This window comes from Natronolimnohabitans innermongolicus JCM 12255, assembly GCF_000337215.1.
Classification (GTDB): domain Archaea; phylum Halobacteriota; class Halobacteria; order Halobacteriales; family Natrialbaceae; genus Natronolimnohabitans; species Natronolimnohabitans innermongolicus.
The window spans coordinates 55,844-106,780 of the sequence record NZ_AOHZ01000044.1 but is presented as its reverse complement, the minus strand read 5'-3'; the positions used below and the strand labels follow the sequence as shown (position 1 = coordinate 106,780).

The window sequence follows — 50,937 nt, the reverse complement described above, 5'->3', positions numbered from 1 at the left end:
CGTACTGGTTGGATGCTCGGTGGAGCTGTAAACCTAAAATCTCCAACGCTCAGGATTCCTCCGTGTTCACGCGGAGGAGGATGTCAACGAGACAGGTATCGTATAGACTAGCATAAGTGGTGGCTCGGATCGACTACCCCGATCGTACGCAGGCGACCGTCGATCCTATAGTAGTCAGTGAAACGAGTTACACACCGATCGTAACGCCATCCTGCGGTCGGGTGTGCAGTGACGTTCACTGACTACTATAGAGTCACTTGACTCGACCGCTCGAGAACACGGTCTGGTGTCGTTGACGGCACTAACTGGCTTTGTGACTGGTTTACACCTCGTCTTGTTCCTCGTCTCCGGGGCGCGTTCGCTCGTCGTCACCGAGGCGACGTTTCAGCAGGTAGCCGATCCCGCCGAGGCTCCCGAGCGATCCGATGATACCGGGGCCCGGAATTCCGTCGTCGCTGCTCTCGTCTGATCCGTCGCTCGAGGCGCTCCTATCCGTTTCGTCGGATTCGGTTCCGTTTCCGGACTCGGACCCGACACTCTCGCCCCGCACAGCAGCTCCCTCGAGTGAATCGTGATGGCCGAGCGTTCCCAGTTGGACGCGAGAGCCCTCGCTCGAGCCGGAGCCGTCGGTCTCGATAGCGTAGACGGTGCCGGCCTCGTTGCCGACGTAGAGCGTGCCGTCGACGACCGTCGGTGCGGACCGAACCCGGTCGCCGGTGTCGATGGCCCACTGTTCGCGTCCGGTATCGTGGGCCAGTGCGAGGACGATTCCGCTGCTGTTGCCGACGTAGACGGTGTCGTCGGCGACGGTCGGGGAAGAGCGCGTATGGCCCCTGATGTCGACTGCCCACTCGCGGTCACCGGTGGCCGCGTCGAACGCGAAGAAGGACTCCAGACTCGACTGTCTGACCCCGAGATAGACGCGCTCGTCGTACACCGTCGGTGAGGACCAGACTTCGCCGCTCGCAGTGAGCGTCTGTCCGTCGACCGTCGCGTTCGTCGACCAGACGAGATCGCCGTCGTCGGCATCGATCGCATAGACGTTGTCGTCGCTAGTGGTTTGGACGCCGACGTAGACGATCCCGTCGGCGACGGTCGGTGAAGAGTAGACGGGATCGCCGACGTCGAACGCCCACTGTTCGTCACCGCTGTCACCGTCGATCGCATAGAGGTAGTCGTCCGTGCTACCGACGTAGACGGTGCCACCGTCTACCGTCGGTGAACTCGCGACCTGCCCATCGGTGGCGAACGACCACTCTTCGGCACCGGACCCGGTGTCGAGTGCGTAGACGTGTCCGTCGGTCATTCCGATGTAAACGAGACCGTCACCGACCGCCGGTGACGAGGTTATCCCACGAACGAAGGTCTCTCCCCAGAACGAGTACTCCCACCGTTCATCGCCCGTCGCGGCATCTACTGCGGCGATTTTGTTCCCGTTCGTTCCGACGTAAACGGTCCCGTCGTCGACTGCCGGTGCGGCTTCGACGTCTCGGTCGGGTTCGTACGTCCAGCGTGTCGTCCCCGTCTCCGCATCGACCGCATAGAGCGTGCCGTCGTTGCTCCCCACAAAGACGATGCCGTCGACGACCGTCGGCGACGAGCGAACGGCACTCTCGGTTTCGAACTGCCACCGTACCCTGTCCGACTCTTTCGAATCGACTGAGTCGACCGTGGTGGCCATCGCGGCCACGAAATCCGGCTCGTCGGATGCGTTGAGAATGTCTCTTCTATTCGTTCCATTCATATTGGATAGGTATACCTACCAATGAAAAATGTTTTCATCCGGGACCGGACGAACCGGAACGTCCCAACTGAATCGGCGGGTGTGACGATCGCTGTGAGCCGAACTATTCGTTCTCCGCAGGGACTCTCGAGCGGCTGAATCGTTTCCCACCGATGCCACCGAATGTTGTTTCTGACTGTCATCAAAATGTATAAATACGGTAATGGGGATTGAAAAGTATGGGTTCGAAACAGGAATATCTATTCGAACGACGCGCGTTCCTTCGGACGCTGGGTGTCGGTGGCGGTCTTTACGGCGCTGCCCAGTCGTCGGCAGCGGCTCGCGGAGTGAGGGGCGGCCCCGTCGGATCGGCGACCGGGATGCGGTCGGCCGATTTCGACGCAATCGAGATTCCAGACATATTGGACGAAGTCTTTTCCGAGATCACTGATCAGATAACGTCGAAGTTCTGGGATGAGATCGGCTCGTGGCGACAGAGCGGGGGATGGCGGACCGTAATCGACAACCTCCGAGAGATATACGATCTCGTCGCTTCGTCCGCCAGCGACGCGATTCGTGCTATCGATGACGCTCTCGAGCCGGTCGAGTTCATCCTCGACAATACCTCGGCTATCGTCGACGCGATCGGCGACGAGGCCGAGGAGATACGAGAAGAGCTAGAGGAGGAAGACGAAGACGCCGAGGCGTCGATCGGACGCGCCACGCCGTCCGCCGGCTCCGGAGCGACCGCCCGCCGTTCGGAGACTACGGGAGCCGGTGGGGCCACTCGCAGTTTCCACTCCTCCGTTACCGAGGAGATCGGTGATGCAGTCGACGAACTCACGGATGTCGCAGGCGACCTCGTAAGCTTCGTCGACCAACTCAGCGAAGATCTCCGAGAGGAGTTCAACTCGTACTGGAACGACGTCCAATCGTTCGTCAGCGATCTGGAATCGGGAATTCGAGACCTGATCGAACCTGCCGTCGAGGAATTCGTCGATCTGATCGCGAACCCCATCGATCGGTTCTCGGACGTGTGGGAATCCGCGGTCTCGAGTGCCGATGGCATTCCGTCCGTGGATCTGAGTTACGACGTTCTCGATATCGATCTGGGAGTCAGCGTCGACCCACTCGCCGACGGTACGAACACGGATTCGACGTTCGATGCTACCGCAGCGGCCGGCGCCGGATCGGCATCTGGACGGGCCCGTACCCGTTCGACGGGTGCCGGTACCGGTACCGGAACCGGATCCGCGGGTTCACCGTCGGGACCGTTTCCGATCGAACCGGAGATGCTCACTCTCGATAACTGCCCGCGTGCGCCGAGCGACACCCCGGTATACGCGATGGGGCTCGAATTTTCGATGTTCGACGTTCCCGTCGTCGGACTCGACGATCTCTCGTTTACGCCGTATCTCGGCTTCTCGTGGGCCCCCTGTTTCTTTTATGGAGCCGAGGCCGACACGGAAGTGGGAGTCGATATTACCAGTCTATACGAGGCACTGGTCCTGTTTCAGGATTCGTGGGCGACGGTGGCCAGCGAGATCGAATCGGGCGCCGAAGCGCGAATCGAGGAGTTCGAAGAGGCGACGACGCTCGGCGATTTCCGGGAAGCTGCGATGCATACCGAAGCGTTCGTCGACTCAATGGAGGAGCGACTGGAACCACACGGCATTCCGCTCAGCCTCCTGATGGACGAACTGAGTCCCGAAGTCGATCTGCTGGAACTCGTCCAAATCGCGGGGACACTCGAAGAGAGCGTCGTCGATACCATCGATCAGTTCGTCGACTCCGACGTCGCCGAAGCCATCGTCGAACTTGACGATACCATCAACGCGATTCACCTGGCGGAGGACGTTCCAGGCATCGATGACATCGGCGATGTCGGTGGAGATCTCGCTGAAGCGAGTACGCGTGAGGAAGTCAGGGAGATCGAAGTCGGCGACTTGTTACGATTACATCGGGGGTACCGACGCTTTTCGTCGTGGCTCGAAGATCTCGATGCGGAGCAACGGAAACGGCTCGAGGCCGAAACCGGTGTCGATATCGAAACGATAGAACGACACCTCGATCTCGTAACAAGTGTGACGATCGACGTCGGCGGCTGGATCAACACGGTGGCCGACGATCTGGTCACGGACATCCTCGAGAAGCTGAAAGAGAAGGCAGCGGAACTGACGGAGCGAACCTACGATCTCGCCGAGGAGTGGGACGGGTTCAAATGCCGAAGTCAGTGTATCGATCCGAGCAGGCTCAAACGTGCAGTCGCGACGATGGCTGTACTGAATATCGTCGTCGGCATGGCAGTGGCCGATTTCATCTGGGATCACGTACTGACGAACTGGCTTCCCAGTGCTATCAGTTGGATCGGTCGCTGGATCACGAGGATTCTGTTCGTTCTCGTGATGATTGCGGTCGCGCTGGCGGTCTATATCGCTGTCTTCGTCGTCGGAGGCGTCGGTTCGATCGGTACCGCAGCACCCGAAGCAGCATCTTCCGTGGTCGGGGTAGGGTTACTCGTTATCGCTGCTGCGCTCGTTGCTGGCCACTATCACCTACTGAATCAGTCTGCGGACGCGTTTGACGTCGATCGGCGCTACGTCGACCAGTATACGGACGGTTCGTATTACGTGTGACTTGCGCTACGCGCGGCTTTCGCCGCGCGCTATTCGACTCTTTCCATACCGACCGTGATTCGGTCGACGCGACCGTGTCCTTCTCTGCTCGCATCGTCCCACCACCGGTAGCGCTCATATGTACCGGACGAGAGCTAACGGACACAACGCGACTATCATCGAAATATTTTCAATTGTGGTACCGGAATATACGGCGCATGCTGGATGCTCTCATCGACGTCCTAGTGACGGGACGCTATCCTGTGTTCTTCGTTCTCGTTACTGCACTTCTCTCGACGCTACTGGTCAGGGCGGTTCGGTCTGCCGGAGTATCGGGTCCGAGAACGCTACAGGTCGTGATCGTGGGCCGGCTTGCGCTATTGGCTGGCGCTGTTATCGGCGGCTATTTAGTATACCTGTCACACCCTGTCTTCGCAGCGGTGATCGGCCCACTACTCGATGGTCGGGCCGCAGACGTCGGCCGTGTTCTGGAGATCACGATCGGGTGTAGCGTGACCAGTCTGGTGGCGGTATACTGCGTTCAACGACCCACCAAACCACTGATCGACGAGTTACTCGAACGTGAACACACGGTCGAGACCCGCCAGCGTCGGCGGAAGTGGCTGGCGATCAGTTGTGCGGTCGTCGCAAATCCGCTCGGTATTTCGCTGTTGATCGTGGGTCCACCGGACGGTGTCCTTCCGCCAACCGCTGTTACGGCCATCACGTGGGTGGCCGTCTGGCTCGCTCTCGTCTACTATCTGCTGTTGCCGTTCGCGATGGTCAACCCGACCGGGAGTCGTGATCCGTCCGAGGACGAACGGACGCGGATCGAACGGTGTTACGCTCGATTCGACCGAGAACCCGGTACCGTCGTCGTCTACGGGAACGCTCCGTTCTCGTTCGACGTGCTCGAGGCGGGTCACGGCTCGTCGCGATTCCTCTGGCTCCGCGAGTCGTTCGTCGATGATGCCACCGACGACGAACTCACAGTCGCGTTGGGACACGCTGCCGAAAGGAACCGCCAGCGATTCTGGCGATATACCGCTTCCGGAGTCATGCTCGGACTCGTCGGCGGCGGACTGCTGTTCCATTTCGCGATCTTCGAGACCGAACGGGTTTGGATCGAGGGGGATCCGAGCGTGCTCTGGATTCTCGCGTTCCCGTTACTCGCCGGCGTTCTGTTTGCCGGGGCTCGGCGATGTGTCTATCGCAGTGATACCTTCGTCCGTCGCCACCTCGAGCCTGAAACGGTCCGCCGGACGTATCTCACCCGTCCGTGGGCGATCAAGTATTACGCGCTGGAGTCGCTCCCTCCGTCCCTCGATTATCTAAGCCCTGAACCGTCGCTCGAACGCCGTCTCGACCGATTCGAGGGGTCACGGGAGTCGTCCGAACCCAACCGACCCGTCGATGACACGTCTAGTGCGTCGGCTCCCACTAGCAGTCCGTCGGGGCCATCGGGGCGGCCTACTGAGCAGCCGGCCGACCACAGACTGTTCTTCGAGTCGATGGACGCACGGACGTTCACGAACTTCGTCGCAGATCTCCGGTCGGCGTGGGACTGGGAGTGCGAGGTCGTCGCCGACGACGCCGACTCCCCGGCCGACATCGTCGCGATCGATCCGTCGACGGCCGAGCGAGTCCTGATTCGAACGCTCCATCGTTCGGACGGAGGCCCTGTCTCGAGAACCGAACTCGAGGATATCGAGCCACTCCTCGAGCGGACCCGAACCGGTTCGGCCGACTCGGTCCTGGTCGTCACGAACGGTCAGTTTGCTGACGACGTCCGTGACCGCGCCGAGACGCTCACGCTCGTCGATGGGGCGGCCGTCCTCGAGTTGCTCGAGCGGGCGGACGACGAGATCGCACTCGCGGACTACGCATCGACGGCGTAACTACCGGCCGATCGGGGCTGTGACGCGGAGTGAGAGCGTACTCGCCTTCGACTACGACTCCGCACAGGCGGCGAACTCCGCATCGTCGGGAATCTCGCCCACAGTATCGTACGTTTCGGAACACTCGAGTCGGTCTCCCGCTCGGTCGCCGACGCCGAAGCTGTCGGCGGGGACGGCGACCGGAACCGACACTTGACTCTCGAAACTGATCGGTTCGACATCTCCGACGTCCATCTCGGTTTCTCCGATCTCGAGGGCGGCGGTGGTCTCATCGCGGACGTACTCCATCGGTTGCTCCGGCGTCGTCGTTCCGGTGGTGGCTTTCGTCGTAACGCGTGCGTACTCGCCGGCGATGTCGACGTGCCAGAGATTCGCCGTCAGCACGTTCCACATCGGCACGTCGATGACGTCGGTTCCGGCCGGAACGCGGTTCGGCGCGAGCTCGTCGCCCTCGAGGTCGCTGTCGAGCCACGCCGCCTCGAGCGCTCCCCGGTCGAGAGACAGCGATTCGTTGGCCGCCGTCCGCTCGAGGCGCTCGGCTCGCACGTCGTCGTCGACCGCGTCGAGTTCCGTCCGTATCGCGTCTCCGAGTGGTGCCGTACTCGCGGTGACCTCGGCGCTCGACACGACTCCGTCGTCCCCGAGCGAGGCGTCGAGACCGTGGCGCAGCGCGTGCTCGAGGTGGACTCTGAACGGTGGCAGGTGGTAGTCGTACGCCGATTCCTCCGGAACGTCGAACTCCTCGCTGACGTTCTGTGCGATCTCGTCTAGGGTGTCCTCGCCTTCCCCGAGACGAATCGCTTGCCGGTCGACGGTGCCGAGGTCGTCGATCTCGTCGTCGAGCGCCGCGGCGAGTTCCGCCTGCTCGAGTCCGTCAAACGGCTTTGCTCCGTACGCAGCGGCTTCGACCGTGTACCGGTCGATCCAGTCTCTGAGGGCCGCTTCGAGGTCGTCGACGGTCCCGTCGTCCCAGTTCGGATCGTCGACGAGATCGTCGGTCAGGTACCCCGCCTCGAGCACTCCGCCGGCGACGTACAGTTCGACGCCGTCGGCGGTGGCGTCCTCGAACGGGATACCGTAGCTGTCGTCGTTACTGACCGCCAGCGGTACGAATCCGTCCTCGAGGTCGCCGGCGGCAGGGACTCGTTCCTGTTCGATTCGGTCGACCGTGAGCGCGGCGGGTGTCCCTTGGGGAACGAACTCGATGCCGTCCAGTAGCGGATAGTCGGGTCGTTGTGCGGTGTCGGGTTCGGGAGCCGACTCGTCGAACTGGTCCGCGGCGAACTCGATCGCGTCGTCGATTCCGCTGTTCATGTGGTCGTCGAGTTCGTCGTCGAACTCGGCGAGAATCGCCTCGTGTCGGTCGCTCGCCGCGTCGACGGTGGTGCGCAACCCCTCTACGTACTCGAGGTACACCTCGGTACGGACGACGTCGGGGACGTTCGTGTATCGGCCGTCGACGTGCTGGTACACCCACTCTTCGTCCGACTCGAGTTGCGCTGCGAGGTCGTCCAGGACGGAGTTCGGCTGCAGTAGCTCCCGGTGATCCGGTTCGATCTCGAGGGCGGACGTCTGCGCTTCGAGCGTCGCGAGTTCACGGACCAACCACCCCCTGAGCTGTTCCCGGTCGTTCGGTTCGGGGTGGATCGTCCAGTTGTCCTCGTGACCCGTCAGGACGTCGACGAAGTCCTCGCCGTCCAGAATCTCGTCGGCTGCGACGATCTCGTCGTGTCGATCCTCGAAGTACCCCTCGAGTTGGCGTTCGACGGCGGCAGCGTCGTCGACGCCGGCCAGCACCGCTTCGGTAGCCAGCGACGGAGTGTCGTGATAGTTCGTATCGAAGATCGTCGCGGAACTGCCGGCAACGCCGCTCTCGTAATCGTAATCGACGCCGCGCTGGTCGACTCGTTGGTTTGGGCTGTGTTCGCCGCTGACCGTCAGCGTGACGTCGTAGACTACCACCGCGTCGTCGATGTCCTCCCCGGATCCGCGCTCGAAAATCCCTTCGAACCGGACGTCGTATTCGGTCAGTTCCCGTTCTGGCCCGGTTTCGTCCGCATCGACCAGCCGGGTCCGATCGAGCACCTCGACGTCGAATGCTTTGAGCTCGCTATTGGATTCGGCATCCAGATCCGAGGGGAACACCGTCCGCTCGATCTCGGCGTCGGCCTCGAGATCGACCGTATAGATCCGATCGATCGCTCGTTCGATCCCGTCACCGTCCTCGAGTTCGCCGAAGACCGTCGAGGAGACGTCGTCGAGGCCGATCGTCTCAGTTTGCTCGAGGTACTCGTTCTGGGAGGCGAGTGCGGCCCAGTCCGGCGGATCGTCGAACGGCTCGTCGAACGCGTCGTTGCCCTCGCCCACGTCGTCACAGAACCCGTCGTCGTCGAGGTGGTCGAGAACGTGATGGACGTCGCTGCCGTTGCCATCTGGTGTCTCGTAGACGTGCGTTGCGTCCTGGGCGAGCATGCACGCGTACGCGATTGTCAGTAGCCGCTCGCTGTGTGGATCGTCTGCGCCGAAGACGGCGCGCTGGGTTTGATAGAGCGCGTCGTTGGCAAGCGTTTCGACGTGTCGGTTCGTGACCACGTCGGCGATCGGTTCGCCCTCGGACTGGGCGTAGCCACGTTCCCACGCCAGCGGATACAACATCGCGGCGAAATACTGGTCGAAGCCGACGAACTCGTCGGCCGCCTGCGCGTCGGCGAAGTCGTACTCGAGTTGGGCCTCGTACTCGCTGGTGCGGTGATGGAGGTCGAAGATTGGCGTCCCAACCGTGGCGCTGACCGGTTGCGTTCGCTCGGCGACGACCTCGCCGTCGCGTTCGACGACCGTTTCGACGCCGTCGATTTCGACCTCGATCGTTCCGTGGCCGAGGTCTGTATCGCGTTCGTCGCCGTAGTCGAACTCGGTGAGCGTCTCGTCGGCGTCTTCACCGCCGACGGTCAGCGAGACCGCGTCGATCGCCGCCTCCACGTCGTCGACGTCCTCGACTGGATCGATCGCGACCGACGTTTCCATCTCGCGGAACTCCTGGCCGCTGCTCGCGAAGTTCTCCTTGGCCTCGAGGTAGATACGGAGTTTGAGGTAGCGTTCGAAGAAGTCGTCGCCGGTGTAGGTGCCGCCGGCCGAAATCGCGTCTCCCAGCGGCGTGTCGGCGGGTTCGGTTACTGGCTCGAGGGCGGCGTCGTGGGTCGCCGTGACGGTCGCATCGAACAGCGCGGTGTTGGCTGCCGACGTGGAGCGTTCCATCGCCAGCGAGTCGTCGACGTCGACCGTCGCGTCTCGCTGTAACTCGAGGGAGACGACGAGCGCGACGCTGCTGACCAGGATGAGCGCGCCGATCATCGCGAACGGAATCCGCGCTCGGTCGTCGTCTGCGATCGGTATCGTTCGGTCTCGTGAGCGCATCGTCTCTGTCACTCCCAGGTCTGGACGGTGAGCGTTACGTCGCCGATCTGCAACTCCTCGGCGAGGAACGCGTCGAGTTCGTCTTGGGCCGCAGCGTCGTCGTCAGCGGCGGCGATGATCCCCTCGACGTCGCTCTGGTAGGCGTCCTCGAGGTCGGCTTCGATAACGGTCGAGAGGTTCGAAGCGAGCCGCTCGTTTGCCGTCTTGACGTCAGCCACGGATCGATTCAGCGGGGCGCCCTCCTCGAGGTCGGCCGCGGTCAGCGCGTCGTCGGCGGCGGCGCCGAACTGGAGGTAGCGGTAGACGGCCAGATCGCGCTCGAGGTCGTCGCTCTGGAGGGCGACGGTCGTCGCTCGCTCGGGGAAGTACGAATCGACGATCCGTTCGGCGAGCAGGTCAGCCGTCGGCTCGAAGCTCCGGTCGTCGACGTCGTACAGCCCCGAAACCTCGTCGTCGCGCAGTTCCGTCTGTTGGCTCGGCACGCGTTTCGTGACGGAACTGACGTCGGCGTCCGACGGCGGCGCGTTGCCGACGGTGAGTTCGGATTCGATCGTCGCGCCGTCGTACGGCTCCCACCGCGCCCAGATCTGCGTGTTTTCGCTCGCCCCGGTCAGTTCGCCCTGGACGTTGCGGTCGACTCCCGCTGCGAAGTGAGTCCCCGCTTCGGAGACGCGTTCGCCGTCGACGCGGACGGTGGCGGCGACGGCGCTGGTGAGTAGTTCCGCGAGCGTCCCGTGGGTGACGCGTTCGTACGCCGCGTCGTCGTAGTGGGCGTTCTCGAAGGCAACGTCGCTGTCGTCGGCGACGTCCGCGATCGAGTATTCGACGGTCGTCGTCGACGAGCCGATCGTCTGGGCGGTCTGATCGGCGAGTTCGGGTTCGATGCCGTCGTCGTCGAGCGAGAGGTATGCTGCGACCAGGAGCACCGAAGCGCTGACGAGCAACATACAGAGGGCGACGTCGAGCACCGTACTAACCGCTCGATCGCGATCTCGCGGTCCCGCTCGTTGCCCCGGTCTGGCCTCCGGCGTGGACCCCATCGCTACCAGACCTCCACGCGGAGCGTTCCGCTGTCGACGTCACCGGGCGGCGTCCCCGCGTGGTCGACGCTGATCGGTCTGTCGGCCGTCGTCACCTCGTCGGGTCGCTCGTCCTCGTCGACGTCGGTCTCGATCGTGCCGTCGTCGTGGACGAGTACGTCGTCGACGAGACGCTCGCCGCCGGGCGCGTCGCCATCGGTGACGACCACCTCGAGGTAGACCGTCTTCCCGGCCGGTGGTCGAAGGTTCGCCTCGAGTCGGTCGTCCGTCTCGTCGTAGACACCGTCCGACCCGGCGTTGTCCCACACCTGTTCGACGACGGTTTCGGCCGGGTCCTGCGTCCCGCCGGCGCTCAATGCGCCGGTAACGTAACCGCCGTAGAGGCCGACTGCGAGAACGACGACGGCGATCGCCGCCAGCGCGGCGATCGGTTCGGTCTGTCCTCGCCACCTACGGATCGACGATCGTGATGGTGTACTGTTCTCGGTCATCGATGGTCTGAACGTGTCTCGAGTCCGCGGCAACGGACCAGTCGTCGCCGTCGCCGTAGCGGTCCGGATCGATCGTCAGCGTACGGACGGTGAGTTCGCTGCTGGCGTCGTGCCACTCCCCGTCGGTCTCGGCGGCCGTCTCGTCGACTCGCTCGAGGATCGTCGCGATCGCGTCGTCGCGATCGTTCGCGGCGAACTCGTCGGCGAACTCGTCTTCGAGATCGGTCCCCTGGGTCACGTTCTGGAGCCGTTCGTGATCGTCGCCGACGAGAACGATTGGATCGTAGGCGAGCGTCTCGCTTGCCGTTCCGTGTTCGTTCTCGAGTTCGACGAGGGTACCAGCCTCGACGCGAAGCCGGTCGGCGTCGTAGCCGTGTTCGGCGCTCGCTTCGTAGGGGTTGCCGCTGACGCGGTCGATACCGTGTGCGACGCCGTCTGCGTCGGGTGGGGCGCCGGAGGGAAGGCCGATCACGACGCCGGCGATCGCCACGCTGGCGATCGAGACGCCGATCCAGATGTACCACGCATCGGCCGGCGCTTCCCAATCCATGCCCTGATTGGACGCCCTCTAGTACTTAAACTTTGGACGGTCGAGGACGGAGATAGCAGGTAAGGCAGCGACGCTCGAGCGACGCCGCGCTGACTCGAGCGGCTACAATAGTCCGACCAGAAACACCGTCGCGACGTAGAGGAGGATCGCGCTGACGAGGTTGGAGCCGACGTGGTAGCCGATCAGCGCCCGATCCATGCCGTTTCGGAGCCCGATCGTCAGTGGCGTGAGGATGAAACAGAGCAAGACGACGTAGACTCCGATGACGATCGAGACCGCCTCCGTCGGAAACGCGGCCGCCTCCTCCGTGAGGTCGATCACGTCGCCGGACAGGAGACTCGCCATCCCGACGGTCGTCCCGGCGACCAGCGGCCCGAAGTAGGCGGTCGTACTCTCTAAGGTGTCGGTAACCGTCGTTAGCTGACGTTTCGCCTCGCTTTCGACGTCCTCGAGTTCCTCCAGGTGGTCGGCCATCGCGACGATCGCTCGGCCGGCGGGTTGTCCTTCGTCGGCGGCGATCGACAGCAACACGGCCGTCCCGCGTGCTCGCGAACTGGGGACGTTCCGGAGCGCTCCGTAGGTGCCGAGAAACGCTTCCTCGACGCCCAGGTGAAGGCGTCGCTGGAGGGTTGCAACGCGTTCGAACACGTCGCCGGTCTCGGCAGGCACGCGCTCGGCCGCCAGTTCGATCGCGGACTCGACGGATTCGCCTTCGGCGACCTGTCGGCCGACCAGATAGAGCGCGTCGGTCAGGTGTGCTTCGACCTCGCGGATGTGATTGCGAACCTCGAGGACGGGTTTGAAGATCGCGACGAGCGCGACGCCGATCCCCAGTCCGAACGCGGCGACCCAGGCCAGACTCCCGAGTCCGAGGGCGGCCGTTCCGACGAACGCGAACACGGCGGCACCGAGTCCCCACGCGCTGCGAAGCCAGAGCCGGTCGGGAACGTCGGGGTGATCGCGCGTGACCGTCGGCGGCGGGAACGCGACGGGGCGGCGCGAGAGCAGCCAGAGCCCGGCCGCGGTGAGCACGATCGGCAAGAGGACGTTGTAGACGACGACGAACGCCCAGATGTTGACGCCGACGCCGGCGATAGGGACGACGGGAACGAGCGCGACCAGCGCGAGCGGAATCATCACGCCGAAGGCGAACAGCCCCGTCGTCGGGCTTCGAATAGACGACGTAAACTCCGCCATCTGGTTTCGCGTTCCGTTCAACATTGCGTTCAGTGCCCGATCGAGTGTCCGACCGCGTTCGCCCGTCGGCGCGTCCTGTGCCATCGCCAGCAGGTGAGCCGAGCGGCGCAGCGCCGGAAACTGGTCTGCCCACTCGTCGGCAAACGAGAGCAGCCCCGTTCGTGGCGTCCCGATCGAGCGATCGATATGCCTGGCGAGACTCCGCGACAGCGGGCTGTACCTCGTGTCGGCGGCGAACCGGACTGCACTCTCGAGCGAGGGCTGGACCTGCATCCGGAGGACGGCCCGGCCGATCAGGTTCGGCGCGTCCCCGAGCGCTTCCGTTCGTTCGAACGCGGCGTGAAGATGCGGGAGTGTGTGTACCGCGTGTACGGCAAGGAGCGTCAGTGCGACCATCGCCGGAAGGACGGCGAGAATCGGCAGCGGGGTCGCCACCAGCAGCGACGAACAGAGCAGTGCTAACAGACCGGCGCCGTAGCCGCCCCGAACGACCGTTTCAGGCTCAAGCGGCGAGTCCGTAAACGAGAGCGCGTCGGCGAGTTCGTCGCCGTAGGTAACCTCCCAGGGGTAGAGTCTCGCGAGGTGGCCGACGACGAGTGGGATCGCGCTCATCGGTTACTCACTGTCCTGGGATCGGTCGGCGTAGGCTCGCGCGACCTCGTCCGGCGCGGTTCGACCGTCGCTCGAGAGCGCGGCGAGTCGGCGGCGTCGGTGCTCGATCTCGCGGCGAATGTCGGCGTACTCCTCGTCGGGACCGGTGATTGCGTCGACGAAGCGACTCTCGCCGCGGTCGATCCGGCCGGTCGGTTCCGCCCGTTCGGCCCCCATCTCGTACAGCGGTTCGAACCGGATCTCGTCGCCCGAGCCGATCACCTCCTCGATGCGTGCCACTCGCCGCTCGCGTCCGTTGGTCGTCTCGAAGGCCTGGACCGTAACGACCAGATCCGTCGCCCCGAACGACGAGGGCGGGACCTCGAGGTCGGAGACGACGCGTTCGAAGACGTCGTGGGCACCGTCGCCGTGAATCGTCCCGAGTACGGCGTTGGCGTTGGCGCCGACGCGCATCGCCTCGTAGAGGACCGACGCCTCCTCGCCGCGGATTTCGCCGACGACCAGCGCACCGTCCCCGAGCCGAAGTGCTGTTCTGAGCGCCGCTGCCGGCGTGATCTCGGGCCCCTCGCCGGTGCCAGTTCGCAGCGACTGTACGTCACGGCCAACCGACTGGAGCGACTCGACGGGGAGTTCGGGCGTGTCTTCGATAACAACCGTTCGCGTCCCCGGAGACAGTTCGTACAGCAACGTTCCCAACAGCGTCGTCTTCCCCGCGCCGCGGGTTCCCGCAACGAGGGCCGCCGCGTTTCGTTCGACGGCGACGGAGAGAAACGCGCCGACCTCGTCGGTCATCGTTCCGTTGGCGACGAGCCCCGGTAGGGTAAACCGGTCGTCGGCTTGCTCTCGGAACGCGAACGCCGTCCCCTTCGAAACGGGATCCGTAACGCCGGCGATCCGGAGATCCGTTCCGATGTGAAGGTCGGCCGTCGCATCGACGGTCGGGTTCGCCCGCGAGAACGCCCGGCCGCTCGTTCGTCGGACGCGAGAGGCCAGCGCTTTAGCCCCTTTCGGCGTCAACTCGATGTTCGTCGCCATCGATTCGCCGTCGACGACGACCCGAATCGGGTTGTTCTCGACCGGCGACGTGGCGTAGACGTCGGACACCCGAGGATCGGCGAAGAGATCCTCGAGGACCCCGTAGCCGTTCGTGTGTTTTGCGAGGATCGACGTCAGCATCGGATCGACCGGTTCCGACGTGACGCGTTCGATCGCTCGTGACGGTGCCCGCTCACCGTCGACGTGTCCCTCGGCGATCGCCTCGTAGCCGTCGATGAGAATCTCGCGCTCGAGATCGTCTACCGTGAGATCGAGCAAGTCGAGCGCGTAGAGCGGGACGTCGTCGGGTCGATCGTAGATTCGGACTTCGCTTCCGGTCTCGACGTCGGTTACGTCCCGGAGTCGCGCGCCGTCGGCGATCGTCTGATCGACGTAGTAGTAGGCGATCGTCAGGCCGACCGTCGGCGTCAGCACGTCTCCGTAATCGTCGATCTCCGAGCCGAGTTCCGTCAGTCCGGACTCGACGCCCACGTCGGCGATCGGTCCAACGCGCGTCCGCACCTCCTCGGCCACCGCCAGTGGATCGGTCGCAGCCGCCTCGGCGAGTCGCTCGTCGCGGTCGCCGAGCAGTTCGATGAATCGTCCGGCCGCCGCGAGCAGCGCCGTCCCTCGCTCGCCGTACTGATACTCGAGGCCGTTCGAGCGAACGGTGATCGCCGTCGCGTCCCGTTGTTTCAGTCGCTCGATGACGGTCCGACGACAGGCTGGTGCGCTCTCGAGGCTTCCGTCACAGTCGGTCGCATCGACCGCGAGGACGTCCTCGTCGAACGCCGTCTCACACGCACACCCCGCGTCGGGTTCCGACGGGAGAATTCCGTCGAGGACCTCCTCGAGCCCCAACTCCTCGACGATTCCCCGAAGCGAACGTGGGACGCCACCCGTAGACATGTGGCTATTGGGTTCCCGATCGGGTTTAAATCTATACGCGGGCGAGCGAACCGATCAAGGCGACGGCTCGGCCTGCTCTCGTGGCGGATGCGGGGTCAGGGCGCCACCGCCGCGCCCGCACCTGCGCTCTCACTCCCGTCGATCGTCTCGTTGCTCGAGACCGTCACGTCGGTTTCGTCGATCGTCTCGTTGCTCGAGACCGTCACCTCGTGTGTGGCGTCGGCTACCGACTCCGATTCCCAGTCGCCCAGACAGAGCTCACCGATAATTGGCAACTGGATTCGGGTCCCGGAACAGGATGGGTCACCCACCTCCGTGTCGGCGCTGAGCGTCACCGTGGATTCCGAGCCCGGTTCGACCGCGATCGATTCCGCGTCCGAGCGGATGCCATCGATCGCGAGGTCGATCGACTGCGTATCGACCTCGTCGCCGGTGTTTGCGACGGCGACAGTGACCTCGATCGGATCGCCCGCCTCGACCGGATCGTTCGTCCCGACGATCTCGACGTCGAACGACGCCGGTTCCGGCGGCTCGGTTTCTACCTTTCCGTCGTGGGTGGCGACGACGACACGTTCGCCGTGAGGGTCTTCGGCGAGTGCGAGTTCGAGTTCGGTGTCGCCGCCACCGCCGAGTTCGATCGACCGGTTCTCAGAGGGGGTCTGGTAGACGATCGGTGCGTCGATTGTCAACTGTTGCTGACTTCGGCCGGAGACGGTGTAGGTGACGCGGCTCGTCCCCTCAGTTATGCGTTCGATCTCGACGCTGTCGACCGATTGCGTCGTCAGGCTATCGCCGGGCAGCGAGACCGTCACCGTTCGAACCGGTCGCTGTTGGCCGTCCGGGGGAAGCTCTTCGTTCTCGAGCAGCGAGACGGCTGCAGATTCGATCGAATCGAGTTCGCTTACCGTCTGTCGGTCGCTGTTCTCCGTCGCCGCGTAGTTGATCGCTGGCACCGAGAGCGCGAGGAGCGCGACCGCCAGAACGGCGACGAGGACGTATCGAATCACGACAGTTTCGCCCGAACCGTCGCGAGCAGGCCGTCGTCGCTTTCAGTTGCGGCCTCCGTTGTGTTCGCTTCGCCGTCGGTTGACTCCGTCGCGGACGCCGTTTTCGTCCCCTCGCTTTCGCGACGCTCGCCGAGCGCCCGCTCGACTGAGCCCTGTTCGGCCGCGGCCAGGGCGCCCGCACCGGGTTCGGTCGCCGAATCTGGGGTCGCCGCTCCGCTGGCTGTCGACTCGTCTGCACACCACTCGAAGCTCCCGTCGTCACCGGAACCACTTCCGTCGTCGCTACCGACGACCGACGCAACTGCGGCCTCGGGCGATTCGGCTGCGTTCGTTGCGCCGGTCGCTTCGGCCGAGCCGGCCGTTCCAGGTTCGTCTCTTCTGGCCGATCGGTCCCCCTCCGCGGACGCGACATCCGGCGACCGACGGCGGTCCCGCGCGGGCTCGGCCGCTCCCTCAGCGCCCGCCCGCAGTCGCTTCGGTCTCGGCGCGACTCGCTCGTCGCGTTCGGCGGTCTCCCGGCGGACCGCTTCCAGCGCGCCCTCGAGATCGTCGATCCGCTCCTCGAGGCGATCGACCGTCGCGACGGCCGAGGCGGCCTGTCGCTCGACGGTCTCGTTGACCGACTCGACGTTCGTGACGACGCCGGCCACCGACTCCGTCTGCGCCTCGAGCGTTGCCAGTCGCCGCTCTTGCTCGTCGATCCGCTCCTCGAGTCGCTCGACGGTTTCCGTAAGCGTCGCTAGCTCCGCTAGCTCATCGACCTCGTAGTCACCGTCGATGACGGCTCGTTCGACGGCGGCGAGACGGTGCTCGATCCGGTCGATATCAGACATAGTGTATGTTCGCCCCCGTTATCATTTAAAATTCCACACCGCCTCGATCGATCGATTGCGGTCCCCATGCGGGCGACCACACGCGGTTCCGTCCGTGAGTCCGTCCCCGGTCCCGCGTCCCCCAGGCCCTTCCGCCAGCTGCAGTCTGGATCCGCCCGTCAGCTGCGGTCTGAATCTCGGGGTCCGGTCACGGTCTCGATTTCGGTCTCGAGGGCGCCGTCGTCGACGAAATCGCTCGCCCGTGGGCTGTCGCCGCCGTGGGGCGTCTGGCGCCGTCTGATCCGTGCAGCGTGGATCGTCTCCGTCGCATCGTCGACGATCACTACCTCGCCCGCTTCGGTCGGCAGCCGCGTCTCCAGCGACTCGTTCATGTAGGTCGGTCGTGCGCGCTCGAGGGCCTCGAGGTCGGCTTCGGCGGTGAGCCGGTGGGACACGAGCACGTCGGACTGGGAAATGCCGACCGGCGGCACCGCGCTGGGTCGTTGCGTCGCGGAGACGAGACTGACTCCCGGCGCGCGCCCACGCGTAAGTATTCGCTCGAGCGCCGGTTCGGCGACACCGTCGAAGAACGTGTGGGCCTCGTCGAGCAGCAACCACGGAAGCCGGTCGATCGTCTCGCGGACGCGGGCCCGGTAGAGCGCCTCGCCGACGCCGCGGCAGACGGCGTTCATCGGTCTGGCCTCGAGCCCGGAGACGTCGACGACCGTGACGGCCGAACTCGCGAGTTCGCTCGCCGAGAGGCCGTTGGGATCGAAGACGCCCCAGGAGGCGGCGAGCTCGAGGTGGTTGATGGCGGCGCGCGTATCGACCGCGGGGGCGTCGGTCGCGTCGACGTGATCGCACATCTCGTCGATCGTTGTCGCGTTTGCCGCGGCCTGCCAGACCAGACCGCCGGCGCCGCTCTCCGGCGAGAGATCGAGGAGCTCACACCACGACTGCGGATCGAGCGAGGTCGGGGTGACCGTCGGCGCCGAACGGATCTCGGTCGGAACCGGGTCGCCGTCGGCGTCCGCCGCGAGCGTCTCGAAGACGCCCATCGGATCGACGACCACCGGCGCGACACCCGGGGAACGTGCGAGTTCCTCGGCGATGACGCCGAGCGTGTACGACTTCCCGTAGCCGCGTTTGCCGACGACGAGCATGGCGTGTGGGCCGTCCAGATCGAGGTAGAGGTCCGCCCCTGCGCTCCCGTCGAGCGCCCGGTACCGGCCGAGATGACCCGCCAGTCCCGTTTCCGACTCCTCGCCACGGCCGATTACGAAGCTCACAGCCCTAATCCTGGCCTCCTCGAGATTATAATTTTCGCTCCAAGGTTTAAGTCAAAAGGCGCGACTAATAGCGACATGCGTAGCAAGCGACGGAACGCTGAGACGTCGTCAGGGGACGGGTCCGTCCGCCACTTCGGTGACGACGACCGGGCAATCGAGGGGCTTCCGATTCGGCTGGTGATCGCGATCGTCATCGGCGTCGCCGCGATGGCGCTCATGATGTCCATGCTCGACGGTCTCGATCAGTTCAACGACGAGGAAATTACGATCGACTTTCAAGACGACGCCGTAGTCGAAGAGGGAGAGACGTTCGAGGTGAAAGTCGTCGACGAGAGCGGCAACGGCGTCGATGGGGCACAAGTGAATGCGAACGGAGATACCGCCAACCTTGGCGAATCAGGTTCAGACACCGTTGAGGAAACGGGTGCAGAGGGAGTAACAGAGTTTGACGTCGATCCTGAGCTCCCACAGGGACAGGACTCGGGCTACATCGAGTTCGAAATCCAGCCGCCGTCTGACAGCTCCTACACCGAAGCCAGCGAGCACGAGCGGATCCTCGTCGTCTCCGCCGACTGATCGCATTCGGATTTCACTCATGGACCACACCGACATCCTCTGCCACTCGAGCGACACACTGCTGGAGACGAGCGGAATCGCCCGGCGGCTTTCGGAGCTACCCGCCCAGCCAGGGATAACTCACGGACGAGGCCATGCCTGAGCAGTCGAACCGCGTCGTGACGAGAGGCGTCTCGCGGGTGCTCCTGCTCGCCGTCCTCGTTACGGTCGGCTCGCTCTGGCTGGTCGGGGCCGCCGCGGCGGATCCGCGGGACGGATTCGCCGGCAGCGGAACCGAAGCGGATCCGTTCGTCGTCACCACCGTCGAGGAGCTAGAACGGATCGACGACCTCGAGACCTACCGCGAAGACGAACTCGACGTCGAGGCGTTTCATTACGTCCTCGGGAACGATATCGACGCGAGCGAGACCAGCGCGTGGGAGGGTGGTGCCGGTTTCGAACCGATCGGCGACCGACGCGACGCCGCGCTTACGGGAACGTTCGACGGCCGGAATCATACGATCTCGAACCTCCATATTACGCGGCCCTCCGAGGAGTACGTCGGACTGTTCGGCTATTCCGAAGGCGAAATCAAGAACGTCAGTCTGGAGACCGTCAGCATCGTCGGTGACGGCGAGGTCGGGGCCATCGTCGGGCGAAACGGCGAGGAGGGCGTCGTCGAAGACGTCTCGATTTCGGGTGAGATCAAGGGAATCGACCGACGGATCGGCGGCGCCGTCGGGCGAAACGAGGGCGAGGTCAGCGCCGTGGGCGTCGTCGGTGACGTCGAGTCGACCGATCGAGAGATCGGCGGGCTAATCGGCCAAAATCACGGGGCGGTCGACCGGTCGTACTTCGTCGGCACGGTCGGCGGCGAACGCGATATCGGCGGCGTTATCGGTACCAACCAGGGTTCTCTCCGATCGGCATTCGCTGCCGGGACGGTCGAGGGCGACCGGCGTATCGCGGGCGTCGTCGGGACGAACGACGGTGCGGTGAGTCAGGTCTACTCTCTGGCGACCGTCGAGGGTGAGCGGGACGTCGCCGGAATCGGCGGCTCGAACGCCGGAACCGTGTCGAATGCCTACTCAGCCGGCACGATCGACGGTGATCGACGAGTAGCCGCGGCGGTCGCGACCACCGACGGCATCGTCGAAGACGTCTACTGGGATCTCGAGGCGACCGGCCAACACGACGCGTTCGACGACGACGATGGGAACCAGGACGACGTGAGCGGTCTCGAGCCCTGGGAACTGACCGGCGAGAACGCGACGAGACATGCGACCCTCGATTTCGACTCGACGTGGACGGTAACCGAAACGTACCCTCGCCTCGGGTGGGAGGACGATCGTAACGTTCCCGCGGCGGTCTACGACCTCGAGGTCCAGACCGAACCGCCGGAACCGGAGTCGGAGTCGGAGACGAGTGCCGACGACTCCGCAGACGACGGCGGACTCCTGTCGATGTCGACGCTCTGGGCTGGCCTGGGTCTCCTCTTGCTCGGGATCGTCGCCGGTAGCGGATTCTACGCGTATCGACGGCTGGGAGGCGACGAACCGGACGAATCGAACGGACAGCGTCGACGGAGGTACTGAGGGTGGTACTCGATCAGCACCCTCGGATCGACGCGACGGGGTCGAACCGATCGAGTCTCGACCGACCTTCGAGCGTGCGGTCGCTGTGCGAATCGCGGAGACAGAACTCACCGATCGATCGAGACAACGCTGATACACCATGGATATCGATACCGTAGCAACGGAATCGTTACTCGGAGCCTCGTACGGGCTACTGCTCGCTGTTCCGGCGGGAGTCGTCATCGCCGTCGCGGCGATCGGCGTCCGATACGGGACGCGACGACGGATACCGCACACGGCGTCCGTTCCGATCGCACTGGCACTCGCGGTGGTCACCGGATACAGCATCGGCGTCTTCGACGTCGACCCGCTGTCGGCCGAGACGGTTCGGCTCGTGACGGCGCTTCTCGTCGTCGCTCCAATCGGTGCATTCGCCGGCCGACTCGGCTGGCGACTCGCGACCGAACTGCCCCTCGAACGGTCGCTGCCTCTCGAGCGCGGCCGAACGCTCTCGGCCGATGCGATCGATGCGGTCGACGCGATGGGGCAGGTGACGATCCGCGCCGACGGCGACGTCAGCGCGTTCGAGGGCTATCCGCCGCTCGATCCGTCACTTCGAACCGCACTCGAGACGGATGCGTGGCGGCTGCCGGCGGATCTCCCGCTCTCGGAACTCGAGGTTCGACTCGAGGACCGCCTACGGACGACGTACGACCTCGAGGCCGCGTCGGTCACCGTCGACCCTCGAGGCCGGGCGACGATTACGGTCGCGCCGCCGTCGAGCGGCGTTTCGAGGCGCGTTCCGGAGGGGTGGCGGGCGGTTTCCGTCTCGGCGCTCTTACCGACCGGACTGCGCCCGGGTGACGACGTGCTCGCGGTGACCGACTCGGAATCGGTCGCCGGGACCGTCGTGAGCACGACCGACGGCGAGACGGTGGTTGCAGACGGTGGCGCCGCTACGACAGCCGCAAGCGGCGTCACGCCATCGCTTCCGTCGGCACCGTCGGCCGGCGGTGAGGGACGACTCACGATCGCCGTCCCGACGACGGACGCCGAGGCGCTCCTCGAGGCCGATCACGTCGGCGTCGTCGCGACGCCGGGCGAAACGACTCCCGAACTGGAGGCGATATCGCTGCTCGAGCGCGACGGAACGGCGATTCGGACGGCCACCGTGACCGACGCCATCGTGGACGCCGTCGAGGACGACGACTCAGCGCTCAGGATCGTCGCCGTTCGCGGGGCAGGGACGTCCCGCGGGGGGACAAACCGTGGCGAAACGACCCGCGGGGAGACGATCTGCGACAATGAACCGAGCGACGGGACGGCGACGACCTCGTCGACGGACAGCATCGACTGGACGTTCGACCCCGATCCGGACGCGATCACGGTCGGAACCGAGGCGATTCTCCTCGGAGACGACGGGACGGTTCTCGAGTATCGGGCGGACGAGCCCGACCGACAGCGAACGGAGGCAGGCCGATGATCGATCAGCTGTCCGCTGCTCTGTTCGGTTCAGCGCTCACCCTCGAGTCGCTCGCCGTGCTCGCAGCCGAGCCGATCCAGAACGGTGACGCGTTCGGTGACGAGGCGACGGTCGAGTGGACTCGAGTCGCGTTGCTCGGTATCCTCGGGTACGGGCTGCTCGCGGGTGCGAGCGCGCTCGCGCTGTCCGGCGGCTACCGAGCGGTGACCGCTCGCGAACTCCCCGTCGGCGGCGCCGTTCTGTTCGGTCTCGCGCCGCCGGCGGGCTGGCTCAGTTATCGGGCCGTCGTCCACGGCGAGGTCGTCGCCGACTCGCCGCTGGTCCACTACACTTCCGGGCTCTTTCTGCTCGGCGTCGTCGCAGCGGGGACCGTCGCGGCGGTCGGCGGCCGACGGTTGGGCGATCACCTCGCCTGCGGTGCGCTCGGCGTCCGCCGCGTCGACGCCGCCGGCTCGGTCGCGGATCTCGTTCGCTCCGCGGGACTCTCGGTGACACTCTCCCTTCCGGACTCGATCGACGACGCCGAAGGGTATCCGTCCGTCGACGAGGGGGTCAAACGCGACCTCGCGGGGCGACGGCTCCGGTTCCCGAACGACTGTTCGCCGACGGAACTGCGCGCTCGACTCGAGCGACGCCTCGAGGTCGACTTCGGGATCGGCTACGTCAGCGCCGAGTTATCGGCAGCCGGTGACGTAGAAACGCTCACGGTCGGCGGCCGACGCGACGGCATCGGCCCGACGCTGGGACCGAACTGCGTCGCCGTTGCGGTCGCCGCTGATCCGCCGTCGAAAGCGAGCGCCGGCGATCCGGTCGAGGTCTGGACGACCGGATCGGAATCGACGCAGTACGTCGCGACGGGAACGCTCCGTGCGAGCACCGATTCGACCGTGACGCTCGTCGTCGACGCCGACGACGCCGACTCGCTCACAGCCGGCGGCCGGTACCGACTCACGACGCGTCCGGCGGAGCCGAGTACGGGTTACGCCCTCGTCGCTGCGATCCGCAGCGCCGACGAGACGGTCGCCGTTCGAACGGTCGAGTCCGACGGTCCCCTCGAGAGCGAGTTCGCCGGCTGGGTGCCGGGAACCGTGTTGGCGATCGGCCGGGGCGAGGACGTACTGTCGCTACCGGCGGACAACGAACCGCTCGAGGCGGGCGACACGCTCTACGTCTTCGGAACGCCCGACCAACTCGACGGACCGGTAGGAGAGCCAGCGTCGGATTCTCCCGGCGATACAGCGGTTGATGAGGGGCAGGCGGCGTGATCGAACGTGAGTCGAACTCGCGTTTCGTCTCACTCGTTCGTCCCGATCGACTCCTGTTCGCGGTCGATCGTCCGCCCGCTGAAGGGGAGTCGATCCTGTAGCCAGACGACCGCCGGCCAGTCGTTCATTCGGTCGGCGACGATCGGAACGACGAGGACGGCCGCCGTCGCGATCGCGTAGCCGACGATCTCGAGACCCGCCACGAGCGGATGGGCCGGCCAGACGACGGGAATCGCACGGAGTACGAACACGACGGGCAGGCAGAGCGCGGCGAGCAGGACGATCGCGGCGCCCCGAGGTTCCGTCGTCCGTCCCGCAACGTACTGCCAGGCGAGCGTCGCACCGACCGCCGCGCCGATCGTCATCGTCGTGAACTCTCTCGAGCCGAGAGCGAACGCGAGCACCGCGATAACGCCTGCGAGACCGAAAATCGTCCCTGGTTCAGAATCGTCGCCGCGGACGACGAGCGCGACGAACGCGAGTCCGATCGCGACGCCGACGACGACGTCGCCAACGTAGTGGACGCCGATGACGACACGAGAGACTGCGATGAGAGCGATGACCGTTCCGGCCGCGACGTACCGCTGTCGTCGCGTCCCGGTGTCGGCGACGACCGCGAGTGCACCGTAGAAGGCGGCACCGCCGAGTGCGTGCGCGCTCGGGAAGCTGTACCCACCGTAGCCGCCGGCGAGTTCGGGCCGCGGTCGCAGAAAGATCCCTTTCATGCCGGCGCTGATCGCCAGCGCGCCCAGCCCGATCGCGATCACGAGCGCCCGTTGCTCGCGGCGCGACTCGGCGCCGAACCAGTACAACAGCGTCGCGAAGACGATCAGCGTCGCACCGTCGCCGAGATGCGTGACGTATTCGAAAGCAGTAATCGCGGCCTCCGGCAGCGCGTCTCTGATCGCCTCGTTGGTCGATTCGTCGAACAACGCGTCCTCGAGAACACCCCGTGCCATCCGTTCTCTGAACGGTCGAAAGCCGCTCCCAAAACACTGTTGGCGGGCTCCGTGCAGTCCAGACTCTCCGAGCATCGAATCGTCAAGGGCAATAGCTTTCGGGACGCCCCCGTACAGATACGCCTATGTCAGCACTCCGGAGTGCAGCCGAGACCGCCGTTCGGCAGTGTCTCGCGCTGGAGGGGACGGAATCCTGCGCGGTTGTCACCGACGACGAACGCGAACCGATCGGCGAGGCGATCTACGAGGTCGCAAGCGAGGTTACCGACGATGCGGTGATCGTCCGCTATCCGCCCGGCGAGACCCACGGCAGCGAGCCGCCCGAGCCGGTCGCGGCGGCGATGGCCGGCGCGGACGTCGTGCTCGCACCGACGACGAAGAGCCTGAGCCACACCCGCGCCCGAACCGACGCGAACGACGCCGGCGCCCGCGTCGCGACGCTCCCGGGGATCACCGAGGACGTGTTTACGACCGGACTCGAGGCCGACTACGAGTCGATCGCCGCCCACTGCGAGGACGTCCGCGAACAGGTCGACGGGGCCGACGAGATCCGCGTGACGACGCCCGCCGGAACCGACATCACGTTCGGCATCGGCGACCGCGAGTGGCTCTCGGACACCGGTATCGTCCACGAACCCGGCCGGATGTCGAACCTGCCCGCCGGCGAGGTGTTCGTCAGCCCCGAGACCGCGGACGGGACGTTCGTCGTCGACGGGACGATACGTCCCCACGGGTTGCTCGAGGACGGACAGGAGCTCACCTTCGAGGTCGAAGACGGTCTCGTCACGCACGTCTCGGACGACGAAATCCGCGAGACGGTCGAGGGAGCGGCCGAGGACGTCGGCGACGCCGCGTACAACCTCGCGGAGCTCGGAATCGGCACGAACGTGGCCGTTACGGAACTCGTCGGCTCCGTCCTCTTAGACGAGAAAGCCGGCGGAACGGTCCACATCGCCATCGGCGACAACGCGGGAATCGGCGGCGAAACGGAGGCGCCGATCCACCTCGACGGCATTCTCCGGAATCCGACGGTGTACGCCGACGGCACGGAACTCGCGCTTCCGGAAGCGTCCAGTAGCCACTGAGAGTCGATGCACACCCAATCGCCGGACAGCATCGCGAACGGTGTGTGATTCGTTTCAGTGGCTACTGTAGTCGGTCGGCGTAAGGGTCTCGTCGCTATTCCGAGACCGGTCGGTATCGACGGTCGACGGAGACGAGACGCCGCGTCGTGTGCCCCGCTGTCACCCACACGCTCGGTCCAATCGCCTTTTAGGTACGTAGCGTCTAGGCCGTATTATGAACGATTCCGACATTCCGGACCGGATCCCGGTTTCCTGTCCGTCCTGTTCGCCGGACCTCGAGACGGTACACGAGGTACTGACGGCGACGGAGGGCGGCGGAACCGTCACCGTCCGATGTAGCGAGTGCAGCCACGTCCACAAGGTCCAACCAGAACGGGAACGCGAGGTAACGCTCGACGTCGTCGTCTCCCAGGAGGGCGAATCCTTCACGGCGAACGTGACGACGCCCGAAGACGAGACGATCGAAGTCGGCGACGAGTTCATCCTCGAGACCGACGAGGTGCTCTCGACGGTTCGCGTGACCAGCGTCGAACTCGACGGACAGAAGCGCCGCGAGGAGGCCGCCGCCGAGGACGTCGAAACCGTCTGGACCCGCGAGGTCGACAACGTCGCGGTCAACGTCACCGTCCACCCCCAGGACGGCTCGAAAAACGACAGCCGCTCGATTACGGTCCACGTCCCCGGCGACTACGAGTTCGAGGTCGGCGAGATCGAGGAGTTCGGCGACGACGAAATCGAAATCGACGCCTTCGTCGTCCGCGACGACGCCTCCGGCTACCACCGCGACCGCTACGAGATGGACGGCGACGTGGTCTTCGCAAAGGACACCAAGCGCGTCTACGCTTACGACCAGCAGACCAGCGCCTGGTCTGCCTGGTAGGTATCGTCGCCGCCGTAACCGAGTTCTATACTTCCCCTCGACGTGGCGTTCGGGCTTGTGCTATCGGAACGATTTCTATATATACCACGAAAGCCCCACCCGCGGTGGCTCAACCAGTCATCCGATCCGGGTGGGACTAAAAGCGGCTGCTATCGACCGGACTCCAGCAGGGGCTTTCGTGGCGTTCTCGTCGCCGAGTGGCGAACGCGACTACGACAATTGGCACGTGCCGCACAATTGAACCGATTCTACTGCGCCCCACAGCCTATTGGCGGCGAGCGCGTAGCCTCGAGTATGTTCGATCGGTTCCGCGACGACGATTCCGGCTCCGATCCCGACGACTTCGAGGCGGCCCGGGAACGGATGGTTCAGGGGCTCTCCGCCCGTATCGACGACGAGCGAGTCCTCGAGGCCATGGCGGCGGTCCCGCGCCACGAGTTCGTGCCGCCCGATCGTCGACGCAGCGCCTACGAGGATCGCCCGCTGCCGATCGGCGACGGCCAGACCATCAGCGCCCCGCACATGGTCGCGATCATGGGCGACGAACTGTCGCTCGAGCCCGGCGACGAAGTTCTCGAGGTCGGCACGGGGTGTGGCTATCACGCTGCGGTCACCGCCGAACTCGTCGGCGCCGAGAACGTCTACACCGTCGAGTACGGCGAGGCCCTCGCCGAGCAAGCCCGCGAACAACTCGCGGCCGTCGGCTACGAGGACGTGGCCGTTCGAACCGGCGACGGCCGCGAGGGCTGGCCCGAACACGCACCCTACGACGCGGCCTACATCACCTGTGCGGCGGCCGAATTCCCCGACCCCGTCGTCGAACAGATCCGCCCCGGCGGTACGCTCCTCGTGCCGATCGGCACCGGCTTCCAGACGCTCGTCGAGGCGACGAAACGCGAGGACGGACGCCTCGAGCGGACCGAACACGGCGGCGTCCGATTCGTGGCGATTCGGGGGTAGTGTACCGACGACGAAACTCCGATTGGAGCCGTCCCGTCGTGCCGTACTACCGTCGAACGGACGACGGTTCGGCCGATTCAACGCAAGCGCGGCATTGATACCTACCGGAGCGATACTCCGGGTATGGACCCCGCGGTACTGCGAGAGGACATGGTCGACGGCCTCGAGTCCCCAGCCAAGGACGTGCTGGACGACGAAACCGTCGCCGTGGCGATGCGCGACGTCCCGCGCCACGAGTTCGTCGACGACGAGCGGTCGGCCTACGCCGACCGGGAACACGAACTGTTCGGAACGCGCGTGCTGGCCCCGAGCACCGTCGCCAGACTGCTTCAGGCGCTCGACCTTACCCCCGACGACGACGTGCTGGTCGTCGGCGCCGGCGTCGGATACACGGCGGCCGTCGTCGCCGAAATCGTCGGCGAAGCCAGCGTTCACGCCGTCGACATTTCCCGACCACTGGTCGTCGAAGCCCGCCAGAACCTGGACCGTGCCGGCTACGGCGGCGTGCTCGTCGACCGCCGCGACGGCGCGAAGGGGCTCCCCGAGTACGCCCCGTTCGATCGAATCCTCCTCGAGGCCGCCGCGGTCGATCCGCCGCGGGCGCTCCTCGAGCAACTGACCGACGACGGTCGACTGGTCTTTCCTCGCGGGACGCACCGACAGCGACTCGAGGCCGTTTCCGCGGACGGCGACCGGACGCGGACGGACGCCGTCTCGTTCGATCCGTTACTGGTCGAGGGCGAACAGTCGGGCGCGATCGAACGCAATCGAATGGCTCGTGAGGACCGCGAGCACGCGGTACGACGCGCCGAATCCCGCCGCGGATGGGAACAGGAGTGGATCGAGTGGGAGTCGGTCGGATCCAACTGAGACGCGCCGCTGTGGCGACGAGACGGCGAGCCGTCGATCGACAGCCATGCCGTTATGTCGGAAGTGGTTCGTCTCAGACGCCTCTCGAGATCGAACGTCTACCGGACTAACCGTTTCTTCCGGTTTGGCTACATACTCCTCGCGGTCGCTCGGGGAAAAGTGGGGGGGTGGGGGGATTGGGGGTGGCGACAGGCTATCGCAGATCGCCAATTATGGCTACGGTGTTCGGTTGGGTAAATATATCTTCTAATCAATTAGTGACGAACGGCATTGGTGCACTAATTATTTAGAACCACTGCTGGGCAACGAGAGGTGCTGCAGTTCAATCAAATCGGATTCGGGCGCGGCGAACGCGGCGACCACTACCCGTCGGTCGACACCAGTTCAGACGGTCAGATCGCGGCTCCCGCTCACCCGCGACGAATCACGCACGCGCGGTGAACTGGCTGTAAGATTCGTACGGGACCGTGTTCCGAGACGACTGGCGAAGTCGACCGCGGACGCCAACGGCGGACGGGCGGAGCTGAACGACTCGCCTTGCACGCCGATCGCGGTACCGCTACGATCGAATCGGTCGACGAATTTCGGTCGTCTCGAGGGATCGATTCGGCACCGTCGTTCGACTCGACCGTAGCAACCGCTCGGAGACGAGCGTTCGGGGGAAAAGTGGGGGGTGGGGGGATTGGGGGTGGCGACAGGCTATCGCAGATCGCCACTTACGGGTACGGAGCAGCGATAAGTAAGGGTGTCTTCTAACTGTGTAGCAGATCAGAAACAAGCACTCTAATTATTTAGAACTCCCGTCGAACGCCAGCGTCACGAGCTTGCGTTCGGCCGCACGAAGGTGATACTGGTACGTCGGGGACGAGACGCCGAGCGCGTCGGCGAGATCCGCTCCGGTACTTTCCCGCGGCCACTCGAAGAAGCCGCTGTAGTGTGCCGCCTGCAGGGCCTCGAACTGTTTGCTGGTCAATCGCTCCTCGAGGTGCGTATCGAGCTGGCGAGCCGAGGGCGAACTCGCGGTTTCGCGTCTGGCCTCTAGTTCCGTCTCGGGATACCCCTCGCGGAGTGCCTCGATGAGCGACCGGGCGTCGACTTGCTGGGGGAGCTCTACGACGACGGTCGTCGTCCCGTTTCGAGCTGTCGCGGTCTTGAGCCCCACGTCGTAGCTTCGCAACGTCTCCAGAAACGGCGACGAGGTGACCGTCAACTCGACCAGTAGCTCGTCTTCTCCCTCCGAGACGACCGAGACGCTCTCGATCGACGCCCACTCCTCGAGCGGGGTGAGATCGGCCGTCTCCGGCGCGCTCACGAAGACGACGAGTTCGTCGTCTCGCTCGATCACCCCCTCGATCGTCACCGCGCCCTCGGTCCGGTCGGCGAACCGATTCAAGAGGAGCCGAGAATCGCTGACCGCGAGTTCGAGCTCGAGTCGACTGTCCGTCAGCATCGCGCGCGTTCGCTCGACGGAATGAATCGCGTGGCCGATCGTCTCGCCGAGTTCGGCGAGGACCTCGAGTTCGCCGTCGCCGATCGAGTTGACGCCGGTTACGTGGACCAGTAAGACGCCGTAGGCGCGCTCGGTATCCGTCACCGGAACCGCGAGAATCGTCTGGTAGCCGTACGTCAACGCTTCTTTTCGCCGCCGATCCCAGCCGTCGGCCTCGAGGACGTTCCGAACGACCTGGACGCGACCCTCCTCGAGGGTCGTTTCGGCGAGTCGGAGTTCCGGCGCCTGTTTCCCGTCGTCTCGGATCCGATCGATGAACGCCGCGTCGATATCGGCCCAGGCCGTCGGCTCGGGCGGATCGTCGTCGCTCGAGGCGATCCAGGCGAATCGATACCGCTCGGTGTCGGCCAGCCGTTCACAGACCGTCGTCTCGATCTCCGATCGCGTCGATGCCTGTGCGACGCCGTGGTTGATCTCCCGGACGATCTCGTTCGTGTGATTGAGCCGCGTGAGCTCTTCGTTCTGCTGCGTGAGCGTCCGATCGTGTTCACGGAGTAACTGTTCGCGTTCGGCCCGATCCAACGCCGCCTCCGTGTTCGCCGCCAGAATGTGCAACAGCTCCGTCATCGTCTCGTCGAAGCCGTCGACGTCCTCGGTTCCCGCGACCAGGACGCCGTGAGTGCCGAGCGGAACGATCAGCTCGCTCCGGCTCAACGTCTTCGCTTCCGCGTCGCGCGTGACGTCCTCGTAGTAGGCGCTTTCCCCTTCCGAGAAGACCTCCCAGACGTGTCCTTCCCCCTGGTCGAAGTCCATCTCCGGATCGACGAGCTCTCGAGACTCTCGCGTCGAGGCGGCGTGCTCCAGGGCCGCCTCCGTGGGGTTGAACGCGTACGCCGCGGCGATCGGGACGTCGAGAATCTCGCCCGCCGTCTCGACCGCCGAGCGGTAAATTTCTCGTTTCGTGCCAGCGCGCATCAGATCCCGGGTCGTTTCGTGCAGCGTCGTCAGCGTTCGCTCGTAGCGGCGCTCGCTCTCGCGAAGTTCCGTTTCGGTCCGGTACTGGGAGACCGCGTTCGTGATCTGGTTCGCCAGCAGGGCGTACTGCTCCTCGCCGGATTCCTTCTGTAGATACTGCGTAACGCCCGCCGCGATCGCTTCGCTTGCGATCTCCTCGGATCCGCGCCCGGTAAACAGAATAAAGGGGAGGTCGGGATCGTCCTCTCGGACGCGTTCCAGAAACTCGAGGCCGGTCATCCTCGGCATCTCGTAATCGCTGACGATACAGTCGATCTGGCGGTCGTCGATGATCTCGAGCGCCGCTCCGGCGCTGGTCGCCGACTCGGCGACGATTTCGTCCCGCTCGCGCTCGAGCATCTCGCCGGCGAGGTCGGCAAATCCCGGCTCGTTGTCGACGACGAGAACGGTGATCGGATTCGTCATTCGAGACACGTGTGGTGCTATGGGATGCAAAACGGGTCGGTGCTAAATAATTAGTGCTCTGTCTGTCAGCCGACACCGTCTACGAACCGTGGTTCTCGCTCGACGACTGGGGAATCGTTCCGGTGAATTCGTACGTTTCTGCCCAGTTTATCGCGGGGTGGTCGATTTCCGATTCGAAGCGTAGCTCCATCTTCTGTTCGGTCGCAACCGCAGCATCGATCCAGTAGAACCGTTCGTTTCCCGGATAGTATACGAAGAACGCGTCGGTCGCTCCGCGATAGGTCTGTTCGTAATAGTCACCACCTCTCGTCGTCTGGGAATGAGTATTGAACCGTATCGTCTGTTCCTTGTTCGACCACGCCGTCTTGCACTGTAATCGGTAAAGCGCCGCCTCGTCGTCGACGATCAGGTCGTACTTGTCGTTGTCTCCGAACGGAATCGAAACGCTGTAGCCACACTCGATAAGTCTCGTGAGCGCTTTGGACTCGGTCCTGTCGCCAGTTTCCTTCGAGTTAGACATACGCGATTTGGCCGCGGTATCCGATAAAAACCTTCGTCTCGCTGGGTTTGCTCGAGTTCGCGACAACTCGTTGTTTTCAAATCCCTCATCGGCGTTTTGCTGACGGCGCCACTCGTTCGTCGCGACGCTCCTTACACGTGGTTGACGTCAGCAGAAAGCGCCCGGAGCGGGATTTGAACCCGCGTCACAACCGTGACAGGGTTGTATGATGGGCCACTACACNAAGCGCCCGGAGCGGGATTTGAACCCGCGTCACAACCGTGACAGGGTTGTATGATGGGCCACTACACCATCCGGGCTTCCAACGCAACTTACCGTTTCCCGCTCGAAGTATTAAGGGTTGTGTTCTGGATATTGTTCACTCGAGTTACTATTCCGACGGCGGTTCGCTCGCAGATGGAAGTTTACTACACAAGACAGCTATAGATTCCGAGAAAACGCTTGGGCGGGGTCCGAACTTCGGTCGGTTCGTTCACCGCGTTCGCGCTACTCCACGACCAAATCTCTTTGCGACCGCTTTTCACTCTCGAGGATTTCGCGACGGATACAACCGTTGCTCGCGAATTTAACATCGAAGAAGCGCCCGGAGCGGGATTTGAACCCGGCGGAGACGGTCCGGGCGTGCGGCGCTTCGCGCCGTTCCGGGCCTGCGGCTCGTTGTTTTCAAATCCCTCATCGGCGTTTTGCTGACGGCGCCACTCGTTCGTCGCGACGCTCCTCACACGTGGTTGACGTCAGCAGAAAGCGCCCGGAGCGGGATTTGAACCCGCGTCACAACCGTGACAGGGTTGTATGATGGGCCACTACACNAAGCGCCCGGAGCGGGATTTGAACCCGCGTCACAACCGTGACAGGGTTGTATGATGGGCCACTACACCATCCGGGCTTCCAACGCAACTCATCGTTTCCCGCTCGGAGTATTAAGGCTTTCCAATCGATAGCCGTGTGGTAGGGGAAATCGGGACAGGGCGGCGCCTCGAGCGATCCGTGTCACACAGCACCACTCTCCACAAGGAATATAACTGATACTGCGGTATCCACAGACGTGATCGGCGCCTTCGGTCAAGGTCGCCGCGGTCGAGTAGCCACGCTTCTGGATCGAGTTAGTAACCGTTAAATGCGTGCCGGCGGTATCTGGCTGTAGTATCTCGTGACAGCCGCTTCTCTCCCGGTAGCCGACACGCACACCAACTTCAACACATGGTAGACGTAAGCCAACACGAACTCGTCCCGGATCACTCCGTACTCGACGAGGACACTCTGGAGGAGGTCCTCGAGGAGTACGATATCGATCGCACAGACCTGCCCAAAATCAAGCGCAACGATTCCGCCTTGCCCGACGAGGCGGAGATCGGCGACGTCATCAAGATCGTTCGGAACTCACGGACAACCGATCAGGCCGTCGTATACCGACTCGTGGTGGAATAAATGTCAGTGGACCTATCACGCGAAAAACGACGCGAAATCTCGCGCGAGTACTTCTCGAAGGAACGGATCGCCGAACACCACTACCGCTCGTTTAACGCCTTCCTGAATCGGGGGATGCAGGAGGTCGTCGACGAGAAGGAGACGATCGACACGGACATCGGCGACAAGGAAGGCGAAGAGCCGGTTCACGTCGAACTCGGTGACGTCCGCGTCGTCACGCCCCGCGTTCGGGAGGCCGACGGCTCCGAAGAACTGCTCTACCCGCAGGAGGCGCGGCTCCGTAACATCACCTACTCCGCGCCCGTCTTCATGGAGATGTCGATCGTCAAGGGCGAGGAAGGCGACCAGCGCGTCGTCGACTCGACGGAGACGAAGATCGGCCGGATGCCGATCATGGTCGGCTCCGAGAAGTGTAACATCGCCGGTTTCTCCGACGAGGAACTCGTCGAGATCGGCGAGGACCCCGCCGACCCCGGCGGCTACTTCATCGTCAACGGCTCCGAGCGCGTGCTGATGACGAGCGAGGACCTCGCACCGAACAAGATCCTCGCGGAGTACGACACCAAGTACGGCGACGAGATCCAGGTCGCGAAGACCTTCTCGCAGCGCCGTGGTTACCGCGCGCTCGTCCTCTGTGAACGAACACGCGACGGCCTGCTCGAGGTCTCGTTCCCCTCCGTGTCGGGATCGATCAACTTCGTCACCCTCGTACGCGCGCTCGGACTCGAGTCCGACGAAGAGATCGTCCACAAGGTCTCGAACGACCCCGAGGTCGTCAAGTACATGCTCGAAAACCTCGAGGCGGCCGAGGTCCAGACCGAGGAAGAAGCGATCGAGACGCTCGGAAAGCGCGTCGCCTCCGGTCAGGGGAAAAACTACCAGCTCAAGCGGGCCAACTACGTCATCGATCGGTACCTCCTGCCACACCTCCACGAGGACGGCGTCGAGGAGGAGGACGTCCGAATCAACAAGGCACACTACCTCTGTCGGATGGCCGAGGCGTGTTTCGAACTCGCGCTGGGACGCCGTGACTCCGACGACAAGGACCACTACGCGAACAAGCGCCTGAAGGTCAGCGGCGACCTCATGAGGGACCTGTTCCGAACCGCGCTGAACAAGCTGGCGCGGGACGTGAAGTACCAACTCGAGCGCGCCAACATGCGAAACCGGAACCTCTCGGTCTCGACCGTCGTTCGATCCGACGTCCTGACCGAGCGACTCGAGCATCCGATCGCGACGGGCAACTGGGTGGGTGGCCGCTCCGGCGTCTCCCAGCTCGTCGACCGAACGGACTTCATGGGAGTGCTTTCGCACCTGCGCCGACTGCGCAGTCCGCTCTCGCGCAGTCAGCCCCACTTCGAGGCGCGGGACCTGCACGCGACCCAGTGGGGTCGCATCGGGCCCTCCGAGACGCCGGAGGGGCCGAACTGTGGGCTGGTGAAGAACTTCGCGCAGTCGATGGAGCTCTCCCAGAACGTCGAGGACGAACAGGCACTCAAACGCGAACTGGCATCGATGGGCGTCGAGGGGATTCCGGGCCTCGAGGGCATCGAACGATCGACCGCAGACGACTAACAATCCATGAGCAGCCAAGAACGAGACGCCAAGGTGTACGTCAACGGGTCGCTGGTGGGGACACACCCCGACCCGCACAAACTAGCAGAACAGATCCGCGAAGCGCGACGTATCGGCGACGTATCCGAGATGGTCAACGTCTCCGTGAAAGAGCGCACGCGCGAAGTTATCGTCAACGCCGACGCCGGTCGCGCACGGCGGCCATTGCTGGTCGTCGAGGACGGCGAGCCGCGGATCTCCCAGCAGGAACTCGAGGCGGTCGAGGACGGCGACCTCGAGTTCGAGGATCTCGTCGACCACGGCTACGTCGAGTTTATCGACGCCGAGGAGGAAGAGGACATCCTCGTCGCCGTCGACGAAGAACACCTCACCGAAAAGCACACGCACCTCGAGATCGACCCGTCGCTGATCTTCTCGATCGGTGCGGGGATGATTCCCTACCCCGAACACAACGCCTCGCCGCGTATTACGATGGGCGCGGGGATGATCAAGCAGTCGCTGGGGCTTCCTTCGGCTAACTACCGCATCCGGCCGGACACGCGCCAGCACCTGCTGCACTACCCGCAGCTCTCGATGGTCAAGACCCAGACGACAGAGCAGATCGGTTACGACGAACGGCCCGCCGCGCAGAACTTCGTCGTCGCCGTGATGAGCTACGAAGGGTTCAACATCGAGGACGCGCTGGTCATGAACAAAGCGAGCGTCGAGCGCGCCCTCGCCCGTTCGCACTTCTTCCGAACCTACGAGGGCGAGGAACGACGCTATCCCGGCGGTCAGGAGGACCGCTTCGAGATCCCGAGCCAGGACGTCCGCGGCGCCCGCGGTGAGGAAGCGTACAACCACTTAGACGAGGATGGCCTCGTCAATCCGGAGACGGAAGTCGACGAAAACTCCGTCCTGCTCGGAAAGACGAGCCCGCCGCGATTCCTGGAAGAGCCGGACGACATGGGCGGACTCTCGCCGCAGAAGCGCCGCGAGACCTCCGTGACGATGCGCTCGGGCGAATCGGGCGTCGTCGACACCGTCACGCTGATGGAAGGCGAGGACGGCTCGAAGCTCTCGAAGGTCTCCGTGCGCGACGAGCGGATCCCCGAACTCGGGGACAAGTTCGCTTCCCGCCACGGCCAGAAGGGTGTCATCGGCCACCTCGCACCCCAGGAGGACATGCCCTTCACCGAGGAGGGCGTCGTCCCCGACCTCGTGCTCAACCCGCACGCGCTGCCCTCGCGGATGACCGTCGGACACATCCTCGAGATGATCGGCGGCAAACTCGGCTCGATGGAAGGGCGACGTGTCGACGGGACGCCGTTCCTCGGCGAGGACGAGTCGAAACTCCGCGACGGACTCGAGGATGCCGGCTTCAACTCCGCGGGTAAGGAGGTCATGTACTCGGGGATCTCCGGCGAGAAGATCGAGGCCGAAATCTTCGTGGGCGTCATCTTCTACCAGAAGCTCTACCACATGGTCTCGAACAAGCTCCACGCCCGCTCGCGCGGGCCGGTGCAGGTGCTGACCCGCCAGCCCACGGAGGGTCGCGCCCGCGAAGGTGGTCTCCGTATCGGGGAGATGGAACGGGACGTGTTCATCGGCCACGGTGCGGCGATGACGCTGAAAGAACGGCTGCTAGACGAGTCCGACCGCGAGTTCATCCACGTCTGCGGACAGTGTGGGATGAGCGCGGTCGAGAACGTCGAACAACGGCGCGTCTACTGTCCGAACTGCGACGAAGAGACTGATATCCACGAGATCGAGATGAGCTACGCCTTCAAGCTCCTGTTAGACGAGATGAAGGCCCTGGGTATCGCACCGCGACTGGAACTGGCAGACGCCGTCTAAACCAATGCAACACAGTACACCCAAAGACATCGGTTCGATCTCCTTCGGGCTCATGGAGCCCGAGGAGTACCGGGAGATGAGTGCGACGAAGATCATCACGGCCGACACCTACGACGACGACGGTTTCCCCATCGACATGGGGTTGATGGACCCCCGACTCGGCGTCATCGACCCCGGACTCGAGTGTAAGACCTGCGGGAAGCACTCGGGGTCGTGTAACGGCCACTTCGGTCACATCGAGCTCGCCGCGCCGGTCATCCACGTCGGCTTCACGAAGCTCATTCGGCGGCTCCTGCGAGGGACCTGCCGCGAGTGTTCCAAGCTGCTGTTGACCGAGGACGAACGCGAGGAGTTCCGCGACGACATCACGGAATCGCGCAAGCTCGGTCGCGACCTGAACGACGTCACGAAGGCTGCGATCCGACAGGCACGAAAGAAGGATCGCTGTCCGTTCTGTGGCGAGATCCAGTACGATATCGACCACGAGAAGCCGACGACGTACTACGAGGTCCAGCAGGTCCTGACCAGCGAGTACTCCCAGCGCATCGCGGCCGCGATGCAAGGCGACGAGGAGGCCGGCGTCGAGCGGACGTCGCCCGACGAACTCGCGGCGGAGACGGAGATCGATCTCACGCGAATCAACGAAATCCTCTCGGGATCGTTCCGGCCGCGCGAGAGCCAGCGCAAGGCCATCGAGAAGGCCCTGGACATCGACCTCACCGAGGAGGACACGAACAAGCTGATGCCCTCCGACATCCGGGACTGGTTCGAGGCGATTCCGGACGAAGACATTCAGGTGCTCGGGATCGATCCAGACCGCTCCCGTCCGGAGTGGATGATCCTGACGGTGCTTCCGGTCCCGCCCGTCACGGCGCGACCGTCGATCACGCTCGACAACGGCCAGCGTTCCGAGGACGACCTCACCCACAAGCTGGTCGACATCATCCGGATCAACCAGCGGTTCATGGAGAATCGTGAGGCAGGTGCGCCACAGCTGATTATCGAGGACCTCTGGGAACTGCTGCAGTACCACGTCACCACGTTCATGGACAACGAAATCTCGGGGACGCCGCCGGCCCGACACCGCTCCGGCCGGCCGCTCAAGACGCTCTCCCAGCGCCTGAAGGGCAAGGAGGGCCGTTTCCGCGGCTCCCTGTCCGGGAAGCGCGTGAACTTCTCTGCGCGTACCGTCATCTCGCCGGACCCGACGCTCTCGCTCAACGAGGTCGGCGTCCCGGACCGCGTCGCAAAGGAGATGACCCAGACGATGAACGTCACCGAGCGCAACTTAGACGACGCTCGGCGCTTCGTCTCCAACGGTCCCGAAGGCCACCCCGGCGCGAACTACGTGCGCCGACCGGACGGCCGCCGACTGAAGGTGACCGAGAAGAACTGCGAACAGCTAGCCGAGAAGGTCGAGGCCGGCTGGGAGGTAAACCGACACCTCATCGACGGCGACATCGTCATCTTCAACCGCCAGCCGTCGCTGCACCGGATGTCGATCATGGCCCACGAGGTCGTGGTCATGCCGTACAAGACGTTCCGTCTCAACACCGTCGTCTGTCCGCCGTACAACGCCGACTTCGACGGCGACGAGATGAACATGCACGCCCTCCAGAACGAGGAGGCCCGCGCCGAGGCCCGCGTGCTCATGCGCGTCCAGGAGCAGATCCTCTCCCCGCGATTCGGTGAGAACATCATCGGCGCCATTCAGGACCACATCAGCGGGATGTATCTCCTGACGGCCGACAATCCGCGGTTCAACGAGACGCAGGCGCTCGACCTCCTGCGTGCGACCCGGATCGACGAACTGCCGGAACCCAGCGGGATCGACGACGAAGGCGAACCGTTCTGGACCGGCTACGACGTCTTCTCCGAACTGCTGCCAGACGACCTGAACCTCGAGTTCACCGGGACGATCGGCGAAGAGGTCGTCATCGAGGACGGCCAGCTCATCGAGGGGACCATCGCCGAGGACGAGGTCGGCGAGTTCGGCGGCGAAATCGTCGACCGGATCACGAAGAGCTACGGCAACACCCGCTCCCGGATCTTCATCAACGAGGTTTCGACGCTGGCGATGCGGGCGATCATGCACTTCGGGTTCTCGATCGGGATCGACGACGAGACGATTCCGGAGGAGGCCCAGAACCGCATCGACGAGACCATCGACGACGCCTACGACCGCGTCGAGGAGCTCATCGAGGCCTACGAGAACAACGAACTCGAGTCCCTGCCGGGACGAACGATCGACGAGACCCTCGAGATGAAGATCATGCAGACGCTCTCGCGTGCGCGTGACAACGCGGGGAACATCGCCGACGAGCACTTCGACGACGAGAACCCGGCGGTCGTCATGGCCAACTCCGGTGCACGTGGGTCGATGCTCAACCTGACCCAGATGGCCGGCGCCGTCGGCCAGCAGGCAGTTCGAGGCGAACGGATCAACCGCGGCTACGAGGACCGAACCCTCAGCCACTACGAACCGAACGACCTCTCCGCGGAGGCCCACGGCTTCGTCGAGAACTCCTACACCAGCGGCCTCACGCCGCGGGAGTTCTTCTTCCACGCGATGGGCGGCCGCGAGGGCCTGGTCGACACCGCAGTCCGTACCTCGAAGTCAGGGTATCTGCAGCGTCGCCTGATCAACGCCCTCTCCGAACTCGAGACGCAGTACGACGGCACCGTTCGAGACACCTCGGACACGATCGTTCAGTTCGAGTTCGGCGAGGACGGCACCTCGCCGGTCAAGGTCTCCTCGGGCGACGACAACGACATCGACGTCGAGGCGATCGCCGACCGCGTCATCGATTCGGAGTTCGAATCCGAAGCGGAACGCGACGAGTTCCTCGGCATCCGGACGGAGCCGACGAACCTCTCCGAACACGCGGACGATCGTCTTACCGAGGGCGACAGCTCGGGGGTGACCTCCGATGACTAACGTCGAATACGCCGTCGACGACGATACGATCGCGGTCGTCGAGGACACCGATCTGCCGCGACGGCTCAAGGACAACGTCTACGAGACCCTCGAGGGTCGCGACGGCGTTACCGTCGAAGACGCCGACGAGCTCGCGAAGGCCGTCGAAGCCCGGTATCTCGACACGCGCGTCGATCCGCTCGACCCCGTCGGCACCGTAAGCGCCCAGTCGATCGGCGAACCCGGAACGCAGCTGACGATGAACACGTTCCACTACGCGGGCGTCGCGGAGATCGACGTCACCCAGGGACTGCCTCGGCTTATCGAACTGGTCGACGCTCGAAAGACCCCTGACACGCCGATGATGACGGTCTACCTCGAAGACGAGTACGCCACCGAACGCGAGAGGGCCCACGAGGTCGTCTGGAAGATCGAGGCGACGAAGATCCTCGCGCTGGGCGACGTCTCGACGAACGTCGCGGACATGCGCGTCCAGATCTCGCTCAATCGGGACACGCTCGAAGAGCGGATGATCACGCCCGAGGAGGTCGCCGAGATCATCGAAGACAACCTCGGAGTGAGCACGGTCCAGCAGGGAACCGAGATCCAGTTCGGCCCGGAGGAGCCGTCCTACCGCGACCTGCTCCAGCTGGTCGAAGAGCTGCGCGACATCACGTTCAAGGGAATCGAAGAGGTTTCCCGCGTCGTCATCCGCCGCGAGGAGATGGACGACGGCGACGAGCAGTTCGTCCTCTACACCGAGGGATCGGCTTTCGGCGACGTACTCGAGATCGAAGGTGTCGACGCCTCGCGGACGACGTGTAACAACATCCACGAGATCCACCGTAACCTCGGCATCGAGGCCGCTCGCGAGGCCATCATCGAGGAGACGAACAACACGCTCGCCGAGCAGGGTCTCGACGACGTAAACGTTCGTCACCTGATGCTGGTCGCGGACATGATGACCAACCGCGGCGAGATCGAGTCGATCGGTCGCCACGGGATTTCGGGATCGAAAGACTCGGTGCTGGCTCGCGCCGCGTTCGAGGTGACCGTCAACCACCTGCTCAACGCGGCGATCCACGGCGAAATCGACAGCCTACAAGGCGTCACCGAGAACGTTATCGTCGGCAAACCGATCAAACTCGGTACCGGCGACGTCGACCTTCGGATGGGCTCGACGAGTCCGGGCGGCAGCGGCGGCCAGGCGGACTGATCGATGGGCGTCACACTCGACGACGACGCCCGTCGATATCTCGCCGCGTTCGAGGACGTCACCGGCGTCGACGGACAGGACTGTCTCGTCGTCGACGCGGCTACCGGCGCCGACGTCAGTGCAGACGCCGACACCGCCGCCGAGACGGACCAGCGACTGATAATCGTCGTCTCGAGCGGACGGATGAGCGAAGCGATCGGCCCCGGCGGACGGACGGTCAAACGGTTCGAAGACCGGGTCGGCAAACCCGTTCGGCTGGTCGAGGACGCCGACGATCCGGAAGCGTTCGTCGCGAACGCGCTCGCTCCCGCCGCAGTGTACAACGTCACGATTAGCGAGAACGACGACACGGTCGCCTACGTCGAAGTCGCCGAGGACGACCGCGGCGTCGCGATCGGTTCGAACGGTCGAACGATCGAGGCTGCACGAACGCTCGCCGACCGCCACTTCGGAATCGAAGACGTGCAGTTGGTCTGAGACGCTCCGAACCGCGCTTTTGTCACGTGGACTGAATCTGTCGACCGGTCGGCGCTGCCACCTCGACAGCTGTCTCACCGTCAGGTCGCCGTTAGTCTCTCCGTCCAGATGTAGCTCACACCGGAGACGAAACCATCGAGAGCCGTTCGGGGATTTCCTGGCTGCCGAGGTCCGCTACGCCACGCTCGAGCCGTGACTCGAGTTCGCGAAACGCCCGCAGATCCGGCGAACGGTATACCTCGAGCGTTCTCGTGGCGTAACGGCGATTCGAAACGGGTTGCTTAAGTGGTTCCGACGGATAGCGACGGGTACTATGGCAAACGGCAAATACGCCGCGCGCAAGCTCAAGAAGGACCGCCAGGAGCAGCGGTGGTCCGACTCTGACTACGCGCGCCGCGCACGTGGCCTCCGCGAGAAGTCTGACCCCCTCGAGGGTGCTCCGCAGGGCCGCGGTATCGTTCTCGAAAAGGTCGGCATCGAAGCGAAGCAGCCGAACTCGGCGATCCGAAAGTGCGTCCGGGTGCAGCTGATCAAAAACGGCAAGCAGGTCACCGCGTTCTGTCCCGGTGACGGCGCCATTTCGTTCATCGACGAACACGACGAAGTCACCATCGCCGGTATCGGTGGGGCGAAGGGTCGTGCGATGGGTGACCTCTCGGGTGTCAATTACAAGGTCGACAAGGTCAACGGCGTCGCGCTGAAAGAACTCGTCCGCGGGAACGCGGAGAAACCGGTGCGATAATCATGGCTGCAGAAGATCAACCCGACCCGGACGCCCCCGCAGGTGGCGCAGACGTCGGCGCGAAACTCTTCGGTACCTGGGAGATCGAAGAGATCGCATACGAGGATCCCTCGACCGAACGCTATATCACGGTGACGCCGGTCGCACACACCGCCGGCCGCCACGCCAGCAAGCAGTTCAAGAAGTCGCAGGTCTCCATCGTCGAGCGCTTTATCAACCGACTGATGCAGACCGAGGAGAACACGGGCAAGAAACAGCAGGCGCTCAACCACGTCCGTGAGGCGTTCGAACTCATTCACGAGCGAACCGACGAGAACCCGATTCAGATCCTCGTCACCGCCGTCGAAAACGCCGCTCCGCGCGAGGAGACCGTCCGCCTGAAATACGGTGGCATTTCGGTCCCCAAGGCCGTCGACGTCGCACCACAGCGACGCGTCGACCAGGCGCTGAAATTCCTCGCCGAAGGCGTCTACAACGACTCGTTCAAGACGGCAACGTCGGTCGAGGAGGCCATCGCTAGCCAGCTCGTCGGCGCGGCCAACTACGACGTCCAGACCTACGCCGTCAGTCAGAAAGAAGAGAAAGAGCGCGTCGCGGCAGCCGCACGCTAAGCGAGTCTTCCCGTCTTTTTGCGTGTTAGCCGGCGACCCGCCGGATCATCGGTATCGCTTTCGACGCGTCTCGGAAACCCGTTGGCTCTGTCTCCCGATCCACCGCTCGTAGCGGCTGGCACTACTGCACGACCGACTGCGGGATAGGCGGCGGTACGGGCAGCGTGGATACGAGCTACCAGTCTCTCGAGTTGGAACCGTTGCCGGACCGCGTTACCGTCGCTGTACAGCGGGTCGATTTCGGCGTCGACGGCCGGTATCGGTCCGTCCGTGGAGTGATGTCGAGTGTCGGTCGCAATCGACTGCGATTCGTGGCGAACTCTCGAATCCCCAATTGCGACGCCCGCCGACGAACGGACGCGTACTACGGTGAGTGGCGCCGATTGGTCCGGCATCTGGCTTCTCTGTACTTTTAAACACCCATGCCATTAAATAACACCATAGTATATTTATATGATAAATTAAAATAAATTTATCATCTTTCGCGTCATCGTCTATCATGTACCATGAGCGACCTACCACAGTACCTGAAGAACCACCCACGAATGATCGGCGTCCTGTTTACCATCATGCTCGCGCTGTCACAGGCCGGATCGGCCGCCGCCTCGAGCGGCTTCTACCACGGCCCCTAGGAGTGTCGAGAGGAATCGACGAGACTCCGGCTCCAGTAGAGGCCGTCATCCGTTACAACCGGAATCTGTTCCATTTTGAGGTATTCCTCGAGCGTCTCGTCGGAGACGGTGAGATCGGTTGCAGCGCCGGGACAGAGGAAGTATTCGTCGACCGAATCGACGTGCGGCGTGAACACACCGCCTCGACCCAACCAGAGCGTAATATACGTATACACGCTGATGCGCTGTCGTGCTCCCTCGCTGGTCAGGGTACACATACTCGGACCGCCAGTCTTCGACTGTGTGACCGTCGTAATCCCGTTGCCGACGATTCGGTACTGTTCTCCAATGATGTTGTCTTTGCGAGCGATATCGAGCGCAGCGTACAACGGGAAGCCGCGGTTTAGCAGGCGGGCGATCGTACTCCCGACGCTGACCGCGCCGCTGTTGACGACGTCGTCGAGCGTTACGATTCCGCCGATGCTTCCCGCATCTACCAGATGCAGCCCCTGTTCGTAGGACTGGCAGGCGTTGAGGAAAAACGCCTTCGTATCCGTCGATTCGATTCGAGCACCGTCTAACTTCCCGTCTGCACACTGGAACCCGTCGTCGTCGATGTGGCCGATGTAGTGAAGGAAGTCGCTTTCGCTCGCGAGTACGGATTCGAACTCGGCTTTCGTGAGATCGTAATACGTGGTCACGTCGAACGGTAGCTCTTCGCGTGTCCCGTACACGCCGTTTACCGTTTCCAGTTCCTCGTGCATACTCTGATCGTTACAGACGACCTTAATCTCGATCGGTCCGTTGCGTGGTTCGCGCCCGATTCCGTTGTGATACGCACTCAGCGGGGTCGTACTCGTGATCTCGGACGTGTTGTCGACCTGCCAGGATTGCTGAATGGTCGTTCGCTCCCCGCGCGACGAGGTGGGATCGGTCCGACTCGCGTTTCGCACGGCTGTCGACGTCTGGCTCGTGTCGCCGCGAATGAAGTCATCGATCGCCTGCGTTTGTTGCTGCGTCGATGGTCCTGTCGTCGTCGCGGCGTCTTCGATACTGACGAGTGGCAGGTCGTTGGCGACAAACGGGAGAAACTCGATGACGTCGTCGACGGGTTCGAGACGGACTTCGAGGTGCCAGTTCGGAAGCGACGACCGTATCGACTCGAAGGATACCTGGAAGTAGGATTCGAGCCGTTCGGCGAGCGACCGGTCGTAGACCGCTTCGATGTCGAACGGGAGGTTCGGCTCGAGCTTCCGTCGCTCGTGCAGTGGAAGCGGCGTCGTCCCCGCGGTACGGACGATACAGTCGAGGAAGAACGTCTGTTTGAGCGTTCTCGAGACCGCTTCCTCAAACGTCGTGTCACGACCGAGTACACGTTCGAACCCGGTCGACGTGGTGAGGCGGGGCTTCGCTCCGGGAACGACGTCGGCCCCGAGATAGTACGCCAGCGGCGTCACGGTACAGACGTGTGATAGCGTCGGCGGAATCTCGAGTCGAACGCCGGTCTCTCGTTTCGAAAGCCCGTCGGGGACGTGAAGGTCGTCGCCAAGTCTGAGTTCGGGAGGGTGTCCGCGCAGTGTCGAATACGATCGTTCGGGAGTCATCGTCTTGAGTGCCGACCCAAACGCCGTCACCGCTTGCATCACGTCCGTTGGTTCGGCTGACGTGACGATCGTCTCCGCGGGGCGCGTGTGAAACGACCGCGCGCCGAGGACGACCGGTTGCTGGCCGTCGAACGAGAGATACGTATGCTCGATATCCGAGTAGATGTGGACCGTTCCCTCTACGTTCGCATAGAGTTTGATCGGGCCGGAAATATCGAGCAGGTGCTCTCCGGCCGGAAGCGTCTCCTGTTCGGCCGGCCGAACCTCGGTGCGGAGCTGTCCACTCTCGTCTAACACGTAGACGAGATCGCTCGACGGGAGTCTGATCTGGTCCGTCGTAATGCTGACGGCGTCGTCGACCGGAAACGGGATCCGAGCCGTCTCCACCGACTCCGGCGTCACCGTACTCTCGGTCGTCAGCCGGTATCGGTGGCGTTCGATCGGATCGATAATCTCGAGGCCGTCGTCAGTTGGTTCGAAGGTCGGTTTCATAGCGCAGTGGGCGTTCACGAAGTCGGTGAAGACGCCGGGATATCGGTCGTACGGACTGGCGGGGGGTAGCCGTTACGACTGCTCGATGGGCAGCCACCCTGAAGAACAGGTACCGTCGTTGATCGTCCACCGTTGTTGTGCGGTGTCGTTGTGCTCACGGAGTTCGATGACGATGTCGAAAAGCGGCGTCAGGACCGAGACGACGTCGGTGTCCCGTTTCATGGGAAGATGATAGTGAATCATCCCGTCGATGTCCCGCGTTCGTCCGTTGGTCAGGTGGACGAACTTGAACACGCGTTCGGCGCCGTACGCCTCGAGAAGTGGTGCCAGCGATTCGATGCCGATACGAAGCTCCGCTGGGGCGAGACCGTTCGACTCGGTTTCGAACGTTTCGATGGCGTTGGAGATGGCGATACCCAACTCGGCGAGTGAGGTTACCTCGGTCGCCGAGAGCGGATCAGACTGTGGATCGGTCGACGAGTCGTCCGCTCCGATCGAGTACGGGTTTGGGTTCGATTCCGGTTTCGAACCGGCGTCGAGTTCGACGTCTGTCTCGACGTTGCCGGCGGCAGCTCCGGCACTGCGGGAGTGGGCTTCGTAACTGATGAACGCGTGGTGATCTGACGCCGTGGCCTCGTCGAAGAGTGTCGACGTTCTGCGACAATCGCCAGTAGTCGAGACGAAGAGTCGCCGCCGTGGCTGCGTGGTCGCCTGTCCGAACAACCGCCGACAGATGGCTCGTCGGTGTGCCCGCTGTACTGCGCCGACGACGAGAATGCTCGCACCCTGGCGTTTCAGACGTGCCAACTCCCCGGAAAACCGCTCTTCATCCGATCCGTCCCCCCAGTCCTTGCGCGAGAACATCAATATATGTTATCCGTTTGGAGAGATCAACTATTAAATGTTCCCTTCGTAGCGAACCGTCGCTCGCCCGGTATCGGGGTCGTCGGTCACGACGGCTGCTGTTCCGGCCGGCCAACCGGCCGTCGGTTTGGGCGTCCCCGGTCCTATGACCGGGGGTCCGGATAGCGGGACGGCGATCCGCTTCAGTCAGCAGCCGGCCGCCCGCTGTGCCCGCTCTCGCTCCCGTCGACGTACGCGCGCGTTGCGTCGACGAGGACCTGCCGGTACGCACTCGAGTCCGGGTCTCGAGCGAGGTCGCGAAATCGCTGATTGAACCCATCGAAGTCGACCTGTGGGGCGTCCATCGCGGCCGCGTGAGCGAGGTCGTACAGCCGGTGGTCGTCGTCGACGAGTTCGTGGCGCTCGGCCAGCGCCAGCGCGAAGGCGGCGTTGACGGCCGTGATCTCGGGATCGGCGCTGGCGGAGAGTCGCTCGAAGCCCGGCCGCGACGGCGTTTCGGGGCGGTCGGCGAGCGCCAGTGCGAGACTCGACTCGAGAAACGAGAGGAGCTTCTGACCGGGGCCGACGGCGAGCGTGATGTCGTCGGCGTAGATGTCTTTCATGTGATTTGCGATCTGGTAGCAGTGGGCGAGCTTCCGTCGCTCGACGCTCTTGCCGGCCAGCGCAAGGTAGAGCACCTCTTCGGTCGACTGCGTGTGTGAGGGATGTTCCTGCTCGTGGCGCGCCATGTGGGCGAACTCGTGGAGGGCGAGTTCGCGAGCCATCGCGCTCGAGGCGGCCTGTCTCGAGATGTTGAGGACGTGTCGGTCGTCGTAGTGACCGGCCCAGGTCCGCTCGTCGGGGTCGTCTCGGAGGCGGACTTCGACCGGGAGGGAGAGATCGTGTTCGGTCTCGAAGAGATCGCGGGCGCTGAGGAACGGGGACGTCGGTCCAGGCCCCTGTACGCGGACATTCATGTGTATCAATAGCAAGGGTTCGATACAGTTGACTCTTTTGTGCGGTCTCGCGTGAGGAGTGGCGAGCTATCGACCCACAATCGCTTCGCGAGCGAGAGTAGCGTGAGACGTTGTTCGGCCGTGGCCGCTATGATGGTACGTTCTGTGTGGTCGCGGACGTGTGTGATATTCACTCACCCAAATTGGATATTTCAGCGCGAAAACCGGGAAATGCGACGGATTCCGGCGCCGACGAAACACTACCCTTTTGACCCCGCTACCGGTAATGGGGGGTATATGGGCCGACGCAAGAAGATCGTCCAAGAGTGTGAACGGTTGATGGACGAACCGGAGAACATCCGGAACATCGCCATCGCCGCTCACGTCGACCACGGAAAAACGACCCTTTCTGACAACCTCCTCGCGGGTGCAGGCATGATCTCCGATGAGACTGCCGGCGAACAGCTCGCGATGGACACGGAAGAAGACGAGCAGGAACGTGGGATCACCATCGACGCGGCAAACGTTTCGATGACCCACGAGTACGAGGATACTAACCACCTCATCAACCTCATCGACACGCCGGGCCACGTCGACTTCGGTGGCGACGTCACCCGTGCGATGCGTGCGGTCGACGGTGCGCTCGTCGTCGTCGACGCCGTCGAGGGTGCCATGCCCCAGACCGAAACGGTCCTGCGACAGGCGCTCCGCGAGGGCGTCAAGCCGACCCTGTTCATCAACAAGGTCGACCGCCTGATCTCCGAACTGCAGGAGGGTCCCGAGGAGATGCAGCAGCGACTCCTCTCGGTCATCAGCGACGTCAACGAACTCATCCGCGGGATGACCCAGGACATGGACGACATCGAGGACTGGACGGTCTCCGTCGAAGACGGTACCGTCGGCTTCGGATCCGCCCTCTACAAGTGGGGCGTCTCCATGCCGTCGATGCAGCGCACCGGGATGGACTTCGCCGAGATCATGGAACTCGAGCGCGCCGACAAGCGCCAGGAGCTCCACGAGAAGACGCCGCTGTCGGACGTCGTGCTCGACATGGTCTGTGAGCACTTCCCGAACCCCGTCGACGCACAGCCCCGTCGTATCCCGCGCATCTGGCGCGGCGACGACGAGTCCGAACTCGCCGAACAGATGCGGCTCGTCGACGAGAACGGCGACGTCGTCTTCATGGTCACCGACATCTCGATGGACCCCCACGCGGGCGAAATCGCCTCCGGTCGCGTCTTCTCGGGTTCCCTCGAGAAAGGACAGGAACTGTACGTCTCCGGGACCGCCGGCAAGAACCGCGTCCAGTCCGTCGGCATCTACATGGGTGGCGAACGCGAGGAAGTCGAGCAGGTTCCCGCCGGGAACATCGCCGCCGTCACCGGTCTTCGCGACGCGATCGCCGGCTCGACCGTCTCGAGCGTCGATATGACGCCCTTCGAGTCGATCGAACACATCTCCGAGCCCGTCATCACGAAGGCCGTCGAGGCCCAGACGATGGACGACCTGCCGAAGCTCATCGAGACGCTTCGCCAGGTTTCCAAGGAGGACCCGACGATCCAGATCGAGATCAACGAGGACACCGGCGAGCACCTGATCTCCGGACAGGGTGAGCTTCACCTCGAGGTCATCACCCAGCGTATCGAGAAGAACCAGGGTATTCCGGTCAACACCGGCGAACCGATCGTCGTCTACCGCGAGGCACCCCAGGAAGGCAGCGACGAGGTCGAGGGGATCTCGCCGAACCGTCACAACCGCTTCTACATCTCCGTCGAGCCGATGAGCCAGGAGCTCGTCGAGACGATCAAGCTCGGCGAGGCCTCCATGGACATGCCCGAGCAGGAACGCCGTGAAGCCCTGCAGGAAGCCGGCATGGACAAGGACACCTCCCAGAACGTCGAGCACATCCACGGCTCGAACATCCTCATCGACGACACGAAGGGTATCCAGCACCTGAACGAGACGATGGAACTGGTCGTCGAAGGTCTCGAGGAGGCCCTCGACAACGGTCCGCTGGCCAACGAGCCGGTTCAGGGGACGCTCATCCGCCTGCACGACGCTCGACTCCACGAGGACACGATCCACCGCGGTCCGGCACAGGTCATCCCCGCGACCCGCGAGGCCGTCCACAAGTCGCTGATCGACGGCCAGATCAAGCTCCTCGAGCCGATGCAGGACGTCCGTATCGACGTGCCCAACGACCACATGGGCGCCGCCTCCGGCGAGATTCAGGGTCGCCGTGGCCGCGTCGACGACATGTACCAGGAAGGTGACCTCATGGTCGTCGAGGGTATCGCACCCGTCGACGAGATGATCGGCTTCGCCTCCGACATTCGTAGCGCGACCGAAGGTCGTGCCTCCTGGAACACCGAGAACGCCGGCTTCGAGGTCATGTCCGACTCCCTCCAGCGCGACAAGACGATGGAGATCCGCGAGCGCAAGGGCATGAAGCTCGAGCTGCCGCCGAGCATCGACTACATCTAAAACGACCGACCTTTGTAACCGGATCCTCGCGCGGCCGATGGCCGCGCTCGAACCCGGTCACAAAGCTCGACCAAAAAAGGCCGCTCGCGTCTTCGACGCTCGCGGTTCGATTGCTGACCGCAACCGCACTTACCGCGCTGATTGACGGCTAGAGTCCCAACTCCGGTTCGAAGACGGGGACTCGAGAACGGGATTCAGAGAGGTTCAAAACGGTCGAGCAATCGTATTCAGTGACGCGACGCGAATCCGGTATTCGAAACGTCCGAGAGAAACGCCGAAAACGGATCCCTGGCGGTTCGAAACGCGATTACTCCCGCTCGCCGGCACCCAGTGCCGACTCGCCGACCTTCTCGTGGCCCTCGATGACCTCCTGGCCGCCCATGTACGGCCGCAGGGCCTCGGGGACCGTCACGGTGCCGTCGTCGTTCTGGTAGTACTCGAGGATCGCCACCATCACCCGCGGCAGCGCCAGCCCCGAGGCGTTCAGGGTGTGGAGGTACTCGGCCGACTCGTGGCGCTCGGGGCGGTAGCGCAGGCCGGCGCGCCGAGCCTGGAACGCCTCGAAGTTCGAGGCCGACGACACCTCGAGCCAGCGGCCGCCCTCCTCGGGGCCGTCGTCCATGTCGTCGCCGGGCGCCCAGACCTCGATGTCGTAGGTCTTCGCGCTCGCGAAGGTGAGATCGCCGGTACAGAGTTCGAGGATGCGGTAGGGTAACTCGAGTCGTTTGAGGACTTCCTCGGCCTCCTCGAGCAGCCCCTCGAGACGGTCGTAGCTCTCCTCGGGTTCGACGAAGTTGACGAGTTCGACCTTGTTGAACTGGTGGACCCGGACGATACCGCGCGTCTCGGTGCCGTGCTCGCCGGCCTCGCGGCGGAAGTTCGGGGTGTAGGCCTGGTGTTTCAGCGGGAGGTCGTCCTGGAGGAGGATCTCGTCGGCGTACATGTTAGTGACCGGCACCTCCGCGGTGGGACAGAGCCAGAGGTCTTCGTCGTCGTACTCCGCCTCGTTGCTACCGCCGAGTCGGTAGGCGTCGTCGGCGAACTTCGGCAGCTGGCCGGTGCCTCGCATCGACTCGCTCGTGACGGGGATCGGCGGGAAGAGGTCGACGTACTCCTGTTCGCGGTGAACGTCCATCATGAACTGGACCAGGGCGTGTTCGAGGCGGGCGCCGTCGCCCTTGAGGAAGTAGAAGCCGGCGCCGGTCGTCTTGGCGCCGCGTTCCTCGTCGATGATGTCCAGTTCCTCGCCGAGTTCGTAGTGGGGCGTAATCTCGTCGGCGTCGATCCGAAGGTCGTCGAAGCCCCAGCGTCGGTCCTCGACGTTGTGGCGCTCGTCGACTCCTAACGGAACGCTCTCGTGGGGAATCTGGGGAATCTCGAGCATGCGCTGCTCGAGTTCGGCCTCGAGCTCGTCGGCTTCGGCCTCGACCTCCTCGATTTCGGATTTGAGCTCCTTCGATTCGGCGATGGCCTCCTCTTTCTCTTCGAACTTTTCGGCCGCGACCAGTTTGC

At 63.9% G+C, this 50,937-nt stretch carries 37 protein-coding genes and 2 tRNA genes (1 of these 39 running past the window's edge); 20 read left to right on the top strand and 19 right to left on the bottom strand.

Annotated features, from left to right (window positions below; genetic code table 11):
* Window positions 1-322 precede the first annotated feature (322 nt).
* Window positions 323-1,744 carry an outer membrane protein assembly factor BamB family protein gene (locus tag C493_RS09920; protein WP_083912399.1) on the bottom strand — a complete coding sequence of 474 codons (1,422 nt, stop codon included), beginning with the start codon at window positions 1,742-1,744 and terminating at the stop codon, window positions 323-325.
* A gap of 401 nt (window positions 1,745-2,145) precedes the next feature.
* On the opposite strand from C493_RS09920, the gene C493_RS09915 reads away from it, so the two are divergent.
* Complete coding sequence (locus C493_RS09915; RefSeq protein ID WP_049889272.1) at window positions 2,146-4,359, top strand: hypothetical protein; 2,214 nt, start codon at window positions 2,146-2,148, stop codon at window positions 4,357-4,359.
* Window positions 4,360-4,850: 491 nt separating this feature from the next.
* Window positions 4,851-6,236 carry a restriction endonuclease gene (locus tag C493_RS09910; protein WP_161606891.1) on the top strand — a complete coding sequence of 462 codons (1,386 nt, stop codon included), beginning with the start codon at window positions 4,851-4,853 and terminating at the stop codon, window positions 6,234-6,236.
* Window positions 6,237-6,287: 51 nt separating this feature from the next.
* Here C493_RS09910 and C493_RS09905 read toward each other — a convergent pair whose 3' ends face one another.
* The 9 genes from C493_RS09905 to C493_RS09865 all read right to left on the bottom strand — a co-directional run bounded on the left by C493_RS09905 (window position 6,288) and on the right by C493_RS09865 (window position 18,592).
* Complete coding sequence (locus C493_RS09905) at window positions 6,288-9,650, bottom strand: DUF7286 family protein (protein WP_152421134.1); 3,363 nt, start codon at window positions 9,648-9,650, stop codon at window positions 6,288-6,290.
* Between the two features lie 8 nt (window positions 9,651-9,658).
* Entirely contained in the window at window positions 9,659-10,690 is a 1,032-nt protein-coding gene (locus C493_RS09900; protein WP_152421133.1) for a DUF7284 family protein, read from the bottom strand.
* A 2-nt stretch (window positions 10,691-10,692) separates the two neighbouring features.
* A complete protein-coding gene (locus tag C493_RS23035; protein WP_007259287.1) occupies window positions 10,693-11,181 on the bottom strand; it encodes a DUF7285 family protein in 489 nt (162 codons plus the stop codon).
* Window positions 11,141-11,731: a DUF7283 family protein gene (locus tag C493_RS09890; RefSeq protein WP_007259286.1), complete on the bottom strand. Its 591-nt coding sequence runs from the start codon at window positions 11,729-11,731 to the stop codon at window positions 11,141-11,143. The genes C493_RS23035 and C493_RS09890 overlap by 41 nt, the downstream gene beginning before the upstream one ends.
* Before the next feature lie 102 nt (window positions 11,732-11,833).
* Complete coding sequence (locus tag C493_RS09885) at window positions 11,834-13,540, bottom strand: type II secretion system F family protein (RefSeq protein ID WP_007259285.1); 1,707 nt, start codon at window positions 13,538-13,540, stop codon at window positions 11,834-11,836.
* Window positions 13,541-13,543: 3 nt separating this feature from the next.
* A complete protein-coding gene (locus C493_RS09880; RefSeq protein ID WP_007259284.1) occupies window positions 13,544-15,484 on the bottom strand; it encodes a type II/IV secretion system ATPase subunit in 1,941 nt (646 codons plus the stop codon).
* Window positions 15,485-15,579: 95 nt separating this feature from the next.
* Window positions 15,580-16,491: a DUF7311 family protein gene (locus C493_RS23630; protein ID WP_007259283.1), complete on the bottom strand. Its 912-nt coding sequence runs from the start codon at window positions 16,489-16,491 to the stop codon at window positions 15,580-15,582.
* The gene (locus C493_RS09870; protein WP_007259282.1) at window positions 16,488-17,324 is read right to left on the bottom strand and encodes a DUF7310 family coiled-coil domain-containing protein; all 837 of its coding nucleotides are present in this window, start codon (window positions 17,322-17,324) and stop codon (window positions 16,488-16,490) included. Before C493_RS09870 ends, C493_RS23630 begins: the two co-directional genes overlap by 4 nt.
* Before the next feature lie 158 nt (window positions 17,325-17,482).
* Window positions 17,483-18,592 (bottom strand): ATP-binding protein, encoded by a 1,110-nt coding sequence (locus C493_RS09865; RefSeq protein WP_007259281.1) that lies wholly within the window; start codon window positions 18,590-18,592, stop codon window positions 17,483-17,485.
* A gap of 75 nt (window positions 18,593-18,667) precedes the next feature.
* Here C493_RS09865 and C493_RS09860 point away from each other — a divergent pair, with 75 nt between their 5' ends.
* From C493_RS09860 to C493_RS09845, 4 genes are all read left to right on the top strand, one after another.
* Window positions 18,668-19,168, top strand: a complete 501-nt coding sequence (locus tag C493_RS09860; RefSeq protein ID WP_007259280.1) for a hypothetical protein — start codon at window positions 18,668-18,670, stop codon at window positions 19,166-19,168.
* Between the two features lie 134 nt (window positions 19,169-19,302).
* A complete protein-coding gene (locus C493_RS09855; protein WP_007259279.1) occupies window positions 19,303-20,742 on the top strand; it encodes a M26 family metallopeptidase in 1,440 nt (479 codons plus the stop codon).
* A gap of 139 nt (window positions 20,743-20,881) precedes the next feature.
* The gene (locus C493_RS09850; RefSeq protein WP_007259278.1) at window positions 20,882-22,204 is read left to right on the top strand and encodes a hypothetical protein; all 1,323 of its coding nucleotides are present in this window, start codon (window positions 20,882-20,884) and stop codon (window positions 22,202-22,204) included.
* Window positions 22,201-23,469, top strand: coding sequence for a cation:proton antiporter regulatory subunit (locus C493_RS09845; RefSeq protein WP_007259277.1), 1,269 nt, complete (start codon window positions 22,201-22,203; stop codon window positions 23,467-23,469). The genes C493_RS09850 and C493_RS09845 overlap by 4 nt, the downstream gene beginning before the upstream one ends.
* A 29-nt stretch (window positions 23,470-23,498) precedes the next feature.
* Here C493_RS09845 and C493_RS09840 read toward each other — a convergent pair whose 3' ends face one another.
* The gene (locus C493_RS09840) at window positions 23,499-24,428 is read right to left on the bottom strand and encodes a phosphatase PAP2 family protein (RefSeq protein WP_007259276.1); all 930 of its coding nucleotides are present in this window, start codon (window positions 24,426-24,428) and stop codon (window positions 23,499-23,501) included.
* 125 nt (window positions 24,429-24,553) lie between these two features.
* On the opposite strand from C493_RS09840, the gene C493_RS09835 reads away from it, so the two are divergent.
* The 4 genes from C493_RS09835 (at window position 24,554) to C493_RS09820 (ending at window position 28,223) form a co-directional block, all read left to right on the top strand.
* Window positions 24,554-25,513 carry an aminopeptidase gene (locus tag C493_RS09835; protein ID WP_007259275.1) on the top strand — a complete coding sequence of 320 codons (960 nt, stop codon included), beginning with the start codon at window positions 24,554-24,556 and terminating at the stop codon, window positions 25,511-25,513.
* A gap of 214 nt (window positions 25,514-25,727) precedes the next feature.
* Complete coding sequence (locus C493_RS09830; protein WP_007259274.1) at window positions 25,728-26,393, top strand: HVO_0476 family zinc finger protein; 666 nt, start codon at window positions 25,728-25,730, stop codon at window positions 26,391-26,393.
* 294 nt (window positions 26,394-26,687) lie between these two features.
* Window positions 26,688-27,353, top strand: a complete 666-nt coding sequence (locus C493_RS09825; RefSeq protein ID WP_007259273.1) for a protein-L-isoaspartate(D-aspartate) O-methyltransferase — start codon at window positions 26,688-26,690, stop codon at window positions 27,351-27,353.
* Window positions 27,354-27,476: 123 nt separating this feature from the next.
* Window positions 27,477-28,223: a protein-L-isoaspartate O-methyltransferase family protein gene (locus C493_RS09820; RefSeq protein ID WP_007259272.1), complete on the top strand. Its 747-nt coding sequence runs from the start codon at window positions 27,477-27,479 to the stop codon at window positions 28,221-28,223.
* A gap of 787 nt (window positions 28,224-29,010) precedes the next feature.
* Here the strand turns inward: C493_RS09820 and C493_RS09815 are convergent.
* The 4 genes from C493_RS09815 to C493_RS09795 form a co-directional block, all read right to left on the bottom strand.
* On the bottom strand, window positions 29,011-31,113 hold the full coding sequence (locus tag C493_RS09815; protein WP_007259271.1) for a bacterio-opsin activator domain-containing protein: 2,103 nt from the start codon (window positions 31,111-31,113) through the stop codon (window positions 29,011-29,013).
* 79 nt (window positions 31,114-31,192) lie between these two features.
* Window positions 31,193-31,633 carry a group I intron-associated PD-(D/E)XK endonuclease gene (locus C493_RS09810; RefSeq protein ID WP_007259270.1) on the bottom strand — a complete coding sequence of 147 codons (441 nt, stop codon included), beginning with the start codon at window positions 31,631-31,633 and terminating at the stop codon, window positions 31,193-31,195.
* 226 nt (window positions 31,634-31,859) lie between these two features.
* Window positions 31,860-31,932 (bottom strand) — tRNA-Asp (locus C493_RS09805).
* Window positions 31,933-32,446: 514 nt separating this feature from the next.
* Window positions 32,447-32,519, bottom strand: a tRNA-Asp gene (locus C493_RS09795).
* Window positions 32,520-32,833: 314 nt separating this feature from the next.
* On the opposite strand from C493_RS09795, the gene C493_RS09790 reads away from it, so the two are divergent.
* The 9 genes from C493_RS09790 to C493_RS24030 all read left to right on the top strand — a co-directional run bounded on the left by C493_RS09790 (window position 32,834) and on the right by C493_RS24030 (window position 43,067).
* Window positions 32,834-33,061: a DNA-directed RNA polymerase subunit H gene (locus C493_RS09790; RefSeq protein WP_007259269.1), complete on the top strand. Its 228-nt coding sequence runs from the start codon at window positions 32,834-32,836 to the stop codon at window positions 33,059-33,061.
* Window positions 33,062-34,636, top strand: a complete 1,575-nt coding sequence (locus C493_RS09785) for a DNA-directed RNA polymerase subunit B'' (protein WP_007259268.1) — start codon at window positions 33,062-33,064, stop codon at window positions 34,634-34,636.
* Between the two features lie 6 nt (window positions 34,637-34,642).
* Window positions 34,643-36,472: a DNA-directed RNA polymerase subunit B gene (rpoB, locus tag C493_RS09780; protein WP_007259267.1), complete on the top strand. Its 1,830-nt coding sequence runs from the start codon at window positions 34,643-34,645 to the stop codon at window positions 36,470-36,472.
* Between the two features lie 4 nt (window positions 36,473-36,476).
* A complete protein-coding gene (locus tag C493_RS09775) occupies window positions 36,477-39,410 on the top strand; it encodes a DNA-directed RNA polymerase subunit A' (protein ID WP_007259266.1) in 2,934 nt (977 codons plus the stop codon).
* Window positions 39,403-40,605 (top strand): DNA-directed RNA polymerase subunit A'', encoded by a 1,203-nt coding sequence (rpoA2, locus tag C493_RS09770; protein ID WP_007259265.1) that lies wholly within the window; start codon window positions 39,403-39,405, stop codon window positions 40,603-40,605. The genes C493_RS09775 and rpoA2 overlap by 8 nt, the downstream gene beginning before the upstream one ends.
* A 3-nt stretch (window positions 40,606-40,608) precedes the next feature.
* Complete coding sequence (locus C493_RS09765; protein ID WP_007259264.1) at window positions 40,609-41,082, top strand: NusA-like transcription termination signal-binding factor; 474 nt, start codon at window positions 40,609-40,611, stop codon at window positions 41,080-41,082.
* 313 nt (window positions 41,083-41,395) lie between these two features.
* Window positions 41,396-41,824, top strand: coding sequence for a 30S ribosomal protein S12 (locus C493_RS09760; RefSeq protein ID WP_006671958.1), 429 nt, complete (start codon window positions 41,396-41,398; stop codon window positions 41,822-41,824).
* A 2-nt stretch (window positions 41,825-41,826) separates the two neighbouring features.
* Window positions 41,827-42,435, top strand: coding sequence for a 30S ribosomal protein S7 (locus C493_RS09755; protein ID WP_007259263.1), 609 nt, complete (start codon window positions 41,827-41,829; stop codon window positions 42,433-42,435).
* A gap of 506 nt (window positions 42,436-42,941) precedes the next feature.
* A complete protein-coding gene (locus tag C493_RS24030) occupies window positions 42,942-43,067 on the top strand; it encodes a DUF7503 family protein (protein ID WP_007259262.1) in 126 nt (41 codons plus the stop codon).
* On the opposite strand, the gene C493_RS09750 is transcribed toward C493_RS24030, so the two are convergent.
* The 3 genes from C493_RS09750 to C493_RS09740 all read right to left on the bottom strand — a co-directional run bounded on the left by C493_RS09750 (window position 43,064) and on the right by C493_RS09740 (window position 46,962).
* On the bottom strand, window positions 43,064-45,142 hold the full coding sequence (locus C493_RS09750) for a hypothetical protein (protein ID WP_007259261.1): 2,079 nt from the start codon (window positions 45,140-45,142) through the stop codon (window positions 43,064-43,066). The two genes, C493_RS24030 and C493_RS09750, sit on opposite strands and share 4 nt — an antisense overlap.
* Before the next feature lie 72 nt (window positions 45,143-45,214).
* The gene (locus tag C493_RS09745; protein ID WP_007259260.1) at window positions 45,215-46,006 is read right to left on the bottom strand and encodes a DUF7504 family protein; all 792 of its coding nucleotides are present in this window, start codon (window positions 46,004-46,006) and stop codon (window positions 45,215-45,217) included.
* Between the two features lie 182 nt (window positions 46,007-46,188).
* Complete coding sequence (locus C493_RS09740) at window positions 46,189-46,962, bottom strand: DUF5781 family protein (RefSeq protein WP_007259259.1); 774 nt, start codon at window positions 46,960-46,962, stop codon at window positions 46,189-46,191.
* Between the two features lie 276 nt (window positions 46,963-47,238).
* On the opposite strand from C493_RS09740, the gene C493_RS09735 reads away from it, so the two are divergent.
* Window positions 47,239-49,425 carry an elongation factor EF-2 gene (locus C493_RS09735; protein WP_007259258.1) on the top strand — a complete coding sequence of 729 codons (2,187 nt, stop codon included), beginning with the start codon at window positions 47,239-47,241 and terminating at the stop codon, window positions 49,423-49,425.
* Between the two features lie 307 nt (window positions 49,426-49,732).
* On the opposite strand, the gene serS is transcribed toward C493_RS09735, so the two are convergent.
* Window positions 49,733-50,937, bottom strand: partial view of a serine--tRNA ligase gene (serS, locus tag C493_RS09730; protein ID WP_007259257.1) — the 3' portion only. It continues 175 nt past the right edge of the window; only the last 1,205 of its 1,380 coding nucleotides appear in the window; the start codon falls outside the window, past its right edge — the gene reads right to left on this strand; it ends in the stop codon at window positions 49,733-49,735.

Bases quoted from the DNA above. Each gene is read 5' to 3' on its own strand.
- C493_RS09920 (WP_083912399.1), bottom strand. From the start codon at position 1,744: ATGAATGGAACGAATAGAAGAGACATTCTCAACGCATCCGACGAGCCG.
- C493_RS09745 (WP_007259260.1), bottom strand. From the start codon at position 46,006: ATGTTCTCGCGCAAGGACTGGGGGGACGGATCGGATGAAGAGCGGTTT.
- C493_RS09740 (WP_007259259.1), bottom strand. From the start codon at position 46,962: ATGAATGTCCGCGTACAGGGGCCTGGACCGACGTCCCCGTTCCTCAGC.
- C493_RS09880 (WP_007259284.1), bottom strand. From the start codon at position 15,484: ATGTCTACGGGTGGCGTCCCACGTTCGCTTCGGGGAATCGTCGAGGAG.
- C493_RS09755 (WP_007259263.1), top strand. From the start codon at position 41,827: ATGGCTGCAGAAGATCAACCCGACCCGGACGCCCCCGCAGGTGGCGCA.
- C493_RS09825 (WP_007259273.1), top strand. From the start codon at position 26,688: ATGTTCGATCGGTTCCGCGACGACGATTCCGGCTCCGATCCCGACGAC.
- C493_RS09890 (WP_007259286.1), bottom strand. From the start codon at position 11,731: ATGGATTGGGAAGCGCCGGCCGATGCGTGGTACATCTGGATCGGCGTC.
- C493_RS09905 (WP_152421134.1), bottom strand. From the start codon at position 9,650: ATGCGCTCACGAGACCGAACGATACCGATCGCAGACGACGACCGAGCG.
- C493_RS09885 (WP_007259285.1), bottom strand. From the start codon at position 13,540: ATGAGCGCGATCCCACTCGTCGTCGGCCACCTCGCGAGACTCTACCCC.
- C493_RS09850 (WP_007259278.1), top strand. From the start codon at position 20,882: ATGGATATCGATACCGTAGCAACGGAATCGTTACTCGGAGCCTCGTAC.
- C493_RS09790 (WP_007259269.1), top strand. From the start codon at position 32,834: ATGGTAGACGTAAGCCAACACGAACTCGTCCCGGATCACTCCGTACTC.
- C493_RS09870 (WP_007259282.1), bottom strand. From the start codon at position 17,324: ATGTCTGATATCGACCGGATCGAGCACCGTCTCGCCGCCGTCGAACGA.
- C493_RS24030 (WP_007259262.1), top strand. From the start codon at position 42,942: ATGAGCGACCTACCACAGTACCTGAAGAACCACCCACGAATGATCGGC.
- C493_RS09855 (WP_007259279.1), top strand. From the start codon at position 19,303: ATGCCTGAGCAGTCGAACCGCGTCGTGACGAGAGGCGTCTCGCGGGTG.
- C493_RS09830 (WP_007259274.1), top strand. From the start codon at position 25,728: ATGAACGATTCCGACATTCCGGACCGGATCCCGGTTTCCTGTCCGTCC.
- C493_RS09845 (WP_007259277.1), top strand. From the start codon at position 22,201: ATGATCGATCAGCTGTCCGCTGCTCTGTTCGGTTCAGCGCTCACCCTC.
- C493_RS09775 (WP_007259266.1), top strand. From the start codon at position 36,477: ATGCAACACAGTACACCCAAAGACATCGGTTCGATCTCCTTCGGGCTC.
- rpoB (WP_007259267.1), top strand. From the start codon at position 34,643: ATGAGCAGCCAAGAACGAGACGCCAAGGTGTACGTCAACGGGTCGCTG.
- C493_RS09735 (WP_007259258.1), top strand. From the start codon at position 47,239: ATGGGCCGACGCAAGAAGATCGTCCAAGAGTGTGAACGGTTGATGGAC.
- C493_RS09900 (WP_152421133.1), bottom strand. From the start codon at position 10,690: ATGGGGTCCACGCCGGAGGCCAGACCGGGGCAACGAGCGGGACCGCGA.
- C493_RS09785 (WP_007259268.1), top strand. From the start codon at position 33,062: ATGTCAGTGGACCTATCACGCGAAAAACGACGCGAAATCTCGCGCGAG.
- C493_RS09765 (WP_007259264.1), top strand. From the start codon at position 40,609: ATGGGCGTCACACTCGACGACGACGCCCGTCGATATCTCGCCGCGTTC.
- C493_RS23035 (WP_007259287.1), bottom strand. From the start codon at position 11,181: ATGACCGAGAACAGTACACCATCACGATCGTCGATCCGTAGGTGGCGA.
- C493_RS09760 (WP_006671958.1), top strand. From the start codon at position 41,396: ATGGCAAACGGCAAATACGCCGCGCGCAAGCTCAAGAAGGACCGCCAG.
- C493_RS09750 (WP_007259261.1), bottom strand. From the start codon at position 45,142: ATGAAACCGACCTTCGAACCAACTGACGACGGCCTCGAGATTATCGAT.
- C493_RS09860 (WP_007259280.1), top strand. From the start codon at position 18,668: ATGCGTAGCAAGCGACGGAACGCTGAGACGTCGTCAGGGGACGGGTCC.
- C493_RS09815 (WP_007259271.1), bottom strand. From the start codon at position 31,113: ATGACGAATCCGATCACCGTTCTCGTCGTCGACAACGAGCCGGGATTT.
- C493_RS09820 (WP_007259272.1), top strand. From the start codon at position 27,477: ATGGACCCCGCGGTACTGCGAGAGGACATGGTCGACGGCCTCGAGTCC.
- C493_RS09810 (WP_007259270.1), bottom strand. From the start codon at position 31,633: ATGTCTAACTCGAAGGAAACTGGCGACAGGACCGAGTCCAAAGCGCTC.
- C493_RS09835 (WP_007259275.1), top strand. From the start codon at position 24,554: ATGTCAGCACTCCGGAGTGCAGCCGAGACCGCCGTTCGGCAGTGTCTC.
- rpoA2 (WP_007259265.1), top strand. From the start codon at position 39,403: ATGACTAACGTCGAATACGCCGTCGACGACGATACGATCGCGGTCGTC.
- C493_RS09840 (WP_007259276.1), bottom strand. From the start codon at position 24,428: ATGGCACGGGGTGTTCTCGAGGACGCGTTGTTCGACGAATCGACCAAC.